Below are 42,607 nucleotides of genomic sequence, written 5' to 3' on the forward strand. Positions count from 1 at the left end.
TCTGCAGCTGCTGACTGAAGCCAGGGCCCGGGTGGACGAAGTGCATCGTTTACTGTCAATTCACTGAAACTGTGGCAAGGTAGCCGGTCTCTCGGAGTGTAATACTTGGAAACTGTTCCAATCATGAATGTACCGCTATTTCCGCTGAACTCTGTGGTGTTGCCCGGCGGCAGGATTCCCCTGCAGCTTTTTGAGCCTCGCTACCTCGACATGTTGACCCGGTGTATGAAGGAAGATCGGGGCTTCGTGGTTGTGCTGCTGCGTGAAGGCGTGGAAACCGGCAAGGTTGCGGCTTTCTACGATATCGGTACCTACGTTCGCATCATTGATTTCAAACAGCTGGAAAGTGGCCTGCTGGGGATTACCGTGGAAGGCCAGAGCAAGGTGTCGGTAGTAAGGTCCTGGCAGCAGGAAGACGGCCTCAACGTGGGTGACGTGGAATGTCTGCTGGCCGAGGATGTGCTGATGATTCCTGAGCGTTACGCCGAATTGCCATCAGTGCTGAAAGCCCTGTTCCGCCATCCGGTCATTCGTGATCTGGGCATGGAAGTGGACTACGACGACGCCCGGGCCGTGGGCTGGCGCCTGACTGAACTGCTGCCCCTGGATAAACAGGAAAAACAGCGCCTGGTAGAGCTTCAGGACCCGCTCGAGCGCCTGGATCGCCTGAATGACCTGCTGGAAGCACTTGAGGAAAACGGCTGATTCATTTCACCGTCAGCCTGGCGCGTACTGCGCCATAGCCTGTGGCCACTGTTGAACAACGTAGCCAACACAGAAAACTCCCCAGACTATGGCGGCAGCGATCAACGAAGCGTCCAGAGTGATTGGTCGATTGTCGAAACGGCTGAAACTGGCTCTGATAAACCCGGTGACGGCCAGCCCCAGTAAAACCCCTGCGATTATATCGGTCATCCAGTGCACACCCAGATAGGCGCGGCTGATAGCAATCATCACAATGGGCACGCTGAACAGCAGGTAGTACTGCCAGCGTCTGCCGGGGCGGATTTCCCGGGCGATAAAACTGGCCATCAGGGCGCAAAGAACGGAGACACCAGTCGCGTGGCCACTGGGGTAGGCTTCTGATGAGGGCGGTTGCAGAACCAGTTCCGGCCTTGCAATGGCGGTTGCGTCCTTGAGCAGCCAGACCATCAGTGACGTCAGTAGGGCGGCTGCCGCCAGGTGAATCCCGGCGGCGTAGAAACCCCGGAATACCATCACCATCACCGCCAGAACGGCCGCAGACAACAGCACGGCAAGGTCGCCCAGGAGGGTGATGCCAACCATCAGGCCATCCGGCAGAGGATGTCGCAGCTGTGCCAGCCAGTCGGCCGCCAGCCGGTCATAGGGGGTCAGCAGGTCGGTGGCCAGCGTCAGTTGCGACACGATCAGGAACAGCGCCAGGCTGGCGAAGCCCAGCATCAGCGACGGCAAGGGGAATTCCCCGGCGTGGTCCGGTCGTTGGCTCGAATACAGTTGCCAGAAACGATGGGTCGCCTGGTAGGACGCCATTTTGTCCGACAGCCAGGCATAGAGGCGGCTATTCCGGCCCAGCCCCAGTTGAAACCGGATAAACAGCAGGTATACCGCGGTCAGGATCAGCAGGCTGACCGCGACCACAGGATAAAAGTGAGGTGGCGGTTTGATCTCGCTGGCCATGGCGCTTCCCACCAGATAGCCGGGCAGAATATACACCGGCGCCCAGCCCACGGCCGATGACAGATTGAACGCCAGAAAACGGCGCCAGGGCATCATTAGCGCCCCCGCAATCAGAGGAATAATGGGTCTGACCGGCCCCACGAAGCGGCCGATGATGACGCTCTTGCCGCCGTGACTTCTGAAAAACTGCTCACCCTTGCTGATCACCTCCGGGTAGCGGTTCAGTGGCCAGAGTCGGTCGAGCCTGCCCTGAAAAAGCCTACCGAGTGCAAAGCTCAGGCCGTCACCGAGTACCGCCCCGGCACCGGACCACAACAGGGCCGCCATCAGCGGCATGGCGGTCTGACCGGCCATGGCGGACATTGCGAACAGAATGGCAACACCCGGAATCACGATACCGGCCAGTGCCAGGGACTCCAGAAAAGCCGTGAGGAAAAGCGCGAAGGCCAGCCAGTGGGGGTGCAACGCAAGCCAGTCGGTCAGCGCCTGGAAATCGTCAGCGCTCATGACTCGACCGCGTTGGCTCTGCTCTGATCTTCCTTGGAATACCAGGCGGAATCCGCCCCGCGTTTTTGAGCTTCATGGAGTGCAGCCCTGACTCGTCGGTGCAGGTCAGGCGTTCGTTTGTCTGCACTGGCGCGGGTAGTGCAACCCAGGCTGACGGTAACCTTTCCAACCTCCGGCCATCGCTCTTCGGCAATGGTGCGCCTGATGCGTTCGGCGATCACCCTTACGCCTTCTTCCGGTGTGAATGGCAGGATCAGATAGAACTGGCCGTTTTCAAGGGTGTAGAGAGTGTCCCCGGCTCGGATGACGCCAAACAGGTGCTGGGTCAGATGTTTCAGCAATTGCTGCATGCCGTCTTTGCCATGCAGATCTTCCATCTCATCGGCGTAATCGACTGCCAGCGTAATAACCGACAGGCAGTGGCCCATTGCAATGGCGCGGCTGATTTCCTTCTGCAGGGTTTCGTCCAGAAAGCGCGCGTTGTGGGCACCGGTCACCGGGTCGGTAATGGCCAGGTCCTCCGCTGACTGGGCCATATGGTCGTAATGCCAGATGTACAGTGCGGATACACTGATTAGGGCAAACACACCGGCGGTGATGGTCACCGATTCGATCGCGCCTTCGGCGGCCAGAAGAAACACGCTCAGAGCAACCAGCAGCGACAAGGATAGCGCCAGTCCCTGGCGCAGAGGCAGAATCAGCAGATTGAACACCACCAGCGGCATGACCCAATGACTGATGCCCGGCGGTGACAGCGCAAACATGGCTGCCACCAGGCTGCTGTTCAGCGCCGCCAGAATAAAAAGATGCCCCCTGGCCGAGAGTTGATGCCGACGCGATATCAGGGTGTAGCCAGCGCCGCCAAGGGTCAACAGTGTCATTGCCGCGGCAAGAAAAAACAGATCATAGAATCCGTAACGCAGGTTCTGCATCGCCAGGCTGGCGATGAACAGGGTGGCGAGGGTATAGCCGGCGAGGTGGGTGTGGGTTCTGAGGCGTGTTTCCGTCACGATCCCGACCCTCCTGAACGACCACCAGGGTTGGCGTTGCGGGTCTGGTTCCAGGCGCTGTAGGCCTGGGCCCGGTCACCACCCTGCTGCTGTGCCCGCCTTAGGGCATTGGCCACAGAGTTCTGCAGGCTATCGGCATCGTCACCAATGTTCAGCCCGGCAATTCCGGCACTTACAGTCAGCCCCAGCTGATGGGAACTGAGCAGCGATTTAAGGCCCCGGCGGATGGTTTCTGCCAGGGCGGCTGCATCGGCGGTGGGAATGCCGGGCAGGATAATCAGGAACTGCAGGTCGGCTACCCGATAATAGGTGTCAAAATCCCGTAGCTGAGAGTGCAGGTAGCGCCCTATACGTGGCAGAATGGAGCGTATATCCGCGTCGGGATCACTGTCGCTCAGGTGGGTGTCCAGGCCAATCATGATCACTGACATATCGGTTCCTTCGCGTTCGCTGCGCTGGATTTCCTTGTGCAGGTCTGCGGTCAGGTATTCGCGGCTGGCGGCCTGGGTCAGCTCATCGGTCCGGCGAAGTGGTGCAAGCTGGCGGGATTTGTATTCCCGCAGGAACACCAGCAGACAGGACAATACCGTGGTCATCAGGAAAGCGCTGATCATCTGGTGGCGTTCAGGCATACCCGCCAGCGCGGAAACGGCCACCATCGCCAGGATAACGCAGAGTGTGGTGACAGCGGTTGCCCAGACCAGTGGCAACAATGCAAAGGCGATCAGTGGTACAACGTACAGCCAGTGCACAAGGCCCCATGGGCCAAGCCAGAGACTGATGAGCAGCAGGATGGCAAGGCCGGTAAAGGCAATTCTGTGAACGGTGGGCCAGGGCGCCTCGGACCGGTAAGCATTGAAAGCACTGCTGGTGAGAACAATGGCGGCGGCGAAAAGCGCGGCAGTGAGCGTGAGGTATTCGCCCTGGGTGGCGGCGAAAATTGCGATGGCAATGAGTAGAACGAATCCTGCTCGCGACAGTCTGCTTAGCAGAAAATTTTCGGCCATCTGGGCCATGGTCTCCGTCCTCTACAGGGCGTCCGTGTTTGTCAGCATAAAGCACACGCAGATTTCACGCATGGGCTTTAGTATGTGTCAGGCGGGTATAATAGTCTGTTGGGATGGGTACATGAAACGGGAAAGAAGGTAATTTGATGGATATTGCAGCTTATATGGCGGATGTCGGCCAGCAGGCGCGCCAGGCGGCGGCAGCGGTCGCCCGCTCGACGACGGCGGTTCGTAACCGGGCGCTGCTGGCAACCGCGGAGGCGCTGGAAAGCGCTCGTGACCAGTTGGCGACCGCCAATGCCATTGATCTTGAACGGGGCAGGTCGAATGGCCTGGACCCGGCCATGCTGGACCGGCTGGAACTGACGCCCGCCCGCATCGATAGCATGATCGAAGGCCTGCGCCAGGTCGCGACCCTGCCTGATCCGATTGGTGAGATTACCAATATGACCTATCGCCCTTCCGGTATTCAGGTCGGTCGTATGCGGGTGCCCCTGGGTGTTATCGGCATCATCTACGAATCCCGTCCCAACGTCACCGTTGAAGCTGCAAGCCTGTGTCTGAAATCCGGCAACGCCACCATTTTGCGTGGCGGCTCGGAAGCCATCGAATCCAACCAGGCTATAGCGGCTTGTCTGGCCCGCGGCCTGGCCGAAGCCGGCCTGCCGGAGACCGCGGTACAGGTGATCAAGACCACAGATCGAGCGGCGGTTGGCGAGCTGATCACCATGCCGCGTTTTGTCGATGTGATCGTACCTCGTGGTGGCAAGGGCCTGATCGAGCGCATCAGCCGCGACGCCCGAGTGCCGGTGATCAAGCATCTGGATGGCGTCTGCCATGTCTATATCGATAGCCACGCCGATCCGGAAAAGGCACTGGCCGTTGCTATCAACTCGAAAACCCAGCGCTACGGCACCTGCAACACCATGGAAACTCTGCTGGTGGATGAGGAGGTGGCCGATGACCTGCTACCGCTTCTGGCTGACGCATTCCAGGCCAAGGGCGTAGAGCTGCGAGGCTGCTCCCGGACCCTGGCGGTTCTGCCGGACCTGGTTGCGGCAACCGAGCAGGACTGGCATCAGGAGTACCTCGCGCCGGTGCTGGCGGTCAGGGTTGTGGATGGTGTGGACGGTGCCATCGAGCACATCAACCGCTACAGCTCTCAGCACACGGACAGCATTGTGACGGAGAACTATACCCGGGCGCGCCGTTTCCTGACTGAAGTGGATTCCGCTTCGGTGATGGTGAATGCCTCAACCCGTTTTGCTGACGGTTTTGAGTATGGCCTGGGCGCCGAAATCGGTATCTCCACCGACAAGATCCATGCCCGCGGCCCTGTCGGTCTGGAAGGTCTGACCTCGCAGAAGTACGTGGTATTCGGTGATGGTCATGTCCGTTCCTGAGGTTTTATGAAGGTAATCTACGGCGGCACCTTTGATCCCATTCACCATGGCCATTTGCGCCTGGCAGTGGAGGTGAAAGAACGCCTTGGAGTCCCTGAAGTTGCTTTGCTGCCCTGCCATATACCGCCGCATAGGGAGTCCCCCGGGGCTTCCAGCGAGCGGCGCCTTGAGCTTTTGCGTCTGGCGATCGCTGACGAGCCCGGACTGGTGATTGACGACCGGGAACTGGGCCGCAACGGCGCCTCCTACACAGCAGACACCCTGCGTCAGATTCGTCAGGAAGTTGGTCCCGCTGAACCCTTGACTATGGTTGTGGGTAGTGACTCTTTTGCCGGATTTGACCGCTGGCGGGAATGGCAGGTTATTCCTGATCTGGCCCACATCATCGTGGTCATGCGCCCAGGCGCTGAGATCGTTACGGGAAGCACTCCGGCGGCGCTGATGTCAGCACGTGCAGCAGACTCAGAGAGCGATTTGCACCAGGCACCGAACGGTCGGATACTGGCGCTGGAGTTGCCTCTTATGGCAATTTCCGCCACGGGGATTCGTGAGCGCATTGCCGATGGTCGCTCTCCCAGGTATCTGACGCCGGATTCGGTATGGCGCAGAATCGCAGAGCTGGGGCTGTATCGGGCGTGACCGGGCAGGAACTTTTAGTGATACAATGCCGTCTCAAAACGATGGTTGATGTGGCCCACCGGGCCATTTCATAATTTACAGGGTGATTATGCAGGCAGAGCAACTGAAAGAACTGGTGGTGAATGCGCTTGAGAACATCAAGGCGCAGGACGTAAGCGTTATCGACGTGAGGGATCGAACCAGTGTGACGGATTACATGGTGCTGGCCTCGGGAACCTCCAACCGACACGTTAAATCACTGGCAGATTCGGTTGTCTCTGAAGCGAGAGAGCAGGGCGTACGGGCCGGAAACGTCGAAGGCGCGGGCGTCAGTGACTGGATTCTGGTGGACCTGGGGGACGTAGTCGTGCACCTGATGATGCCTGCCACACGGGAATTCTATGACCTTGAACGTCTCTGGCGCGATGCCCCGAACCTGGGTGTGGCAGGAAGCGAATAGGTATGCGCCTGAAACTGATCTGTGTCGGGCAGAAAATGCCTGATTGGGTCAGCCAGGGTTTCAGTGATTATGCCCGCCGTATGCCGCCAGAGCTTGCGCTTGAACTGACTGAAATTCCCATGGCCCACCGCGGCAAGAATGCGGACATTGCACGGTTGATGAAACGCGAGGGTGAGGCCATCCTTGCGGCGGTTGGTGCAAAAGACCGTGTGATTGCGCTGGAAGTCGGCGGTCGAAGCTGGTCAACCGAGAAGCTGGCCAGTCAGCTTGAGGGCTGGCAGCAACACGGCCAGGATATCTGTTTCCTGGTTGGCGGGCCGGATGGGCTGGATGATGCCTGTCGCCAGAGGGCTGATCAGCTCTGGTCGCTTTCGGACCTGACGCTGCCCCATCCGCTGGTTCGTATCCTCCTCGCCGAACAGCTCTATCGTGCTTGGACAGTCACCCGAAACCACCCGTATCACCGGGCCTAGGAAACCTCATGCCCTGGGGCGAATTCAAAGACACTGCGGCTGAAAGGCGTCTGTTCCAGAGACGGGCAACGGTTATGCTCGTTCTGGTTCTGGCTCTGTTGGGTATACTGATCGCCCGCATGTACCAGCTGCAAATTGTCGAGCACGACATCTATACCACGCTGTCTGACAAGAACCGGGTTCAGGTCCAGTCCGTGGCCCCGCCCCGGGGCCTTGTCTATGATCGCAACGGCGTGCTGCTAGCGGAGAACCGGCCGGTATTCAGTGTCACTCTTGTCCCCGAGCGGGTGGGCAAAATGGAGGATGCGTTGGCCAAGTTGTCCGGCCTGATTGAAGTCTCGGACGAAGATATGGAGCGTTTCCAGCGAAGGCTGCAGGAACGCCGCCGACCTTTCCAGGCATTGCCACTGAGATACGACCTGAATGAGCAGGAAATTGCCCGGCTGGCAGTGCACCGGCACGAACTTCCCGGAGTAGAAGTCGCCGCTGAACTGGTTCGATACTATCCACACAGTGAACTGACCGCCCACGCTCTTGGCTATGTTGGCCGCATCAATCGCCAGGAACTGCAACGGATCGACCCGGTCAATTACGCCGGTACCAACTACATCGGTAAATCCGGCGTCGAACGTTTTTATGAAGAACTGTTGCACGGCCAGGTCGGCTATCAACACGTTGAAACCAACGCTCGTGGGCGGACCCTGCGAGTACTTGAACGCCAGAATCCGGTGCCCGGTGAAGACATTGAGCTTCATATGGACCTGCGGATGCAGAAGCTGGCGCATGAGCTGCTGGACGGCAGGCGCGGTGCGGTCATTGCCATAGAACCCTCGACCGGCGGTATTCTGGCTCTGGCTAGCGTGCCCGGGTTCGACGCTAATCTATTTGTTACCGGGATAGGCGCAGAAGCCTATGGCGAACTCCGGGACAGTCTGGACAAGCCGCTGTTCAACCGTGCTCTGCGTGGGCAATACCCGCCAGGCTCAACCCTCAAGCCCATGCTGGCGGTGGCCGGCCTGGATAGCGAGGCGACAACGCGGGACAAAACCATCTGGGATCCGGGCTATTTCCAGCTAAAATCCGGTGGTCGTCGCTGGCGTGACTGGAAACGTAGCGGTCACGGCTGGGTGGATCTCAAGGATTCTGTGGCTCAGTCGTGCGACATCTATTTTTACGAGATGGCAATCGACATGGGGGTGGATACCATTCATCAATACCTGTCCCAGTTCGGTTTCGGTGAGGATGCCACTCTGGACGTGTCCGGTGCCCTGAGTGGGCTTCTGCCATCCCGTGACTGGAAACGTGCGGTTTACAACGAGCCCTGGTATCCGGGTGACTCTGTCAACCTGGGCATTGGCCAGGGTTTCATGTTGGCCACACCCTTGCAGCTGGCAACCGCAACGTCGGTACTGGCGAACCGTGGCTCCTGGGCTGAACCCCGGCTTCTGAAAGGAGTCAGTGGTGACCGCTCTGTCGAAGATGTGCTGCCCCAGGCAACCCATCAGTCCATTGAACTGAAAGACCCGGATACCTGGGAATTTGCTGTTGAAGCCATGGCTGAAGTGATGCACGGTGCCAAGGGGACGGCGAGAAGCGCCGGCCGCGGTGCGCCATACCGTATGGCTGGCAAGACCGGTACTGCGCAGGTTTTCAGCCTGGCGGAAGACGAAGAGTATGATGAGGAAGAGGTTCGTGAGCGTCTTCGTGACCACGCACTTTTTGTCGGGTTTGCCCCGGTAGATAACCCTCAGATCGCCGTTGCCGTCATCGTCGAAAACGGTGGTAGTGGAAGTGGCACCGCCGCCCCCGTGGCGCGGGCCATGTTCGATGCCTGGCTCCTGGAATACTCGGACAAAACCGGATCTGTCGTAGCCGCCGGAACAGGAGCGGAGAACTGATGGCCATCGGCAGGATATTTGATCAGTCTGAAAACGAATCCCTGGGCGGCCCGGGAAGAAACTTCTGGTCAGTACTGCATATCGATCCAATTCTGCTGCTTCTGCTGCTTGTGTTGATCGCGGCAGGCCTTTTCGTACTGTTCAGTGGTGCTGACCGAAACATGGCGGTCGTGGAGGCGCAGGGCATTCGCATGGGTGTCGCGCTGGTGGTGATGCTGGTTTTCGCCCAGCTTGATCCTTCGGTATTCAGGCGCTGGGCGCCCTGGCTGTATCTTGCGGGTGTGATGGGGCTGATAGCCGTGCTGCTGTTTGGCGTGGGTGCCAAGGGTGCCCAGCGCTGGCTGGCGATCCCCGGGCTGCCACGCTTCCAGCCTTCGGAACTGATGAAACTGGTGGTACCGATGATGGCCGCCTGGTACCTGTCGCGCCGCTTTCTGCCTCCTCGCCTGCGATACGTGGCCGTATCCTTCCTGATTGTCATCCTGCCCATGGCCATGATCATTCTTCAGCCGGATCTGGGCACCTCCTTGCTGGTAGGCGCTGCCGGTATCTTCGTGATTTTTTTCGCGGGCATGAGCTGGAAACTGATCGGCGCCTTTTTTGGCCTTGTGTCGGTGTCAGCACCGCTGATGTGGTTCTTCGTGATGCGGGATTACCAGAAGCAGCGTGTACTGACACTGCTTGACCCCCAGAGCGACCCCCTGGGCGCTGGCTGGAATATTATCCAGTCAAAAACCGCCATAGGTTCGGGTGGGGTCGACGGCAAGGGCTGGCTTCAGGGCACCCAGTCCCATCTGGAATTCCTGCCGGAAAGCCACACAGACTTTATCGTCGCAGTGCTGGCAGAGGAATTCGGTTTTGTGGGTATGGTCTCCCTGCTGGTGCTGTATCTGCTTATTATTCTGCGGTGCCTGTACATTTCGGCCATGGCCCAGGACTCGTTCAGCCGTTTGCTGGCGGGGGCGCTGACCATGACCTTCTTCATCTACATTTTTGTCAACGTCGGTATGGTCAGTGGCCTGCTGCCGGTGGTGGGTGTGCCGCTGCCGTTGATCAGCTACGGCGGCACTTCCAGCGTCACCCTGATGGCCGCCTTCGGGGTTCTGATGTCCATTCACACCCACAGGCGGATGATCAGCGCCTGAGCCTGTATTTCAAAAGGAGTTTCCGTGGGAAAGTTACTGAAAGCCTGGAGTCTTTGTCTTTGTGGCCTGACATTGCCGGCCATAGCCGGGGCCGCGGATTATCAGGCATCGCCCGAGGGCCAGGCTTTTATCAGAACAATGGTTGAAGATTATGGATTTGAGGCTGGCCGGGTAGAGCGTCTGCTGAGCGACGCCCAGCGCAAGCAGGCCATTCTGGATTCGATCAGCCGCCCCGCCGAGAAGACCATGGAATGGCACAGTTACCGGAAGATTTTTATCCGCCCGGAGCGGATTGCCCAGGGCCAGGAATTCATGGCCAGCCATGCCGATGCTCTGGCCCGGGCAGAGCAGGAGTATGGGGTACCGCCGGAGATCATTGCCGCGATTATTGGCGTGGAAACCTGGTACGGGCGTTATCTTGGCAATTACCGGGTTCTGGATGCCCTGGCAACGCTGGCGTTTGATTACCCGCCGCGCAGCCGGTTTTTTCGCAGCGAGCTGGAGCAGTTCCTGCTGATGACCCGTGAGCAGGGCCTGGACCCCCTGGCGCTGAAAGGCTCCTACGCCGGTGCCATGGGTTACGGCCAGTTCATATCCAGCAGTTACCGCCATTACGCGGTGGATTTTGATCAGGACGGCGTTGCCGACATCCTGACCAATCCCGTCGACGCTATTGGCAGCGTTGCCAATTATTTCAGCGAGCATCACTGGCGAGCCGGGGAGCCTGTTGCTGACCGGTTGAGTCAGGACTTGCCAGCGGATTCGCGATTGCTGACCAGCGGACTCAAACCCAGCCTGAACGTTGCCGATTACCGTAAGGCCGGGTTACCGGTGCCCGACTCGGTCAGTGATGCGCTGCCAGCAAGAGCCCTGCGCCTGAAAGCCGAGAGCAATCATGAAGTTTGGCTCACATACCGTAACTTTTACGTGATAACCCGCTACAATCACAGTCACTTGTACGCGATGGCGGTCCATCAGCTTTCAGAGGCGTTGAAAGCGGGTGGCGAACGTGATGAACAGCAGACAGACGGGTAGTTATTCGTGAACAGAATGGTCTTCTCAGCGGTCCTGGTGGCTGCGCTGCTATTATCCGGGTGCGGTACGTCACCCCCTGATCATTCGTCCCGTTACACCATTGATCAGGATCGTGCCCCTGAGGGCAACTTCGATGTTTCCGGCCTGGCAGACGCCACGCCCCGTTATGAGCCGCCACGGTCCGCCGGCAACATGTCGACCTATACGGTCTGGGGCAAGTCCTACAACGTGCTTGGCTCCAATGAGAACTACGTGAAACGGGGCACCGCCAGCTGGTATGGTGAAAAGTTCCACGGCCACAAGACGTCCAACGGTGAAACCTTCGACATGTACGCTATGTCGGCGGCCCACAAGAGTCTGCGAATCCCGAGCTATGCCAGGGTGACCAACCTTGATAACGGCCGATCGGTGGTTGTGCGAGTGAACGACCGCGGGCCCTTTCATGGCGACCGGCTGATTGACCTGTCCTATGCGGCCGCGAAAAAACTGGGTTACCTCGGCAGCGGAACCGCCCGGGTCGAGGTGGCGGCGATTACCGTCAGGCCGGATGGCTCCATGACCCTGGCCGGCCGGCCCTTCGGTGAGCAGCCAAGTCCCGTATCTGGCGGCGAATCGGCGGGCGAAAACCGGGCGCTGTTTGTCCAGCTTGGCTCTTTCAGTCAGCGTCATCCTGCACAGACCCTGCTTGATCGGGCCAGAAGGCTTGTGGAAGCCCCCATGCGTGTGAGAGAAGTTGTCACTGCTTCGGGCCGGTTTCATCGTGTTCAGGCCGGGCCATTCAACAGCGAGGGCGAAGCTCTCGAGGCACAGACATCGTTACAGGCTCAGGGATTTGATGATTCGATTCTGCTGACCGACAACCGATAAACCGACACTCACTTAATACTGAACGGACCCATGGCATCTACCAACATGTTTTCTATCATGCTTTCCAGACTTTTCTTCGGACCTCTTTGCGCCATTGTCGCTTTTCTGGCTCTGACAGCGCTGCCAGTGGCAACAGCCTCTGCCCAATCGGTGCTGATTCCCTCACCACCACAGATAGCGGGCAGTTCCTACGTGCTGATGGATCCGCTTTCCGGTCGGGTGATCATGGAAGACAACAGCCATGAGCGTTTACCGCCGGCCAGCCTGACCAAGATGATGACAGCCTATATTGTCGAGCGTGAGCTGGATGAAGGCCGGATCTCCATGTCCGATATGGTGCCCATCAGCGTAAACGCGTGGCGCACGGAAGGTTCCAGAACCTTTGTCCAGGAGGGGACCGAGGTCTCCGTTGAGGACCTTCTGCGGGGCGTGATCATCCAATCCGGCAATGATGCTTCCGTGGCGCTTGCCGAGTTCGTGGCAGGCAGCGAAGGCGCCTTTGTGGACATCATGAACCAGCAGGCTGAACTATTGGGAATGAATGAAACCAGCTTTGCCAACGCCACTGGCTTGCCGGCGCCGGATCACTTCTCTACTGCGAGGGATCTGGCGCTGTTGGCCCGGGCAATCATCAATGACTATCCGGAAAACTACCCGCTCTACGCGGAGAAACATTTTACGTACAACAACATTCGCCAGCCAAACCGGAACAGTCTGCTGTGGCGGGACGACAGCGTTGATGGCCTGAAAACCGGGCATACCGAAGAAGCCGGCTATTGCCTGGTGGCGTCGGCCAAACGCAACGACACCCGCCTGATCGCGGTGGTTATGGGGGCCAGCAGCACGGCTGCCCGGGCCCAGGAAGTCCAGAAAATGCTGAACTACGGTTTCCGCTACTACCAGACCGAGCGCCTTTTCAGTAACGGCCAGGAGCTTCTGGAAGCCAAGGTCTGGGGCGGCCAGAGCGACCAGCTTTCGGTGGGTATTCTTGAAGATGTTCACGTGACCATCCCGAGAGGGTCCCGAGACTCGCTGGAATCGGTCATTGAACTGGATACCGTGATCAAGGCACCGGTGTCGGTTGGCGATGAGCTTGGCCGAGTCAAAGTCACCCTTGACGGTGAGACCGTGGTTGACCAGCCGGTATTGGCACTCAGCGACGTGCCCGAAGGTGGATTTTTCAAGCGCATCTGGGATGCCATCAAGCTTTTCTTTGTACAACTGTTTGAGTAGCCGTTGTGGGAGTCAGATTCAATGAGTGATCCGAAAGCGCCGAAAATTGAATTTCCCTGCGATTACCTGATCAAGGTAATTGGGGATTCAGCGCCCGATTTTGTCGAGTTCGTTGTTTCCGTAGTGGAAGGCCACGCCCCCGGTGTCGATGAAAACAAAGTGACCGTGAAAGACAGCAGTGGCGGACGTTTTGCCTCTGTAAATCTGACCATCTGGTGTACCGGCGAGCCACAGCTCAAGGCACTATTTGCCGATCTGAAGGCCAGCGGCCGCGTTCACATGGTGCTCTGACCGGATGGCGGACCTGATCATCCGTGCTCTGGGCACGCAGCCCTATCCCGAAACCTGGGAGGCGATGAAAGCATTTACCGCTGACCGCGGGCCGACAACCACGGATGAGCTCTGGTTTCTGGAGCACCCGCGGGTGTATACCCAGGGCCAGGCTGGCAAAGCCGAACATATTCTGGCTCCGGGAGACATACCGGTGATTCAGGTAGACCGGGGCGGCCAGGTGACCTATCACGGGCCCGGGCAACTGGTGGTTTATCTGTTGCTGGATCTGACGCGCAGGAAAATGGGTGTCCGTGACCTGGTAACAGCTATTGAACAGGCTATCGTGCAATGTCTTGCCGGCGTTGGGATCGAGGCCGCGCCCCGTTCAGACGCCCCGGGCGTTTATGTGAATGGGGCAAAGATTGCCTCCCTCGGCCTGCGGGTCAGGCGGGGTTGCAGCTTTCACGGGCTGGCACTGAATGTGGATATGGATATGGAGCCTTTTGCCCGTATTAACCCCTGCGGCTACGCGGATATGCCCATGTGCCAGGTGAGGGATTATGTTCCCGACGTTGATCTGGCTGATATCAGTGCCATGTTGACCAGTTCCCTGCAGACAGGGCTTGGCGCTCAGGCCGTGTCGCGGGTCGCTGGCTGGTAAATGCTCGGCATTGTGAGACCTGCCATCCCCGAGGTAACGCATCGGTAAGGTCGTAGCCTGGTTTGATCCGTATAATGAGCTAGCGGGGTCAGACCCCGAAATTCGTCAGGCCCGAACAGGATTCAGATGGCATCCAATCGTAAAGGTAACTCGGTTGCGCGCATTAAAACCGGGAGTTTCGAACGCAGGCTATCGCTGACCAAAGCGGGGCTTTTCGCGGGTACCCGCGTGGCTTCTCATATGGCAACCAACTGGTTTGGCGGTAAGGAAAATCGTGAAGCCCGTCATCGGGCCATGATGTCCAGCCAGGCGCAGATGCTGGTGGAGGAGCTTGGCAGGCTTAAGGGCAGCGTGGTGAAGATTGGCCAGGTCATGGCGCTTTACGGTGAGCATTTTCTGCCGGAGGAAGTGACGGAAGCTCTTCACACCCTGGAAGATCAGACCACATCGCTGGAATGGTCCGCTATTGAGCGGGTATTGAAAGACGAGCTGGGTGCAGACCGACTGGCGGAGCTGGACGTGGATCCAGAGCCCATCGGCGCCGCCTCCCTGGGGCAGGTACACAGGGCCAGGCGCAAATCCGACGGGCTGGAGCTGGTGCTGAAAGTGCAGTATCCCGGGGTAGATGAAGCGGTCGACAGCGACCTCAACTCAGTCGCTCACCTGTTGAAAATCGCCCGGTTGGTGTCCTTTGGCCCGGAATTCAGGGACTGGCTGGAAGAGGTGCGGGCCATGATGCACCGGGAAGTGGACTACCGGCTGGAGGCTGAGACGACAGAGAAGTTCCGGCTGATGCTGGGCCAGGATCCGCGCTTCGTGGTGCCCCGGGTGTTGCAGGAATACTGTACCGCCCATGTGATTGCGTCGACCTTTGAATGCGGACACTCGGTAAGCTCCCCGGCGGTCCGTGAGCTTTCACTGGAGCGCCGGAGTGCGTTGGGCCAGGCGGCGCTTGAGCTGTTTTTCCGGGAACTGTTTGTCTGGGGTGAAATCCAGACTGACCCCAACTTTGGCAACTACCGTATCCGCATTGCCGGCGAGACTGGCACCGACAGCGATCACGACCAGATCGTGCTGCTGGATTTCGGCGCAGTGCAGTCTTACTCGCCCCAATTCCTCGACCCGGTGATCCAGATGATCCGGGCCTCCTATGAGGGTGACCTGAACGACGTGGTTGACGGTGGCATCCGACTCAATTTCATGAGCAGGGACTGGCCTTCGGAGGTGCTGGACAAGTTTGGCTCGGTCTGTATGTCGGTGTTGGAGCCGCTCTCGCCGAATCAGCAGGAATGGCCTGACTATGCGGTGAACAGCAAAGGCGAATATCGATGGAAGCAGAGTGACCTGCCTTCGCGGGTCGCCCGTCAGGCAGCGCGCTCGGCCATCAGCCGTTATTTCAAGGTACCACCAAAGGAGTTTGTGTTCCTGAACCGCAAGTTGATCGGTGTTTACACCTTTATCGCGGTGCTGAACGCAGAGTTCAACGGCGAGCCGCTGCTCAAGGAATACCTTTACGGCGACCCCGGGGTGCCGGAGGCCTGAAGCACCGCCCAGATGACGAAGGCGTAGCGCAGCCCTTTGCCAATAGCCACCAGCACCACGAAGTTCAGCCAGGGTACGCGCATGATGCCGCCCACCAGGGTCAGTGCGTCGCCGCCAATGGGCAGCCAGCCCAGCAACAGTGACCACTGACCATAACGGTTGAACCGGTTACGGGCCTTTTCAAGCTGCGCGTCTGACACCGGAAACCAGCGTTTGTGTTTGAACCGGTCAACCTGCCTGCCGATAACCCCATTGATAACCGAGCCAATGGTATTGCCGGCGGTCGCCCAGAGCCAGATGCCCCAGAGCGAATAGCCCTGGGTGACCATGCCCCCAACCAGAATTTCGGAATAGGCCGGTAACAGGGTGGCTGCCGCCAGTGCCGTGAAGAAAAGAGTGATGTAGGCCAATGGTTGATCCCGAATCTGGCTGCAGCTTACCCGCGAAGAGACGACAGGCTACCGGACGGCGGAAGTGGTGTGCAACCAATAGCCTAATGGCTGCATCAACTGCTGCTATCAGTATCATTCAGCCCCTTAATTTCATTTTTGTGCAGCTATGCCGTCATAATGCGCGTCATCGATGCGGCTCAGGAATGCCGTCCATTTTTCGGATCAGGAGTTAGACGATGGAACAGGTGACGATTTTCGGCCGCTCGTCCTGTGGATTCTGTACACGCGCCAGGCAGCTGTGTGAGATCAATGATCTGCACTACCGGTATGTGGACATTGAAGCCGAAGGTATCAGCAAATCTGATCTGTCCCAGACCATTGGCAAGCCGGTTTACACGGTCCCGCAGATATTTGTGGGCCAGGAGCATGTCGGCGGTTTCGATCATTTCTCGGCCTACCTGGCGCGGGCGGGCGCTAGTACTGGTTGACCGGTCACGCAGAAAAAGGGCGACAAAGGGTTATGCCCTGTGTCGCCCTCGTCATAAGCCGACCCTTCACATCTGGAAGTCGGCCTTCAGTTTCTTTTCGACCAGCTGGTTTTTCAGCTTTGCCACTCTTGGCAGGCCGTTGTCGAACGGCGGAAAGCTTTCGCCGTAAATCAGCGGCTCCAGGTAATCCCGACAATCCTGGGTGATGCCGTAGCCATCGTCTGTGATGTAGTGAATGGGCATTTTCTTTTCCTGATTGGCCACCTCGCTCAGGGGCGCCTCACCAATGTGCCAGCGGTAAGGGCGTGACTGCTCCCGCACAATTGTGGGCATAAGCGCCTGCTTGCCTGCCAGGGCCATCTCAACCGCCACCTTGCCAACGGCATAAGCCTGCTCAACGTCCGTTGCTGAGGCAATATGGCGGGCGCTGCGCTGAAGGTAATCCGCCACTGCCCAGTGGTATTTATGGCCGAGGGCCTGCTTGACCATGTTGGCCAGTGCGGGAGCCACGCCGCCCAGCTGGGTGTGGCCGAAGGCGTCTTTGGCGCCGGCATCTGCCAGGAAACGACCATCCTCGTACTGGGCGCCCTCGGAGGCCACCACAACGCAGTAGCCGTATTCTTTCACGCAGAACTCAACCCGTTCCAGGAACCGGTCGCGCTCAAAAGGCACTTCCGGAAACAGAATGATATGCGGCGGTTCGCCTTCACCTGCGCCGGCAAGGCCACCGGAGGCCGCAATCCAGCCAGCGTGGCGGCCCATGACTTCCAGAATGAACACCTTGGTGGAGGTGTCACACATGGAGCGGATGTCCAGGCTGGCCTCCAGGGTCGAGGTGGCGATGTACTTGGCCACTGAGCCGAAGCCGGGGCAGCAGTCGGTGAAGGGCAGATCGTTATCGACGGTTTTGGGTACACCAATACAGGTAATCGGGTAACCCATTTTTTCTGCAAGCTGGGACACCTTGAAGGCCGTATCCTGGGAATCGCCTCCGCCGTTGTAGAAGAAGTAGCCGATGTCGTGGGCGCGGAAGACCTCGATAAGGCGCTCATATTCCCGGCGGTTTTCGGAGAAATTTTTCAGCTTGTGGCGGCAGGAGCCAAAGGCGCCGCCCGGGGTGTGAATCAGCGCCTGGATGTCGTCATCGTCTTCCAGGCTGGTGTCGATCAGCTCTTCCTTCAAGGCGCCGATAATGCCGTTACGCCCGGCGTAGACTTTTCCTATCTGATCCGGATACTTGCGCGCGGTCTGGATGACGCCACAGGCACTGGCGTTGATGACGGCAGTGACGCCGCCTGACTGAGCGTAGAATGCGTTGCGAATGGCCATTTCGGGGGGAAGCTCCTGCAGTTTCTTCGAATGCCGCAGATGATACGTCAATCGTTGTTTTTTTTCATGAGCCAAACGTCATAACTGAGTGCTTGACGACCCGAGGACGATACGGGAGGCTTTGCAGGTTTATTTCAGGAGGCGTTTAGCGGAATGCATATTCACATTCTCGGGATCTGTGGGACCTTCATGGGAAGCCTGGCCGTTCTGGCGCGGGAGCTGGGACACCAGGTCACCGGCTCTGATCAGGGCGTCTATCCGCCCATGAGCACCCAGCTTGAAGCCCAGGGCATCGGCCTGATGGAAGGCTACAGCGCCGACAACCTTAAGCCCACGCCGGATCTGGTGCTGATTGGTAACGCCATGTCTCGTGGCAACCCGGAAGTGGAGGCGGTGCTCAACCGCAATATCGATTACATGTCCGGCCCGGAATGGCTGTCCCGGGAAGTGCTGCGTCATCGCTGGGTATTGGCAGTGGCGGGCACCCACGGCAAGACCACTACCACCTCCATGTTGTTGTGGATTCTTGAGCAGGCGGGCTTCGATGCCGGTTATCTGGTGGGCGGCGTGCCCAATGATTTTCCGGTGTCTGCGCGGTTGGGCAGCAGCGATTTCTTTGTGATTGAAGCGGACGAATACGACAGCGCGTTTTTCGACAAGCGTTCCAAGTTCGTCCATTACCGCCCGCATACGCTGATCCTCAACAACCTGGAATTCGACCACGCGGATATTTTCGACAATGTGGAAGCCATCGAGCGCCAGTTCCATCATCTGGTGCGAACCGTGCCTTCCAACGGTCTGATTGTGCGCCCGGCAGTGGACCAGCACCTGGACAGGGCGCTGGACATGGGCTGCTGGACCAGGGTTCAGGAAACCTCTGTGAACAGCGAAGTGGCCTACATGAGCGATTGGCGGGCGGAACTGCTGAAGGAGGATGGCAGTGAATTCATGGTGGTTCATCGCGAACAGCCCGTGGCGTCGGTCAAATGGTCCCAGACCGGGATGCACAGCGTGCGTAACGGCCTGGCCGCCATTGCCGCCGCCCGCCACGTGGGCGTTACGCCGGATCATGCCATTTCCGCGCTCAGCCGGTTTTCCGGTGTCAAACGGCGGATGGAACTGCTGGCGGATGTGGGCGGCATTCAGGTGTATGACGACTTTGCCCATCACCCGACCGCCATAGCCACGACTCTGGAAGGCTTGCGACACAAGGTGGGCGCGGAGCGGATTGTGGCCCTGATCGAGCCCCGCTCCAACACCATGCAGCAGGGCGTGCATCAGCAGACTCTGTTGCCCAGTGCGGCTGCAGCCGATCACGTAGTCTGGGCGAACCTGAATAAGATGGACTGGCTGCCGGCGCTGGTTGCTGCCAGTGCCGAGGACGGCTCGCAGCGCCACCGTGTGGAGTCTACCCTTGAAGCATTGATAGAGCAGGTAGCCGGGCAGGCGACCGCGCCCTGCCATATCGTGATCATGAGCAACGGCGGTTTTGGTGGCATTCATCAGAAGCTGATTGCCGAACTCGAACGTAGATCTGGCTGAGTTTGACGAAACCTGGCTGAAATGGACTGCAGAATATGACCGATGTTTCCCGCGACAGGCGCGTAATCAACCTGGCCCTCACTGGTGCGTCTGGTGCCCAGTACGGACTACGCCTGTTGCAGTGCCTGGTGGCTGCCGGCTGTCAGGTGCATGTAATGATCAGCAAGGCCGCGCAGATTGTGATTGCGACGGAAACCGACCTGAAATTGCCCGGCAACACCGCTGCCCAGCAGGAAGCCCTTTCGGGCTACGCGGGCGCGGAGGCGGGGCAGGTCATCGTGTTCGGTCGGGAAGACTGGTTCTCACCACCGGCTTCCGGCTCCGGCGAGAAAGCCCCTCTTGTAATCTGCCCCTGCAGCACAGGGACCTTGTCCGCTCTTGCCACCGGTGCCAGCAATAACCTGATCGAGCGGGCGGGGGACGTGGCTCTGAAGGAACGACGCAAACTGATTCTGGTGCCCCGGGAGGCGCCATACTCCGAAGTCCACCTGGAAAACATGCTGCGCCTGACCCGCATGGGCGCGGTCATCATGCCCGCGAGCCCCGGCTTCTATCACAATCCGCAATCCATCGCCGACCTGGTGGATTTCATCGTGGCCCGGTTGCTGGATCATCTTGACCTGCCTCAGGACCTGATGCCCCGCTGGGGTGAAGAACGGCTGGCCGCAAGGAAGACCGACTGACCTGGCTGACCAATCCACGATGGTTTTGGTCAGCCCGATTGACGTTTTTCATCATTGAGCGGTCAGCTCCCACAGTCAAAACTGGTTTAACGATAACAACACCGTTTTGCTGAGGTTCACCATGATTCCACGCACTCTCTTTGATGCCGACCTGGAAGGCTTTCGCGATTCAGTTCGCAGATTTCTCCAGCAGGAAGCGGCCCCGTACCACGCCCAATGGGAAAAAGACGGTCAGGTAAGCCGGGAGCTCTGGACCAAAGCGGGTGAGCTGGGTTTCCTGTGCCCGACCATGCCAGAAGAATACGGCGGCGCGGGTGCCGACTTCCGGTACAGCGCGGTGATTATGGAAGAAGTGTCCAGCGCCGGGCTGTCCGGCATTGGCTGGACCCTGCACTCGGATATCGTGGCGCCTTACATCCTGAACTATGGCTCCGATGCGCAGAAAGCCTATTACCTGCCGAAGCTGGTCTCGGGTGAATTGATAGGCGCTATCGCCATGACCGAACCTGGCGCGGGCTCCGACCTTCAGGGCATCAAAACTACTGCAGTCAAAGACCCATCCGGAGAGCACTATGTTCTCAACGGCAGCAAGACCTTCATCACCAACGGCCAGATGGCAGATCTGGTGATTGTGGTGGCCAAGACCGACCCGAAAGAAGGCGCGAAGGGTATCAGCCTGTTTATGGTGGAGACGGCCTGGGAAGGATTTGAAAAGGGCCAGAACCTGAATAAGGTGGGTATGAAAGCCCAGGACACTTCTGAACTCTTCTTCCAGGATGTCAAAGTCCCCGCCGACAAACTGCTGGGCGCCATGGAAGGGCAGGGCTTTTTCCAGTTGATGCAGGAACTGCCGGCTGAACGCCTGCAGGTGGGCCTGACTGCCGTTGCCGCTGCAGAAGCCGCCTGGCAGTGGACCCTGGACTACGTTAAAGAGCGCAAGGCCTTTGGCAAGCCGGTGATCAAGTTCCAGAACACGCGCTTCAAACTGGCGGAGCTCAAAGCCGAAATCACCGCGGCCCGGGTCTTCTGCGACCGCTGCCTGGAACTGCATCTGGAGAAGAAACTGGATATACCCACGGCGGCCATGCTCAAGCAGCACACCACCGATCTTCAGTGCAAGGTAATGGATGAGTGTGTGCAACTGCACGGTGGTTACGGGTATATGTGGGAATATCCGATTGCCCGGGCCTGGGCGGATTCGCGGGTGCAGCGCATCTACGCCGGCACCAATGAAATCATGAAGGAAATCGTTGCCCGGTCATTCTGACGGGCAGTGATCGCCTCGGTCTACAGTTACCTAAGTTTACAAATTGCCAAACCTATCAAGGTTCGAATAGGCAGGATCCCCTACAGTAGCGGCACAACCTCTAACAAGGACAATGGTTGCCGCAATGATACGCCTGCTTCCTGTTTCCACTGCTCTCTTCCTGCTGCCCTTTCTGCTGATTGGCTGTGGCGATGAATCCGATTCCCTGCCGGCCGATGGCCGGGATTTCGACGCCGAAGGCTACATTGCCGGTAAGCCCTATACCGGGCGGGTTATCGATGGCTATCTCGAGAATGCGCGGGTCTGGCTGGATTTGGACGGAGACGGCCAGCACACTTCGGGGCCACTGCTACTTCAGACCAGCGCCGGTGTCGAGGTAGAACTGCCGGGCGGTGAACCAACAGCCATGACGGCAGCAGACGGCCGTTTTTCATTGGACGTATCCGAGCTTGAGCAGGATCCGTCGGTGTCGCCGGATCTCGACCCCCGGGACTATCCGCTGATGGCATTAGCGCTGCCCGGGCAGACCATTGAACACACCGGGTCCGGGCAGCGGGTGCTGGAGCAGGCCTTCATGATCAGTGCGCCCCCTGGTATTCGCAATGTCACGCCGCTGACCACCCTGGTTCGCCAGCGCCGTGTAAATGGCATTGGTGAATTTCTGGTGGGCACCAGCGACCTTGCCCTCGCCCTTGGCAATATCAACCTGGTCAGCGACTTTGTGCGTTCCGGGGATGAGCGCGCCCAGGCATACGCCAGCGCGTTTGCCCGCTTTCTTTCTTCCCAGCTGCCGCAGGACTACAAGGATATCCTCCGGGATGGCGACGGCACCGAGAGGTTCCTGAGTGCTGAAGCAGTGAGACTGATGGGCATCTCGTTTGCCCGGAATGCTCTGTCCATCGTCCAGATCGTCGATGAAGCGGCCATTGACGGTGATTACGCCGGCATTGATATTAAAAGCCTGGTTTTGCCGGAAATCGAACTGGAGCTGGATGATTCAGTGATCGTCAGTAGCCAGAAGGTTTTCGCCCGCGCCGCCAGCGGCCTGCCCTCCTCTTTTATCGGCCTGGATGCACTGGCGGAAATGGATTTCAGATACGCCGAAGATGGCCGGCTTACAGCCGTTGTTACAAACGGCTGCATGACTCCCTCGTTGGCGGAAATGGTCAGGCTCATCAACGCCGACGGGAAAATTGCGGCCACCGGAACCCAGTGGATACCCGCTCTGTCCCTGAACCAGAACAGTGGCACTTTTTACGATCAGGAAGGTGTCGACGAGCGTCTGACCTTTGACTGGAATAACGGCACGGCCGCTTTCGAAACCACCACCACCTGTCACGCAGGGCTGGCCGATGCCTCGGAATTCGGCGGGCCACCGGAAATCTCCTATGAATGGACGCTGACCAACGGCCGGGTGACTTCATTGACTGCAACCAGCAATAACAAGACCGAAGTGCTGACGCCGGATTACGCGTTCAGCACGGATTTCGTCGTCGGGTCGGTTCGTAACGTCGATAACATAGAGGAAGAAGTGATTGATCTGTTGGCACAGCCCCAGTCCTGCGCGGGCGACATTATGCCGGAAGACGCAGATGAGCCACAGGTGGTGTCAGCAGTTCAGCCCTTCACCGTAACCGGCGACCTGCCAATACCGAGCGGTTTCAGCAATCTCCGGCTGGAGCTGGATACTCGTGACGGACTCTTTCGCCCGCTTCGGTACCCGGTTCTCAATGAAGAATTCCAGACAACGGAAGGTGTCAGCAATAGCACGGGGTTTGAGTGGAACTTCTATTACCCGACTGAAGCGTCCGGAGATCTGATTCTCGATCAGCCCAACCTGATCAAAACGGCCTACCTCGCCCGCTACGATGGTCAGAGGAGCTGCGGCAGGGATTTTGGCTCGACACCTGCGTCTTCCTACGCCCGGGTCGAGTATTCCTACCAGCGACTGTCAGAATTCCTGGCGGGGCAGATTCAGTAACCGCGACGATCCTGGGCGAGAGTTGGGCACAACAAATCGCCCGATTCGCTCGGTTTCGTGACTCTCGTCGGTAAACGGCTTCGAAAATAGTCAGCAACCGGGGATGATGTGTTCGAGAATAATGTCTGATTGCATTTCCTGGGGAAGGAAATGGTGCCGAGGAGAGGACTTGAACCTCCACGGGGTTGCCCCCACTAGCACCTGAAGCTAGCGTGTCTACCAATTTCACCACCTCGGCAGGTGATTTGCAGTCATTCGGTTGGGTTTCAACACCTCAGCGTGCTCTCGCTTGCTTTAGATCATTGAAATTCCGAACATTCTGCCTGGCCACTCCGTATGCGGCTGACCAATGGCGCGTACTTTAATCATTCGCAAAAAAACTGTCAAATGTTTTTTCGCCATCAATCGCGCTGTATCACGGGCTTATTTTGGCCGCTTGTTAGCCAGCGGCAGGCCGGCGGCGTTATACTCCTGCGACAGTTAACATCAACGATACACACTAGTCACCGGCTGCTTTGGAGCAGTTGGCAGAAGGACACGAATGGTTTCCAGAAAAAAATCCGATCAGGACCCCCATGCCCAGCGTGAGGCAGGCAAATACGACAATCCGATTCAGAGTCGCGAATTCATTCTTGCGCACCTGAAAGAACGCGGGGCGCCGGCCACTCACGAAACTCTGTGCTCTGAGTTTGGTCTTGATTCAGAAGAGAGCATTGAGGCACTCCGGCGACGCCTGATCGCCATGTGCCGTGACGGCCAGATGATCTGCAACCGGCGCGGTGCCTACCTGCCGCTTGAAGATGCCGACCTGGTGTCTGGCCGGGTGATTGGTCATAAAGACGGTTTTGGCTTTCTGGTGCCGGATGATGGCGGCGGCGACCTGTTCCTGACCGCCCGCCAGATGCGTCTGGTGTTTCACGGTGACCGCGTCGCGGCCCGTGTTGATCGGGTAGACGACCGAGGTCGCCGTGAAGGCGTCATCGTGGAAGTTCTGGAATACCGCACCACCCAGACGGTCGGCCGGTTGTTCCAGGAAAGTGGTATCTCCTTCGTCGTGCCGGAAAATGCCCGGATCAATCACGAGGTACTGATTCCCGCCGAGCACATCAATGAAGCCCGGCATGGGCAGTATGTGGTGGTTGATATTCTGCGCCAGCCTTCGGTGCGCACACAGCCACTGGGCAAGATCGTGGAAGTGCTGGGCGAGCATATGGCGCCGGGTATGGAAATAGATGTGGCGATCCGCTCCTACGATATTCCCCACAGCTGGCCGGCGGCGGTGGGTGAGCAGGCCGCAGGTATTGCCGATGAAGTCACCGAGCAGGATAAACAGAACCGGGTTGATCTTCGCGGCCTGAACCTGGTCACCATCGACGACGAAACCGCCCGGGATTTCGACGATGCCATCTACTGCGAGCCAAGGCCCAAGGGCGGGTACCGTCTGCTGGTGGCGATTGCCGATGTTTCGCACTACGTCCGGCCAGGCTCGCCGCTGGATGAAGAGGCGATCAACCGGGGTAACTCGGTGTATTTCCCCGATCACGTTGTCCCCATGCTACCGGAGAAACTTTCCAACGGTCTCTGTTCACTGAACCCGGGGGTTGACCGCCTGTGCATGGTTGCTGACATGACGATCAGCGCGGCTGGCAACATCAGCGGCTACAAGTTCTATCAGGCGGTGATGCACAGTAGTGCGCGGCTAACCTACAACAAGGTCAGCGATATTCTGGAACGGCCGGATTCCGAGCCCGGATATCGCCTGTGCGAGCAGTACGCCGATGTGCTGCCTGACCTGCACAATCTTTACGGGCTCTACAAGCTTCTTCGCAAAGCACGTACAGAGCGTGGTGCCATCGATTTTGAAACCACCGAAACCCGTGTGGTTTTTGATGCAAACCGCAAGATCGAGGAAATCGTGCCGGTCACCCGTAACGATGCCCACAAAATCGTGGAAGAGTGCATGCTGTGCGCCAACGTGGCCACGGCGCGGTTCCTTAAAAAGCATAAGGTTCCTTCGCTGTATCGGGTGCACGACGGGCCTTCTGAGGAGCGCCTGGCTGCCGTTCGTCTTTTCCTGGGTGAACTGGGCCTGCAACTGGGCGGTGGCGACCGGCCAAGCTCTGCAGATTATCAGGCGCTGCTGGCCAGTATTTCCGAACGCAGCGATGCCAACGTTATCCAGACGGTGATGCTGCGGTCGCTCAGCCAGGCGGTCTACAGTCCGGAAGAGGGCGGGCACTTTGGTCTTGGCTTTAACAGCTACGCCCACTTTACCTCGCCAATCCGTCGCTATCCGGACCTGATCGTTCATCGCGGCATCAAATCAGTGATACATGGCGAAGAAGGCTCCAAAGACGTGGAAGTCCCGCCGAAACGCGATCCGCAACTGGCTGAATACCCTTACGACCATGCCCGCATGCAGCAACTGGGCGAGCACTGCTCGATGACTGAGCGCCGGGCCGATGACGCTACCCGTGACGTCATGGCCTGGCTCAAGTGTGAGTACCTGCGGGATCAGGTTGGCGAGGAGTACGACGGTGTTATTGCGGCGGTGGTGCCCTTCGGTTTCTTTGTGGAGCTGTCAGGCGTCTACATTGAGGGCCTGGTGCACGTGTCCACGCTTGCCGGCGATTTTTTCCATCACGATGCCGCCAAGCACCGGTTGATCGGTGAGCGCACGGCACAGAGCTTCCGCCTGGGCGACGAGGTCCGGGTGAAGGTGGTTCGGGTTGGAATGGAAGATCGCAAGATTGATCTTGAGCTGACCAGCGAACCCCAGCACCGGGAAGCCGACCGCGATGCCTTGAATGTCACCAAGCGCCCACCGAAAGACAAAGACAGGGCCCGCGGTAAAGGTCGCAGCAAACCAGCAGGCGGCAGCAGGAAGCCGGCAGATAAGCCAGCTCGCTCACGCAAGCCTGCCAACCCGGAGGTGCCGCCTGCCGATAACAACGGCGACATGTCCGCGCGGGAGCGGCTGGTGGCTGAAGCCGCCAAGCTGGCCCTGGACGGCAAAAGCAAGAAAGGGCAGGGTAAGCCCAAAGCTTCCGGGGGTGAGCGCAAGCGCAAGTCCGGTAAATCCGGAAAGCAGGGCAAGTCAGGGAAATAGCGCGTGTCTGAAGAGTTTATTTTTGGCTGGCATGCGGTCGAAGCGGTTCTCAAGCAGGAGCCTGCACGTTTGCAGCAGGTCTGGATTCAGACCGGTCGTCAGGATAAGCGGGTACAGAGTGTCACCGAAACCCTCGACAGCCTTGGGGTCGCCTGGCAGGTCGTGCACCGCAAGGAGCTGGACAAACGGGTTTCCGGCGTCCACCAGGGGGTCGTTGCCCAGGTGTCGGAAAGCCGGGAGTGGACAGAAGACGATCTGCTGCAGTCGTTGGCCGCTCAGGGTGAACCGCCTTTCCTGTTGATTCTTGACGGCGTGACCGACCCCCATAACCTTGGCGCCTGCCTGCGTACGGCTGATGCAGTGGGCGTTCAGGCGGTGATCGTGCCGAAAGACAAGTCTGCCTCACTGTCGCCGACCGTCAGAAAGGTCGCCTGCGGTGCCGCCGAGACGGTGCCGCTGGTCCGGGTTACCAATCTCGCCCGTTTCATGCGCGTGCTCCGTGATGACGGCGTCTGGCTGATTGGCACAGCGGGCGAGGCTGACAGAACGCTGTATCAGGCTGATTTCAAAGGGCCTGTTGCGCTGGTGATGGGTGCTGAGGGTAAAGGCATGCGGCGGCTCACCCGGGAACACTGCGACCTGCTGATCAAGATCCCGATGCAGGGCCAGGTCGATAGCCTGAATGTCTCCGTGGCGACCGGCGTCTGCCTGTATGAAGCACTGCGACAACGGCTTGCATAGAACGCCCGACACCCCTAGAATATCGCACCCCTTTTAAACAGGGGTGCTTTCGCTTTGTCTTTTGATAGCCGACGAGAGTCGGTTTTTATTTAAGAGCAAAAAGAAATCGGCAGCGTGTCTGCCACCTCCTTGCTTCTTGCTGAATGATTCATTCTGCAGGGGGCTGTCTAAACCGTAGGGAGAACTCATGCGTCACTACGAAATTGTATTTATGGTACACCCGGATCAGAGCGAGCAGGTGCCCGCAATGATCGAGCGTTATACCAACACCATCACTGAAGATGGCGGGCAGGTACATCGCCTGGAAGATTGGGGCCGTCGTCACCTGGCATACCCGATCAACAAGATTCACAAAGCCCATTACGTACTGATGAACGTTGAATGTTCACAGGCTGCAATGGACGAGATGACTCACAACTTCCGCTTCAACGATGCCATCATCCGCGACATGATTCTGCGCCGTGACGGTGCCGACACCGAACTGTCGCCGATGAAAGCATCCGAGTCCCGCGAAGATCGTCGTGGCGGCGGTGATGATCGCCCGCGTCGTTCCGCTGAATCTGACGACAACGACAGCGACAATGATCGCGGCCGTCACCAGTCGGATGATCAGGACGAAGAAGAGTAAAACATTACCGGAGTTGAGGAGTTAAGTTATGGCTCGTTTTTTCAGACGTCGTAAGTTCTGCCGGTTCACGGCAGAAGGTGTGAAAGAGATTGATTACAAGGATCTGGACACACTGAAAGGTTACATCACTGAAACCGGCAAAATCGTGCCCAGCCGTATCACCGGCACCAAAGCACGTTATCAGCGTCAGCTGGCTACCGCTATCAAGCGTGCCCGCTACCTGGCACTGCTGCCGTATTCGGATAGCCACGATAACTAAGTAACAGAATTACAGGACTCGGGACCATGCGTGCACTGGCACAGTTTGTAATGCGCGGTCCCCTGCAGGCAGGCGGGGTAGCGGTTGTTGCGACAGCCATTCCCCTGGTGTTCTGGGTTGGTGCTGCTGTTGTTGGCCTGGTTATTCTCAGGCTTGGCATCAGCCAGGGGCTCAATATCGGGCTCTGGGCGTTACTGCCGGCACTTGGCTGGGCCTGGTTGGGGCAGAACCCCATGGCTCTGGCTGTGGTGCTTCAGGTCATGCTGATGGCATCGGTGCTCAGAGTCACGCTGTCCTGGGACAGGGCGCTGCTTTCGGGCAGTTTCCTTGCCATAGCGATGGGGCTGCTGGTGCCCATGTTATACCCCGAACTGATCGACACACTGGTTCAGATGGGGGTGCAGGTATACCAGAATTATGACCCCGAAATGGCGCAGAGCTTCGGAGACAGCCTGGAGCGCGCCATTCGGCAGACCATGACGGCCAGTATGGCCGGCACCTATCTGCTGGCAGGTGTCGGGATGACCATGCTGGCGAGGTCCTGGCAGGCCGGGTTGTACAACCCGGGGGGATTCCAGAAAGAGTTTCATGCTCTGCGGATGTCTCCAGCCCTTGCGGGTATCTGCGTGGCAGTCATGGTGGTGGGCACCGTCATTGGGCTTAATCCGATGCTGGTGGCCTGGGCCGGGGGCTTGCCATTGTTCCTCGCGGGCGTGGCATTGGTGCACGGCGTTGTTGGCCTGAAGGGCCTTGGCGGCCAGTGGCTGGTAGCCTTCTACCTGGCGTTGGTGTTTCTGGGCCCGAGTCTGTTATTTGTATTGCTGGTTCTGGCGTTTGTGGATAGCTGGTTGGACATCAGAGGGCGTATCAAGCCCGCAGGTCCAGCTGAATAAAGCACGAAGAGGTTAACGAGATGGATGTTATTCTGCTCGAAAAAGTAGCAAACCTTGGTTCACTCGGTGACAAGGTAAAGGTTAAGGCCGGTTACGGTCGTAATTTCCTTCTGCCCTACGGCAAGGCTGTTCCTGCAACTGCAGACAACCTTAAGGCGTTCGAAGAGCGCCGTGCCGAGCTTGAGAAAGCCGCCGCTGAAAAGCTGGCTGCTGCCCAGGCTCGCGGAGAAGCCCTGAACGGTGCATCGGTTACGATCACTTCCAAGGCTGGCGAAGAAGGCAAGCTGTTCGGTTCTATCGGTGTGCGTGACATCGCGGATGCGATCACCGCTGCCGGTACCGAGGTAGAAAAAAGCGAAGTTCGTCTGCCGGAAGGCCCCCTGCGCGTTGTGGGTGAGTACGAAATCGAGCTACAGCTGCACTCGGACGTAAGCGTTTCTATCAATCTTGCGGTTGTTGCTGAGTAAGCGACCCGAAAGATTGCCGGTAACACTGGGTCTTCAAGCCTGCTGAGACAGGCTGTTGAAGGCTTTGCGCAAGACAGGCCCGGTTCCACTTGAATGTGGAATTCCGGGCCTGTTGCGTTCTGGTGTATGCTAGTGGCTACTGAAATCCAGACGAAGATGTATCAATGGCCAACCCCAATTTTCAAGCGGTTTCCAGCGACCCGGAAACCAGCCGAATCAAAGTTCCGCCCCATTCCGTAGAAGCCGAACAGGCCGTGTTGGGTGGCCTGATGCTGGACAATCGCCGGTTTGACGAGATTGCCGAGATCATTTCTGCCGCGGATTTTTACCGCCAGGATCATCGCCTGATATTTGGCGCAGCCGAGCGCCTCGCCGGCGACAGTGAACCCCTGGACGTGGTCACCCTCGCCGAATTTCTGGATCGTGCCGGCGATATCGAAGATGCCGGTGGGCTGTCCTACCTGGCGGAGCTTGCAGAGAAAACTCCGGGCGCTGCCAACATTCGCGCCTACGCCGAGATCGTTCGCGAACGCTCGATCCTGCGTCAGCTGGTGGAAGTGTCGGGGAAAATTTCCGATTCGGCCTTTAATCCGCAGGGACGTAACAGCAATGAGGTCCTGGACGAGGCCGAGCGCAATGTTTTCCAGATTGCCGAATCGAGGGTCAAGGAGGGCACCGGCCCCCAGACCATCAACCCGATCCTGACCAAGGCCCTGAGCCGCATCGAGGAGCTGTTCGAGTCCGGTGAAACCACCACTGGCCTGACGACCGGCTTCAAGGATCTGGATGAGTGGACATCGGGTATGCAGCCGTCCGATCTGTTGATTGTCGCTGGCCGCCCGTCCATGGGTAAAACCACCTTTGCCATGAACATCGTCGAGAACGCCCTGATAAGCACTGGGGCGCCGATTCTGGTGTTCAGCATGGAAATGCCCGCCGATGCGCTGGTGATGCGTATGCTGTCGTCCCTGGGCCGCATTGACCAGAGCCGGATCCGTAGCGGCAAGCTGGAAGAAGACGACTGGCCACGGCTGACCTCCGCCGTGAGCCTGTTGAAAGACAAGCCACTTTATATAGATGACACGCCCGGGCTGAGCCCCACTGAGATGCGGTCGCGGGCAAGGCGCATCGCCCGTGAAAACGGCGGACAGCTGGGGCTGATCATGGTGGATTATCTTCAGTTAATGCGGGTCCCGGGCAACACCGAAGGCCGTACCGCCGAAATTTCGGAGATTTCCAGGTCCCTGAAAGGTCTGGCGAAAGAGCTCAGTTGCCCGATGGTAGCGCTTTCCCAGCTTAACCGGAGTCTGGAGCAGCGCCCCAACAAACGGCCGGTGAACTCGGATCTGCGTGAATCCGGTGCGATTGAGCAGGATGCCGACGTCATCATGTTTGTTTACCGCGACGAGGTCTATAACGAAGACACGTCTGACAAGGGCATTGCCGAGATCATTATCGGCAAGCAGCGGAACGGGCCGATCGGTACCGTTCGCCTCGCATTTATCGGTAAGTACACCAAGTTTGAGGATCTGGCCCACGGCGACTACGGTGGGGACTACTGATGCCGCGATCGACCATTGCCAGAATTGACCTGAATGCGTTGCGGTATAACTACCGCAGGGCTGCGGAACTGGCCGGCGACGCCCGTGCCATGGCCGTGATCAAAGCCGATGGCTATGGCCACGGTATTGGTGACGTTGCCAGGGCATTGCAGGACGAAGCACCAAAGTTCGCAGTGGCCTGTATTGAAGAAGCGCTGGCTATACGCGAAGCCGGTGTGTCGGTGCCCGTCGTGCTGCTGCAGGGGCCTCATAGCCCGGAAGACGTGGACACCAGCGCGCGGGAGAATTTCGAACTGGTGATCCACAGCGATCACCAGTTACCCTGGCTGGCAGCGACGGATGCGGCACCGGTTATCTGGATAAAAGTAAACACCGGCATGAATCGTCTGGGGTTTTCGCCTGAACAGCTCAATGGCGTTATGGCGGCACTGGCTGATTCGGGCGCCGCCTCAGGTGTGACAGGCTTCGTCACCCATTTCGCCTGTGCCGACGATGAACAAAGCACACGTACGGCGGAGCAGACAGACTGTTTTATCCGAGCCACGGCGCCCTGGCCGGAACTTTCCAGAAGCCTGGCCAATTCTGCCGCCCACTTCAGGGAAGAGCAGCCAATGTACGACTGGACCCGCCCGGGCATCATGCTTTATGGCGGTTCGCCCATGATTGGCAGGCTGGGGCCGGATCTGGGCCTTCGACCGGTTATGACGCTGGAGGCAGAACTGACCAGCGTGCGCACCATCAAGGCAGGTGAGGCGGTGGGCTATGGAGGGTCCTGGATAGCGCCCGGGGAAACACGGATGGGCATTGTTGCTGCGGGTTATGGCGATGGTTACCCACGACATGCGGGCACGGACACGCCAGCCTGGGTGAACGGCCAGCGTATCCGTCTGATTGGCCGGGTGTCCATGGACATGCTAGCCGTGGATCTGACCGCGGCGCCGGACGCGAAACCAGGTGATACCGTCGAATTGTGGGGCCGACATGTCTCAGTAGACGAAATCGCGCGGCACGCCGGCACCATTGGCTATGAACTGCTGACGGGCGTTACTGTCAGGGTGCCGCGGGTCTGTGAATGATTTCCTCGTTAAAATCCAAACGTTTAATGGGAGGCAGTAACGCCTGTGCACGTGCTCGTTGTTCATGACTATGGCCCGCTGGGAAGAGTATTGCTGGAAGATCTGCGGGACACCCACCTTCAGGTGAGCCCGTTGTTGATCAGCGAACTGGACAGCGTTGAGCTGTCTGCACTGGCGGACTGGATACCGGACGACACCGACCTGATCGTCAACGCACTATGGCTTGCCGACCCCGAGCTTGCCGAAAGCGACCCTGAGTTCGCGCACAGAGCCTCGTTTTCATTGCCGGTAGCTTTGGCCGAGTACGCCAATGAGCACGGTATGTCGCTGCTGCAGCTGTCATCAAGTTATGTTTTCGATGGCCGCAAGCAAAGCGCCTACATTGCATCCAATCCGGGGCAACCGGTGAATGAGCTCGGAAACTGGCAGTGGGAGGCCGAGCAGGCTATCCGTACCCTGCTGACACGCCACATCCTGCTGCGGACAGGCTGGAGCCTGGGGCGTTTTCTGCGCAAGGTGCAGTCGGTGGCGTCAGGTTCGAACACCATCAAACTGCCCGGCAAGTGCCACGGCCAGCCGGTGACGGTCATTGATCTTGCCCGGGTGATGATGGCCATTATCAAACAGATTGATTGTGGCGCGGAAGTCTGGGGTACCTATCAGTATGCCGGAGCCGAGGATATTTCCCTCTATGAATTGGGGCTGGCGATTGCTGGCCTGCCGGGCATTCCCAGCGGTCTGCATGTGGTGGACGAAATGGCAGACTGGGCGATGCTGGAACCGGCAAACGCCACCATGATCTGCACCAAGATTCGCAATACTTTCGGCATCAAACAGCTGCCCTGGCGCTCTGGCCTGTCGGACGAACTCCGGCTGCTGTCGCAGCCTGAGCGCGAATCCGAGCCTACGGACTAGCCTCCGCCTCAGCGGTTTCCTTTTCAATCAGCGCCGGTGTCTCCAGCGACATCGGGCCAAGCTTGCCCGCCCGATACTCGTTCAGCAGAACTTCCGACACCTTGTGAAGGTCCGGCACGCCCCCACGCCGAAAGAAATGCCGTTTGGCTGCAATACCATCCATTAGCGCCAGCCCGTCCTCGGGCTTTGCTGTGAAACCGTATCTGGCGAGTATCTGATCCGGATAGGCCTGCAACAGATAGTCTGCGGCAAACAATGCCACGTCCTCAAATTCGATGACGGCGCTGCGGATGGCCCCACTTACAGCCAACCGATAGCCGCAGGCCTCCGGCGACAGTTTCGGCCAGAGGAATCCCGGTGTGTCATACAGCAGAACGTTATCCGGCAGCTTGATCGCCTGCTGGGCCCGGGTAACGGCCGGTTCATTACCGGTTTTGGCCACGGGCCGGCCTGCCAGAGTGTTAATCAGTGTGGATTTGCCGACGTTGGGTATGCCCAGAATCATTACCCGGAGCGCGCTTTTCTGACGATCATGCCCGGGCGTCATTTCTGCGGCCAGCCGGAGAATATCCAGTGCCTCGCTGCGCTGGTTGTGGGTCATGGTAATAGCCCTGACGCCACGCTCTTTTTCCAACCAGGCTTGCCATTGCGCAGTGACATCCGGATCGGCAAGGTCGCGTTTGTTCAACACCTTGATTACCGGGGTGTCGCCCCTGAGCGCCGGCACCAGAGGGTTCTCACTGGAGAACGGAAGGCGGGCATCGAGTACCTCGATGATCAGGTCCATCTGTGGCATTACTTTTTTGATTTCCTTGCGGGCCTTGTGCATGTGCCCTGGAAACCAGTTAATCGCCATGGGGATAACTCCCGTAAGAAATAGAGGTGTGGCCAGACGGCGCCATTATGGACGGGAATGACCAAATTTTCACATTTCTGTGAATCCCCGTATGGCAGGCGCTCTGGCCGGCCGCTGTTGGAAGTGTGTACAAAAAACGGGGGTATAGGGTGAAATCGGGTCTGGTTTTGTACTAGGGTGTAGAGCTCGAAAAACCAAATACCTTAATAAATTGTTTTGGAGATCTTTATGAAGCTCGTAAAACTGTTCGGAACCGCACTGATTGCGCTTGGCCTGAGTTCCCCGGCCATGGCCCAGCAATCCGGTGGTCAGCCTGACCAGGTGGACCAACTCGCCCAGATGGTCGGTCTGAGTGATGACCAGCAGACTGAAATTCGAGCTATCCTGGAGGAAATGCAGGGTGAAATCCAGGAGCTGAACGGCCAGGCTCAGCAGCTTCAGCAGCAGATCCAGGGTGAAATCAAGCCGGATTATGACGAAGCTGCCATCCGCGAAAACGCCGCTGAACTGGGTGAAATCACTGGCGAGATTGCTGCCCTGTCAACGCTGATGCAGGCCAAGGTAGACAGCGTGTTCACTGAAGAGCAGCGTGAGCAGCTCAACCAGCGTATGCAGCAAATGCAGCGGCAGATGCAACAGCAGCGCCAGATGCAGCAACAAGGCCAGGGTCAGGGCATGCAGTGAGTCCAGACCTGAGAAAACCGCCCTGGCACTGAGCCACGGCGGTTTTTTTGTGCCTGAAGGTTTTACCCGGAGTTGCCGAAGGGCTTTACCATCACAATCAGCCTGGGCAGCAGGGTAAGGGCACCTACCAGAGCCATGAACATGGCAAAGCCGGTGAACAGTCCGAAGTAGATAGTCGGAATGAAGTTCGACAGGACCAGAATCGAAAAGCCAGTGATTATGGTCAGCGACGTAAAGAACATCGCCTGCCCAATGCTGCGGTGGCAGCGGTGCATAGTGGCAATATAGTCGCCGTCCTTCTCGAATTCCGTTTTGAACCGGTGGATGTAGTGAATGGTGTCGTCCACGGCTATCCCCACGGTAATCGCCGCCACGGTAATGGTCATCATATCCAGCGGAATGCCTAGCCAACCCATCAGTCCCAGCACCGAACCGGCGGCAATCAGATTCGGAGCCATGCCAATCAATGCCAGTTTGATCGACCGGAACAGGATCAGAAACATAATCATGATGGCCAGGAACACCACGCCAATGGTCTTGATCTGGGAGTCGAACAGGCTCTGCAGCATGTTGTTGTACATCACCGTCATGCCTGTGAGCTGTACCTGATCGTCTTCGAAGCCCATGTCCTCGGTCAGGTGGCTGCGAATGCGGTCCAGCAATTCCTGGCGTCGCAGATCCGGCAGGGTTTCCAGAATGCGGATACTGAACCGGGCCTGGTCGTCTTCCTCGCTGATATAGGGCGTCAGCAGGATGTCCCGCAGATCTTCGGGCACCGCCGAAGGCACGAAGGCCAGTTCCAGGGCGTTCAGGGGCTCGCCGCCGTTCACCTGCGCCAGTATGTCCAGGGTGGTGCTGATGGACTGCACCTTGCCGGTTTCCGGCAGGCTGTCCAGATAGTCGTGGACTTTTTCCAGCCGGTCCATTTTCTGATAGGTGAACCAGGTGTCCCGGTATCCCTCGGCCCCTTCACAGTCCTCGACAAAAGGGTCACAGTCGCTGGCAAAGGGGTCTCCGCCGCTGGCGCTCTCGGGCGCCCTGTCGTCAGTGATGACCACGTCCAGGGGTGTGGTGCCGCCCAGGCGGTCATCGATGGTAATCATGCCCTGGTGGATTTCGGTACTGGACTTGAAGTAATCAATGAAGCTGTTTTCCACCGTCAGGCGGCTCAGGCCTATCACGCAGAGCACTGCGATGATGGCGGAACCGAACAGAACGGTGTTGCCAAAGTGCTCGGTAAACCGCGCGAACAGGTCCGTAAATGGAACGCGGTCCGAGCGCACCCGGTCGTCCAGTGGCGGAGGCAGCAGTGCCAGCAGGGCCGGGAAAACAATAAAGGTGATCAGGAAGGCGACCGTCAGGCCCAGGGTCATCATCCAGCCGAAATCGATCACCGGGCGAATGCCACTGAACGTCAGCGAGCCGAAGGCGACAATGGTGGTGATGGCCATGTAGAAGCAGGGTTTGACCATGGCCAGCAGTGTGCGCCGCAGTATGTCCAGGGATTCCGCTTCAGGATCGTCGTGCTGGAATTCCCGATAGCGGACGATCAGGTGAATCGTCAGCGACAGGGTCATGATCAGCAGCAACGAGACAAAGTTGGAGCTGATCACCGTCACCGGCCACTGCGCCCAGCTCAGGTAACCGATCATCAGCCACACGGTGAAACTGCAGCACAGCAGGGGTACCAGCACCCAGCGCCACTGGCGGAAGATGATGGCCAGGGTTAGTAGCAGGAACAGCAACACGCCAACGCCAAAAGTGGACAGGTCATTCTGGATAAAGCGGATCATGTCCGCGACGATCATGGGCACGCCGCCCAGGTAGATCTCCGCCCGGTCCCGGTAGTCGTCGAGAATGGTCCGGACTTCGCCGATGGTTCTGTCCCGCTGCTCGCCCTGGGCTTCGGTAAATTCAATAAATTCCTGGCTGACGGTTTCCAGGCGTTGCTGTCCTGCTGCAGAAGCCTCGCCGCTGTCGACCTTGTCCCTCAGGCTGTTGCGCTCTCGCAGCAGTTCGAAATAGCGCTCCGGTGTCGGCAGGTTCACCTGTATGGCAGTGGTGCGGGCATCCTCGCTGATCAGCAGGTTGGGGTAGAGCGGGTTGTCCAGCAGCGCCTCGCGGGCGGTATCCGGTTCAACGCCATCTTCATCGATGGTCTTGATCTCGGAATCCACGGTGTCCAGGGTCAGGTCCGGGCTGTGCAGCAAGGGGACATTCAGGATGCTGTTGGTGGAGCTGACGTTGTCCAGTGCTTCAAGGTCGTCACGGAGCGACCGGAGCAGGGCCAGGCCGTCTTCGCTGAACATTTCCTCATGGGGGGTAAAGGTAACCACGAGGAAGTCGTCAGAGGTGGTGAAGCGGCGATTTACTTCCCGGTACTGCTCCAGTGAGCGGTCGTTTTCCAGCACCAGGGACTCGGCGGAGGCGTCCAGTCGGAACTGGTCAAGCCGCAAACTGGCAAGCACCAGCAGGGCGCCGAAAATCAGAAGAACGAGAACTGGATGGGGAAGAATCAGCCGGTCATAAAACGAACGAAGCCAGGACATCAGAAACAGCACCCTTCACATTGGAAACGAGTGCAGAGTGTGCCACAAACTGTCAGGTTGCGGTGATTCTGTTGGGCACCGAATCAGTCGACGGCTTTAACGGGAATCTGCTGCGCTTTTGATGAAGCAGGAACTTCCGGCACGGCAAGGCCAAGATTGTTCTTTTCGAACACCCGGTCAGCGCGATAACTGGAGCGCACCATGGGACCGGAAGGCACCTCCATAAAGCCTTTTTCCAGGCCGATTTCCCGGTAGCGGTTAAAGGCTTCCGGCGTGACGTATTCTTCCACCGGCAGATGGTTCGGGGTCGGGCGCAGGTACTGGCCCAGGGTCAGTATGTCGACGCCAATGGCCCGCAAATCGTCCATGGTTTCCAGAATTTCTTCTTCGGTTTCACCCAGGCCCAGCATCAGGCTGGTCTTGGTGAGTACATCCGGCCGGTACCGCTTTGCGTGGGCCAGCACGCTGAGAGTTTTCTCATAGCCGGCGCGGGGATCACGCACGCGGGTGGTCAGACGCTTGACGGTCTCCACGTTCTGGGCGAACACATCCAGCCCGGAATCCACCACTTTCTCAACGTGGGGCATGACCGCGTCGAAGTCCGGGGTCAGGGCTTCAACTGCGACGTGAGGGGTGCGTTCCTTGATGGCTGAAACGCAGGCGGCGTAGTGGGCTGCGCCGCCGTCATCCAGATCATCACGGTCCACGGAGGTAAGCACGATATAGCGCAATCCCATCAGTTCCACGGACTTGGCGGTGTTTTCCGGTTCTTCGTGGTCCAACCAGCCCTTGGGATTGCCGGTATCCACAGCGCAGAAGCGGCAGGCACGGGTGCAGACAGAGCCCATAACCATGATGGTCGCGGTGCCATTGGTCCAGCATTCACCAATGTTGGGGCAGTGGGATTCCTGGCAGACGGTACTCAGGCGATGTTCGCTGACGTTCTTGCGAACCGCCTCGTAGCGCTCGCCGCCCGGCATGCGAGCCCGCAACCAGGAGGGTTTACGCTGGGTCTTGGTATCGATAATGCCCGAGCCGGAGCGCTTGATTCCGTCCTTGATGGCAGAAAAGCCATGTTCGTTACGGAATTTGGAACCGCTGGTGACGCGGGGCTTGGCGCTGTCGCTCATTGCACTGGAGCTCTCTTGGATTCGAATGAAAAAGGTAACAAGTAAGGTAAAAGGGTAATCCGGCGACACAATTGTTACAAGACAGATAGGGATAATCACGGGGATGGCCGGGCACGACATTGGTCGAACCCGGCCGGGCTTCAGATAGAGAAGAGGATCAGCAAGGTCAGGCTGTTGCCTTGTCCAGCGCCTGTGCGATGTCGGCAATGATATCGTCCACATGCTCGATACCAATGGACAGGCGCACCAGATCTTCACTGACCCCTGCACTGGCCAGTTCTTCCGGGTTCAGCTGACGGTGGGTGGTCGTGGCCGGATGGCAGGCCAGGGATTTGGCATCGCCGATGTTCACCAGTCGGTAGATCAGTTCCAGCGCGTCGATAAATTTCCCGCCGGCCTCAAGGCCGCCTTTGATGCCGAAGCTCAGAATGCCGGATGCCCTGCCGCCACAGATCTTGTCGCAGGTGGCTTTGTAGGGGCTGTCGGCAAGGGTGGCGTAATTGACCCATTCCACGGACGGATGATCCTGCAGGTACTGGGCAACTTTCTCGGCGTTCTGGCAGTGTCTTTCCATGCGCAGCGCCAGTGTCTCCAGCCCCTGCATGATCAGGAACGCATTGAACGGGGACAGCGCAGCGCCGGTGTTCCGTAGTGGCACCACGCGGCAGCGGCCAATAAAGGCAGCTTCGCCCAGGGCTTCGGTGTAGACCACACCGTGATAGGACGGGTCCGGCTCATTCAGCATCGGGAATTTTGCGGCATTGGCTTTCCAGTCGAACTTGCCGGAATCCACAACCACGCCGGCCACCGTAGTGCCGTGCCCGCCAATGTACTTGGTGAGTGAGTGAACCACGATGTCGGCGCCGTGTTCTATCGGACGACACAGGAAGGGGGTGCCAACAGTGTTATCGACAATCAGCGGTATGCCGTGTTTGTGGGCGATTTCCGCCCAGCGCTGGATGTCGACCACGTTACCGGCGGGGTTGCCAATGGATTCGCAGAAGAGGGCGCGGGTGTTGTCATCAATGGCGTTCTCCACCGCATCGAAGTCGTCGTGGCGAACCATCTTGCAGGTGATGCCCTGATTTGGCAGCGAATGGGCGAACAGGTTGTAGGTGCCGCCGTACAGCTGGCCGGTGCTGACGATGTTATTGCCGACCTTGCAGATGGTCTGCAGGGCATAAAGGATGGCCGCCATGCCGGAGGCCACAGCCAGCGCGCCGACGCCACCTTCCAGTTGAGCCATGCGCTCTTCCAGCACCGCATTCGTGGGATTCATGATGCGGGTATAGATGTTGCCCTGCACCTTCAGGTCGAACAGATCAGCGCCGTGTTGGGTGTCGTCGAAGGTATAGGACGTCGTTTGGTAAATAGGTGTAGTGGCGGCGTTGGTGGCCGGGTCGCCTTTAAAGCCGGCGTGGAGGGCGACGGTTTCTGGTTTCATTGCAACGATCCTGCTGTCGTGAATTTGTTTTTGGCTACCAAACATTAGCGACGATGAGGTTCGCTGTCCATCAGTGTCTCCAGCGGATCCCGGGCAACCCTTTTTTTCGCTGCCAAAGACGTTATTGCGCTTTTGTTCGCTACGCTGTATGAAGGAGAGTAGTGTAGGAGGAAGGTCCGGAATCTATTGCCCAATGACAGAAAACGGGGGGGTTCATGGTTGTTAAGGGTGCGCTAACCGCAACCGACTATTTCGACCAGGGATTCACGGTATCGATCTCGAAATTGTTGGGCATGCTTCGCCGAAATTTTGGTATGGATCTGGCGTTCATCGGCAAATTTGAACGCGGCTTTCGGTCGTCTGTCGTTCTGAACGCGGGAGAGCGGTCAAAGCTTTCAGACAACGCCTATTTCTCCCACCCGGAAAACGATACTTACTGCCGAAAAATCGCTGACGGTGAGCTTCCCTGCATCATCCCGGACACCAGCCAAAATCCGATCACCCGTGACATGGCGGTGACAGACGACCTGTCCATTGGCGCCTACATGGGTGTGCCCATTTTTTTGTCCACCGGCGAAGTGTATGGAACCCTGTGTTGCCTCAAGCATTCCACCGATGACTCACTGAGCTCGCGCGATCCATCCCTGCTGCGTTTTGTGGCTGAGGTGATCGCTGACCGGATCGAATCCCTTAGGACGTCCGATCGACGGCTAACTGAGATCGAGGAACGAATCGACCAGATCATCGCGTTCGATGAACTGGAGATGCACTTCCAGCCCATCTGGGCGGTCGAGAAAGAGTGTGTCGCTGGCTACGAGGCGTTGGCCCGATTTCAGACGGTGACCTATCGCCCGCCAGACTTATGGTTCAGCGAAGCGGAAGAGGTCGGGCAGGGCGAGCGCCTGGAAGCCATGGCAGTCCGCCGGGCGCTTGGTGCCCTGAAACATCTGCCAGAGGACTGTTTCATCAGCATCAATGCCTCGCCGGAAATGGTGCTTTCCAGGGTGCTGGCCAAACTGCTGCTAGGAGCAGACGGCGACCGCGTCATCGTAGAGGTGACGGAACACGCCAGAATTATGGACTATCAGGCGTTCAGAGACGCCGCCCATCTGCTTCGGACAATGGGTGTTCGGCTGGCCATCGATGACGCCGGCTCCGGCTACGCGTCCTTCAAACACGTGGTAGAGCTGGACGCAGACATCATCAAGCTGGACCTGAACCTGATTCGGGGCATCGATGCGGACGTGAAAAAGCAGGCAATGGCAGCAGCACTCATTTCATACGCTCGTCGCGTAGGCGCAGAGGTAGTGGCAGAGGGCGTCGAAACCCAGCAGGAATTTGCAATGCTTAAAGAACTCGACGTCGACAAAGTTCAAGGCAGCCTGATCGGCAAAGCCGTCCCGCTTGATGAAATTTCCTGCAATCCGATCGTCTGACAGACCACCACTCCGGGCATAAAAAAAGCCACGATGTGAATCATGGCTTTTTTCGGAAGTCTGGTAGCAAGGGGCGGAGTCGAACCGCCGACCCCAGCATTATGTGTGCTGTGTAAGAGGAGCACTACCGTACACAAAATTTCAAAAACAACAGGTTAGCTTAAAGGTGAGTGCACCGAAGGTCACAAAAGCATACAGCGGTAGTCAAGGGGGCAACCGACATCACGCGGATTCACGGCTGTCTTCAACGGCTTCCAGCTTCACCCGAAAACCACACGCAGCGGCATACTTATTGAGCGTGCCCCAGCTCGGATTACCTTTGCCATGCTCAAGCCTTGAAATGTTGCTCTTGTTGGTTCCAAGTTTTTTGGCAACCTCCTCCTGAGTAAGACCAGCTGAAGACCTCATAGTGACAAGCTGATCAATCAGGCTGAACTCGTCCTGGAGGGCATCGTACTCCTTCCGGACCTTGGGGTTTTGCAGTGCTTTCTGCTTAAAATCTTTAAAGCTCTTCATTTCTTGACCTCCTTCAACCGCTCTTTGGCAAGCTCTAAGTCTTTCTTGGGTGTCTTCTGATCCTTCTTTACGAATACGTGCAAAACGACGATTCGCCTGCCCTCCATGTAGCAGAAGATACCTCTACCGATCCCTTCTTTTGCTTTCGCCCGGATCTCGAACAGCTCATCGCCCAGCGGCTTTGTGTGCGGTGCGCCTAGATTGGCTCCGTGCTTCTCCATCAGATCCATCAAACGAAGCATTCTTGCCTGGATCTTGGGTGGCATATCCGCTAGATCTTCGTCCACCTTCCCGTATAGCTCAATTTCCCAGGCCATTTACACTCCTATTCCTTTATATTGTTATCATAAATGACAACCTTGGGTTTGGGGAAATTCCAGAATGGAATAAGAAGCGCCCTGCTTAATCTATCGGCCTCAGGCAGCATCGTTTTATGAGACCTGTGGAGATAGTCCATCGACAGACACTGATTTTTAAAAACAGACAGTTATGGCTTGGCGAGGTTCAAAACCGCACATTGGGGGACGCTGTTGAGGACGAGTGGACAAACGCCATGCTCAATCAAAGCCGTACTTTTCTCTCCGCTGATTAAAGGCACTTTCTCCGCCTTCTAAGATATCGGCTGCTAGCTTCTGAACTTGGAAGAGATCTACAGCGCCTTGATTGTCTTCGAGAATTTGGCCGCTGCCATCATTTTGGGTGAAAACGCCAATCCACTCAGCGTCACCGAATACGGGAATATTTGCGTTTGTAACCATCCCCTAAAATCGGTGCATGCGTAATTAGAGTTCTCCGGCCTACAATGAGACAAACGGAGAGCGACATGAAAAAGTCACGGTACAGCGAGTCCCAGATCGTCAAGATCCTGA

Annotated in this window: 42 protein-coding genes and 1 tRNA gene (1 of these 43 only partly in view); 30 read left to right on the forward strand and 13 right to left on the reverse strand. The window is 58.0% G+C overall.

Going from position 1 to position 42,607, the window contains the following annotated elements; genetic code table 11:
- Together E5Q11_RS16520 and E5Q11_RS16525 are read left to right on the forward strand one after the other, a co-directional pair.
- Positions 1–67, forward strand: the 3' end of a protein-coding gene (locus E5Q11_RS16520; RefSeq protein WP_135804557.1) for an HDOD domain-containing protein. Its footprint begins 1,190 nt before the window's first position; 67 of the gene's 1,257 nt are visible here — the last part of the coding sequence; its start codon lies off the left edge, out of view; the stop codon is at positions 65–67.
- A gap of 56 nt (positions 68–123) precedes the next feature.
- Positions 124–705 (forward strand): LON peptidase substrate-binding domain-containing protein, encoded by a 582-nt coding sequence (locus E5Q11_RS16525; RefSeq protein ID WP_135804558.1) that lies wholly within the window; start codon positions 124–126, stop codon positions 703–705.
- Between the two features lie 12 nt (positions 706–717).
- Here E5Q11_RS16525 and E5Q11_RS16530 read toward each other — a convergent pair whose 3' ends face one another.
- Genes E5Q11_RS16530 through E5Q11_RS16540 form a run of 3 tightly spaced genes read right to left on the reverse strand, consistent with a single transcriptional unit; the run spans position 718 to position 4,183 of the window.
- Positions 718–2,166 (reverse strand): bifunctional DedA family/phosphatase PAP2 family protein, encoded by a 1,449-nt coding sequence (locus E5Q11_RS16530; RefSeq protein ID WP_135804559.1) that lies wholly within the window; start codon positions 2,164–2,166, stop codon positions 718–720.
- The gene (locus tag E5Q11_RS16535) at positions 2,163–3,176 is read right to left on the reverse strand and encodes a GGDEF domain-containing protein (protein ID WP_135804560.1); all 1,014 of its coding nucleotides are present in this window, start codon (positions 3,174–3,176) and stop codon (positions 2,163–2,165) included. Before E5Q11_RS16535 ends, E5Q11_RS16530 begins: the two co-directional genes overlap by 4 nt.
- Positions 3,173–4,183 carry a GGDEF domain-containing protein gene (locus E5Q11_RS16540; RefSeq protein ID WP_404802778.1) on the reverse strand — a complete coding sequence of 337 codons (1,011 nt, stop codon included), beginning with the start codon at positions 4,181–4,183 and terminating at the stop codon, positions 3,173–3,175. The genes E5Q11_RS16535 and E5Q11_RS16540 overlap by 4 nt, the downstream gene beginning before the upstream one ends.
- 146 nt (positions 4,184–4,329) lie before the next feature.
- On the opposite strand from E5Q11_RS16540, the gene E5Q11_RS16545 reads away from it, so the two are divergent.
- The 12 genes from E5Q11_RS16545 (at position 4,330) to E5Q11_RS16600 (ending at position 15,791) form a co-directional block, all read left to right on the forward strand.
- Positions 4,330–5,586 (forward strand): glutamate-5-semialdehyde dehydrogenase, encoded by a 1,257-nt coding sequence (locus tag E5Q11_RS16545; protein WP_135804562.1) that lies wholly within the window; start codon positions 4,330–4,332, stop codon positions 5,584–5,586.
- A gap of 6 nt (positions 5,587–5,592) precedes the next feature.
- Positions 5,593–6,225 carry a nicotinate-nucleotide adenylyltransferase gene (gene nadD, locus E5Q11_RS16550; protein WP_135804563.1) on the forward strand — a complete coding sequence of 211 codons (633 nt, stop codon included), beginning with the start codon at positions 5,593–5,595 and terminating at the stop codon, positions 6,223–6,225.
- A gap of 88 nt (positions 6,226–6,313) precedes the next feature.
- Positions 6,314–6,664: a ribosome silencing factor gene (gene rsfS, locus E5Q11_RS16555; protein ID WP_135804564.1), complete on the forward strand. Its 351-nt coding sequence runs from the start codon at positions 6,314–6,316 to the stop codon at positions 6,662–6,664.
- 2 nt (positions 6,665–6,666) lie between these two features.
- Positions 6,667–7,137 (forward strand): 23S rRNA (pseudouridine(1915)-N(3))-methyltransferase RlmH, encoded by a 471-nt coding sequence (gene rlmH, locus E5Q11_RS16560; RefSeq protein ID WP_135804565.1) that lies wholly within the window; start codon positions 6,667–6,669, stop codon positions 7,135–7,137.
- Positions 7,138–7,145: 8 nt separating this feature from the next.
- Positions 7,146–9,035 (forward strand): penicillin-binding protein 2, encoded by a 1,890-nt coding sequence (gene mrdA, locus E5Q11_RS16565; protein ID WP_135804566.1) that lies wholly within the window; start codon positions 7,146–7,148, stop codon positions 9,033–9,035.
- Complete coding sequence (gene rodA / locus E5Q11_RS16570) at positions 9,035–10,180, forward strand: rod shape-determining protein RodA (RefSeq protein ID WP_135804567.1); 1,146 nt, start codon at positions 9,035–9,037, stop codon at positions 10,178–10,180. Before mrdA ends, rodA begins: the two co-directional genes overlap by 1 nt.
- Positions 10,181–10,204: 24 nt before the next feature.
- Entirely contained in the window at positions 10,205–11,215 is a 1,011-nt protein-coding gene (mltB, locus tag E5Q11_RS16575) for a lytic murein transglycosylase B (RefSeq protein WP_225315070.1), read from the forward strand.
- A 15-nt stretch (positions 11,216–11,230) separates the two neighbouring features.
- Complete coding sequence (locus E5Q11_RS16580; RefSeq protein ID WP_191964489.1) at positions 11,231–12,082, forward strand: septal ring lytic transglycosylase RlpA family protein; 852 nt, start codon at positions 11,231–11,233, stop codon at positions 12,080–12,082.
- 57 nt (positions 12,083–12,139) lie between these two features.
- Positions 12,140–13,315 (forward strand): D-alanyl-D-alanine carboxypeptidase family protein, encoded by a 1,176-nt coding sequence (locus E5Q11_RS16585; protein WP_135804569.1) that lies wholly within the window; start codon positions 12,140–12,142, stop codon positions 13,313–13,315.
- Between the two features lie 21 nt (positions 13,316–13,336).
- Positions 13,337–13,606, forward strand: a complete 270-nt coding sequence (locus E5Q11_RS16590) for an HP0495 family protein (protein WP_135804570.1) — start codon at positions 13,337–13,339, stop codon at positions 13,604–13,606.
- A 4-nt stretch (positions 13,607–13,610) separates the two neighbouring features.
- Positions 13,611–14,249, forward strand: a complete 639-nt coding sequence (gene lipB, locus E5Q11_RS16595) for a lipoyl(octanoyl) transferase LipB (RefSeq protein WP_135804571.1) — start codon at positions 13,611–13,613, stop codon at positions 14,247–14,249.
- 126 nt (positions 14,250–14,375) lie between these two features.
- Positions 14,376–15,791, forward strand: coding sequence for an ABC1 kinase family protein (locus tag E5Q11_RS16600; protein ID WP_135804572.1), 1,416 nt, complete (start codon positions 14,376–14,378; stop codon positions 15,789–15,791).
- Here E5Q11_RS16600 and E5Q11_RS16605 read toward each other — a convergent pair.
- Entirely contained in the window at positions 15,761–16,201 is a 441-nt protein-coding gene (locus E5Q11_RS16605) for a YqaA family protein (protein ID WP_135804573.1), read from the reverse strand. The genes E5Q11_RS16600 and E5Q11_RS16605 overlap by 31 nt on opposite strands.
- Before the next feature lie 218 nt (positions 16,202–16,419).
- Here E5Q11_RS16605 and E5Q11_RS16610 point away from each other — a divergent pair, with 218 nt between their 5' ends.
- A complete protein-coding gene (locus E5Q11_RS16610; protein WP_135804574.1) occupies positions 16,420–16,671 on the forward strand; it encodes a GrxA family glutaredoxin in 252 nt (83 codons plus the stop codon).
- Between the two features lie 66 nt (positions 16,672–16,737).
- On the opposite strand, the gene E5Q11_RS16615 is transcribed toward E5Q11_RS16610, so the two are convergent.
- A complete protein-coding gene (locus E5Q11_RS16615; protein WP_135804575.1) occupies positions 16,738–18,000 on the reverse strand; it encodes a 6-phosphofructokinase in 1,263 nt (420 codons plus the stop codon).
- A gap of 153 nt (positions 18,001–18,153) precedes the next feature.
- Between E5Q11_RS16615 and mpl the strand changes: the two genes are divergently transcribed.
- The 4 genes from mpl (at position 18,154) to E5Q11_RS16635 (ending at position 23,473) form a co-directional block, all read left to right on the forward strand.
- Entirely contained in the window at positions 18,154–19,542 is a 1,389-nt protein-coding gene (gene mpl / locus E5Q11_RS16620) for a UDP-N-acetylmuramate:L-alanyl-gamma-D-glutamyl-meso-diaminopimelate ligase (protein ID WP_135804576.1), read from the forward strand.
- 35 nt (positions 19,543–19,577) lie between these two features.
- Positions 19,578–20,225, forward strand: coding sequence for a flavin prenyltransferase UbiX (locus E5Q11_RS16625; protein ID WP_135804577.1), 648 nt, complete (start codon positions 19,578–19,580; stop codon positions 20,223–20,225).
- 121 nt (positions 20,226–20,346) lie between these two features.
- Positions 20,347–21,492, forward strand: coding sequence for an acyl-CoA dehydrogenase family protein (locus E5Q11_RS16630; RefSeq protein ID WP_135804578.1), 1,146 nt, complete (start codon positions 20,347–20,349; stop codon positions 21,490–21,492).
- Positions 21,493–21,616: 124 nt separating this feature from the next.
- Positions 21,617–23,473 carry a hypothetical protein gene (locus E5Q11_RS16635; RefSeq protein WP_135804579.1) on the forward strand — a complete coding sequence of 619 codons (1,857 nt, stop codon included), beginning with the start codon at positions 21,617–21,619 and terminating at the stop codon, positions 23,471–23,473.
- Positions 23,474–23,624: 151 nt separating this feature from the next.
- On the opposite strand, the gene E5Q11_RS16640 is transcribed toward E5Q11_RS16635, so the two are convergent.
- A tRNA-Leu gene (locus E5Q11_RS16640) sits at positions 23,625–23,711 on the reverse strand.
- Between the two features lie 303 nt (positions 23,712–24,014).
- On the opposite strand from E5Q11_RS16640, the gene rnr reads away from it, so the two are divergent.
- From rnr to E5Q11_RS16685, 9 genes are all read left to right on the forward strand, one after another.
- Complete coding sequence (gene rnr, locus E5Q11_RS16645) at positions 24,015–26,582, forward strand: ribonuclease R (protein ID WP_135804580.1); 2,568 nt, start codon at positions 24,015–24,017, stop codon at positions 26,580–26,582.
- 3 nt (positions 26,583–26,585) lie between these two features.
- The gene (gene rlmB / locus E5Q11_RS16650) at positions 26,586–27,323 is read left to right on the forward strand and encodes a 23S rRNA (guanosine(2251)-2'-O)-methyltransferase RlmB (RefSeq protein WP_135804581.1); all 738 of its coding nucleotides are present in this window, start codon (positions 26,586–26,588) and stop codon (positions 27,321–27,323) included.
- Between the two features lie 187 nt (positions 27,324–27,510).
- A complete protein-coding gene (rpsF, locus tag E5Q11_RS16655) occupies positions 27,511–27,951 on the forward strand; it encodes a 30S ribosomal protein S6 (RefSeq protein WP_135804582.1) in 441 nt (146 codons plus the stop codon).
- A gap of 28 nt (positions 27,952–27,979) precedes the next feature.
- Positions 27,980–28,210, forward strand: a complete 231-nt coding sequence (gene rpsR / locus E5Q11_RS16660) for a 30S ribosomal protein S18 (RefSeq protein WP_007154918.1) — start codon at positions 27,980–27,982, stop codon at positions 28,208–28,210.
- 26 nt (positions 28,211–28,236) lie between these two features.
- Positions 28,237–29,103, forward strand: coding sequence for a hypothetical protein (locus E5Q11_RS16665; protein ID WP_135804583.1), 867 nt, complete (start codon positions 28,237–28,239; stop codon positions 29,101–29,103).
- Between the two features lie 20 nt (positions 29,104–29,123).
- On the forward strand, positions 29,124–29,570 hold the full coding sequence (gene rplI, locus E5Q11_RS16670) for a 50S ribosomal protein L9 (RefSeq protein WP_135804584.1): 447 nt from the start codon (positions 29,124–29,126) through the stop codon (positions 29,568–29,570).
- A 164-nt stretch (positions 29,571–29,734) separates the two neighbouring features.
- Positions 29,735–31,132, forward strand: a complete 1,398-nt coding sequence (dnaB, locus tag E5Q11_RS16675; protein WP_135804585.1) for a replicative DNA helicase — start codon at positions 29,735–29,737, stop codon at positions 31,130–31,132.
- The gene (gene alr, locus E5Q11_RS16680; RefSeq protein WP_135804586.1) at positions 31,132–32,208 is read left to right on the forward strand and encodes an alanine racemase; all 1,077 of its coding nucleotides are present in this window, start codon (positions 31,132–31,134) and stop codon (positions 32,206–32,208) included. Before dnaB ends, alr begins: the two co-directional genes overlap by 1 nt.
- A gap of 45 nt (positions 32,209–32,253) precedes the next feature.
- Complete coding sequence (locus tag E5Q11_RS16685) at positions 32,254–33,123, forward strand: sugar nucleotide-binding protein (RefSeq protein ID WP_135804587.1); 870 nt, start codon at positions 32,254–32,256, stop codon at positions 33,121–33,123.
- Here E5Q11_RS16685 and ylqF read toward each other — a convergent pair.
- Complete coding sequence (ylqF, locus tag E5Q11_RS16690) at positions 33,113–33,979, reverse strand: ribosome biogenesis GTPase YlqF (protein ID WP_135804588.1); 867 nt, start codon at positions 33,977–33,979, stop codon at positions 33,113–33,115. The genes E5Q11_RS16685 and ylqF overlap by 11 nt on opposite strands.
- Positions 33,980–34,207: 228 nt before the next feature.
- On the opposite strand from ylqF, the gene E5Q11_RS16695 reads away from it, so the two are divergent.
- Positions 34,208–34,663 carry a Spy/CpxP family protein refolding chaperone gene (locus E5Q11_RS16695; protein WP_135804589.1) on the forward strand — a complete coding sequence of 152 codons (456 nt, stop codon included), beginning with the start codon at positions 34,208–34,210 and terminating at the stop codon, positions 34,661–34,663.
- Positions 34,664–34,725: 62 nt separating this feature from the next.
- Here E5Q11_RS16695 and E5Q11_RS16700 read toward each other — a convergent pair whose 3' ends face one another.
- The 3 genes from E5Q11_RS16700 to E5Q11_RS16710 form a co-directional block, all read right to left on the reverse strand.
- Positions 34,726–37,212 (reverse strand): efflux RND transporter permease subunit, encoded by a 2,487-nt coding sequence (locus E5Q11_RS16700; RefSeq protein ID WP_135804590.1) that lies wholly within the window; start codon positions 37,210–37,212, stop codon positions 34,726–34,728.
- An 83-nt stretch (positions 37,213–37,295) separates the two neighbouring features.
- Entirely contained in the window at positions 37,296–38,342 is a 1,047-nt protein-coding gene (lipA, locus tag E5Q11_RS16705; RefSeq protein ID WP_135804591.1) for a lipoyl synthase, read from the reverse strand.
- A gap of 166 nt (positions 38,343–38,508) precedes the next feature.
- On the reverse strand, positions 38,509–39,786 hold the full coding sequence (locus E5Q11_RS16710) for an O-acetylhomoserine aminocarboxypropyltransferase/cysteine synthase family protein (protein WP_135804592.1): 1,278 nt from the start codon (positions 39,784–39,786) through the stop codon (positions 38,509–38,511).
- Between the two features lie 215 nt (positions 39,787–40,001).
- Here E5Q11_RS16710 and E5Q11_RS16715 point away from each other — a divergent pair, with 215 nt between their 5' ends.
- Positions 40,002–41,222, forward strand: a complete 1,221-nt coding sequence (locus tag E5Q11_RS16715) for a sensor domain-containing phosphodiesterase (protein ID WP_135804593.1) — start codon at positions 40,002–40,004, stop codon at positions 41,220–41,222.
- 222 nt (positions 41,223–41,444) lie between these two features.
- Here the strand turns inward: E5Q11_RS16715 and E5Q11_RS16720 are convergent, their stop codons facing one another.
- The 3 genes from E5Q11_RS16720 to E5Q11_RS16730 form a co-directional block, all read right to left on the reverse strand.
- Positions 41,445–41,738, reverse strand: a complete 294-nt coding sequence (locus tag E5Q11_RS16720; RefSeq protein WP_135804594.1) for a helix-turn-helix domain-containing protein — start codon at positions 41,736–41,738, stop codon at positions 41,445–41,447.
- Positions 41,735–42,055: a type II toxin-antitoxin system RelE/ParE family toxin gene (locus E5Q11_RS16725; protein WP_135804595.1), complete on the reverse strand. Its 321-nt coding sequence runs from the start codon at positions 42,053–42,055 to the stop codon at positions 41,735–41,737. The genes E5Q11_RS16720 and E5Q11_RS16725 overlap by 4 nt, the downstream gene beginning before the upstream one ends.
- Positions 42,056–42,295: 240 nt before the next feature.
- Complete coding sequence (locus E5Q11_RS16730; RefSeq protein ID WP_225315069.1) at positions 42,296–42,496, reverse strand: hypothetical protein; 201 nt, start codon at positions 42,494–42,496, stop codon at positions 42,296–42,298.
- Positions 42,497–42,607 lie beyond the last annotated feature (111 nt).

The sequence above is a fragment of the Marinobacter confluentis genome (assembly GCF_004785685.1).
Taxonomy (GTDB): domain Bacteria; phylum Pseudomonadota; class Gammaproteobacteria; order Pseudomonadales; family Oleiphilaceae; genus Marinobacter; species Marinobacter confluentis.

Excerpts from the sequence above, each read along its gene's own strand:
- E5Q11_RS16700 (WP_135804590.1), bottom strand. The coding sequence starts at position 37,212 with ATGTCCTGGCTTCGTTCGTTTTATGACCGGCTGATTCTTCCCCATCCA.
- E5Q11_RS16580 (WP_191964489.1), top strand. The coding sequence starts at position 11,231 with ATGGTCTTCTCAGCGGTCCTGGTGGCTGCGCTGCTATTATCCGGGTGC.
- E5Q11_RS16720 (WP_135804594.1), bottom strand. The coding sequence starts at position 41,738 with ATGAAGAGCTTTAAAGATTTTAAGCAGAAAGCACTGCAAAACCCCAAG.
- E5Q11_RS16635 (WP_135804579.1), top strand. The coding sequence starts at position 21,617 with ATGATACGCCTGCTTCCTGTTTCCACTGCTCTCTTCCTGCTGCCCTTT.
- E5Q11_RS16530 (WP_135804559.1), bottom strand. The coding sequence starts at position 2,166 with ATGAGCGCTGACGATTTCCAGGCGCTGACCGACTGGCTTGCGTTGCAC.
- rodA (WP_135804567.1), top strand. The coding sequence starts at position 9,035 with ATGGCCATCGGCAGGATATTTGATCAGTCTGAAAACGAATCCCTGGGC.
- E5Q11_RS16540 (WP_404802778.1), bottom strand. The coding sequence starts at position 4,183 with ATGGCCGAAAATTTTCTGCTAAGCAGACTGTCGCGAGCAGGATTCGTT.
- lipA (WP_135804591.1), bottom strand. The coding sequence starts at position 38,342 with ATGAGCGACAGCGCCAAGCCCCGCGTCACCAGCGGTTCCAAATTCCGT.
- mpl (WP_135804576.1), top strand. The coding sequence starts at position 18,154 with ATGCATATTCACATTCTCGGGATCTGTGGGACCTTCATGGGAAGCCTG.
- rplI (WP_135804584.1), top strand. The coding sequence starts at position 29,124 with ATGGATGTTATTCTGCTCGAAAAAGTAGCAAACCTTGGTTCACTCGGT.
- rpsF (WP_135804582.1), top strand. The coding sequence starts at position 27,511 with ATGCGTCACTACGAAATTGTATTTATGGTACACCCGGATCAGAGCGAG.
- E5Q11_RS16615 (WP_135804575.1), bottom strand. The coding sequence starts at position 18,000 with ATGGCCATTCGCAACGCATTCTACGCTCAGTCAGGCGGCGTCACTGCC.
- E5Q11_RS16665 (WP_135804583.1), top strand. The coding sequence starts at position 28,237 with ATGCGTGCACTGGCACAGTTTGTAATGCGCGGTCCCCTGCAGGCAGGC.
- rlmH (WP_135804565.1), top strand. The coding sequence starts at position 6,667 with ATGCGCCTGAAACTGATCTGTGTCGGGCAGAAAATGCCTGATTGGGTC.
- E5Q11_RS16590 (WP_135804570.1), top strand. The coding sequence starts at position 13,337 with ATGAGTGATCCGAAAGCGCCGAAAATTGAATTTCCCTGCGATTACCTG.
- E5Q11_RS16730 (WP_225315069.1), bottom strand. The coding sequence starts at position 42,496 with ATGGTTACAAACGCAAATATTCCCGTATTCGGTGACGCTGAGTGGATT.
- E5Q11_RS16525 (WP_135804558.1), top strand. The coding sequence starts at position 124 with ATGAATGTACCGCTATTTCCGCTGAACTCTGTGGTGTTGCCCGGCGGC.
- E5Q11_RS16545 (WP_135804562.1), top strand. The coding sequence starts at position 4,330 with ATGGATATTGCAGCTTATATGGCGGATGTCGGCCAGCAGGCGCGCCAG.
- lipB (WP_135804571.1), top strand. The coding sequence starts at position 13,611 with ATGGCGGACCTGATCATCCGTGCTCTGGGCACGCAGCCCTATCCCGAA.
- E5Q11_RS16695 (WP_135804589.1), top strand. The coding sequence starts at position 34,208 with ATGAAGCTCGTAAAACTGTTCGGAACCGCACTGATTGCGCTTGGCCTG.
- E5Q11_RS16630 (WP_135804578.1), top strand. The coding sequence starts at position 20,347 with ATGATTCCACGCACTCTCTTTGATGCCGACCTGGAAGGCTTTCGCGAT.
- rnr (WP_135804580.1), top strand. The coding sequence starts at position 24,015 with ATGGTTTCCAGAAAAAAATCCGATCAGGACCCCCATGCCCAGCGTGAG.
- dnaB (WP_135804585.1), top strand. The coding sequence starts at position 29,735 with ATGGCCAACCCCAATTTTCAAGCGGTTTCCAGCGACCCGGAAACCAGC.
- rsfS (WP_135804564.1), top strand. The coding sequence starts at position 6,314 with ATGCAGGCAGAGCAACTGAAAGAACTGGTGGTGAATGCGCTTGAGAAC.
- E5Q11_RS16715 (WP_135804593.1), top strand. The coding sequence starts at position 40,002 with ATGGTTGTTAAGGGTGCGCTAACCGCAACCGACTATTTCGACCAGGGA.
- ylqF (WP_135804588.1), bottom strand. The coding sequence starts at position 33,979 with ATGGCGATTAACTGGTTTCCAGGGCACATGCACAAGGCCCGCAAGGAA.
- E5Q11_RS16600 (WP_135804572.1), top strand. The coding sequence starts at position 14,376 with ATGGCATCCAATCGTAAAGGTAACTCGGTTGCGCGCATTAAAACCGGG.
- E5Q11_RS16625 (WP_135804577.1), top strand. The coding sequence starts at position 19,578 with ATGACCGATGTTTCCCGCGACAGGCGCGTAATCAACCTGGCCCTCACT.
- rpsR (WP_007154918.1), top strand. The coding sequence starts at position 27,980 with ATGGCTCGTTTTTTCAGACGTCGTAAGTTCTGCCGGTTCACGGCAGAA.
- mrdA (WP_135804566.1), top strand. The coding sequence starts at position 7,146 with ATGCCCTGGGGCGAATTCAAAGACACTGCGGCTGAAAGGCGTCTGTTC.
- E5Q11_RS16725 (WP_135804595.1), bottom strand. The coding sequence starts at position 42,055 with ATGGCCTGGGAAATTGAGCTATACGGGAAGGTGGACGAAGATCTAGCG.
- E5Q11_RS16585 (WP_135804569.1), top strand. The coding sequence starts at position 12,140 with ATGCTTTCCAGACTTTTCTTCGGACCTCTTTGCGCCATTGTCGCTTTT.
- nadD (WP_135804563.1), top strand. The coding sequence starts at position 5,593 with ATGAAGGTAATCTACGGCGGCACCTTTGATCCCATTCACCATGGCCAT.
- E5Q11_RS16710 (WP_135804592.1), bottom strand. The coding sequence starts at position 39,786 with ATGAAACCAGAAACCGTCGCCCTCCACGCCGGCTTTAAAGGCGACCCG.
- alr (WP_135804586.1), top strand. The coding sequence starts at position 31,132 with ATGCCGCGATCGACCATTGCCAGAATTGACCTGAATGCGTTGCGGTAT.
- E5Q11_RS16610 (WP_135804574.1), top strand. The coding sequence starts at position 16,420 with ATGGAACAGGTGACGATTTTCGGCCGCTCGTCCTGTGGATTCTGTACA.